50 protein-coding genes and 3 pseudogenes (1 of these 53 only partly in view) are annotated in these 56,805 nt (G+C 72.8%); 25 read left to right on the plus strand and 28 right to left on the minus strand.

Annotated elements, in window-relative coordinates; translation table 11 throughout:
- Positions 1–201 precede the first annotated feature (201 nt).
- From ABZ117_RS02605 to ABZ117_RS02625, 5 genes and pseudogenes are all read left to right on the plus strand, one after another.
- A complete protein-coding gene (locus tag ABZ117_RS02605; protein WP_356816652.1) occupies positions 202–750 on the plus strand; it encodes a DUF2231 domain-containing protein in 549 nt (182 codons plus the stop codon).
- A gap of 135 nt (positions 751–885) precedes the next feature.
- Complete coding sequence (locus tag ABZ117_RS02610; RefSeq protein WP_356816654.1) at positions 886–1,344, plus strand: hypothetical protein; 459 nt, start codon at positions 886–888, stop codon at positions 1,342–1,344.
- Between the two features lies 1 nt (position 1,345).
- A complete protein-coding gene (folE, locus tag ABZ117_RS02615; RefSeq protein ID WP_356816656.1) occupies positions 1,346–2,014 on the plus strand; it encodes a GTP cyclohydrolase I FolE in 669 nt (222 codons plus the stop codon).
- A 72-nt stretch (positions 2,015–2,086) separates the two neighbouring features.
- A complete protein-coding gene (locus ABZ117_RS02620) occupies positions 2,087–2,443 on the plus strand; it encodes an ArsC/Spx/MgsR family protein (RefSeq protein ID WP_356816658.1) in 357 nt (118 codons plus the stop codon).
- 131 nt (positions 2,444–2,574) lie between these two features.
- Positions 2,575–3,083, plus strand: a pseudogene (locus tag ABZ117_RS02625) (CHAT domain-containing protein); the annotation flags it as partial.
- A 181-nt stretch (positions 3,084–3,264) separates the two neighbouring features.
- Here ABZ117_RS02625 and ABZ117_RS02630 read toward each other — a convergent pair.
- The 8 genes from ABZ117_RS02630 to ABZ117_RS02665 form a co-directional block, all read right to left on the minus strand.
- Complete coding sequence (locus tag ABZ117_RS02630; RefSeq protein ID WP_356816660.1) at positions 3,265–5,163, minus strand: SWIM zinc finger family protein; 1,899 nt, start codon at positions 5,161–5,163, stop codon at positions 3,265–3,267.
- Between the two features lie 650 nt (positions 5,164–5,813).
- A complete protein-coding gene (locus tag ABZ117_RS02635) occupies positions 5,814–8,669 on the minus strand; it encodes an SNF2-related protein (protein ID WP_356816662.1) in 2,856 nt (951 codons plus the stop codon).
- A 98-nt stretch (positions 8,670–8,767) separates the two neighbouring features.
- The gene (locus ABZ117_RS02640) at positions 8,768–9,349 is read right to left on the minus strand and encodes a sugar kinase (RefSeq protein ID WP_356816663.1); all 582 of its coding nucleotides are present in this window, start codon (positions 9,347–9,349) and stop codon (positions 8,768–8,770) included.
- The gene (locus ABZ117_RS02645; protein ID WP_356816665.1) at positions 9,346–10,491 is read right to left on the minus strand and encodes an ROK family glucokinase; all 1,146 of its coding nucleotides are present in this window, start codon (positions 10,489–10,491) and stop codon (positions 9,346–9,348) included. Before ABZ117_RS02645 ends, ABZ117_RS02640 begins: the two co-directional genes overlap by 4 nt.
- A gap of 141 nt (positions 10,492–10,632) precedes the next feature.
- Positions 10,633–11,403, minus strand: a complete 771-nt coding sequence (locus ABZ117_RS02650) for an ATP-binding cassette domain-containing protein (RefSeq protein ID WP_356816667.1) — start codon at positions 11,401–11,403, stop codon at positions 10,633–10,635.
- Positions 11,400–12,440, minus strand: coding sequence for an ABC transporter permease (locus ABZ117_RS02655; RefSeq protein WP_356816669.1), 1,041 nt, complete (start codon positions 12,438–12,440; stop codon positions 11,400–11,402). Before ABZ117_RS02655 ends, ABZ117_RS02650 begins: the two co-directional genes overlap by 4 nt.
- The gene (locus ABZ117_RS02660; RefSeq protein WP_356816671.1) at positions 12,437–13,441 is read right to left on the minus strand and encodes a sugar ABC transporter substrate-binding protein; all 1,005 of its coding nucleotides are present in this window, start codon (positions 13,439–13,441) and stop codon (positions 12,437–12,439) included. The genes ABZ117_RS02655 and ABZ117_RS02660 overlap by 4 nt, the downstream gene beginning before the upstream one ends.
- 210 nt (positions 13,442–13,651) lie before the next feature.
- The gene (locus tag ABZ117_RS02665; RefSeq protein ID WP_356817380.1) at positions 13,652–14,401 is read right to left on the minus strand and encodes a GntR family transcriptional regulator; all 750 of its coding nucleotides are present in this window, start codon (positions 14,399–14,401) and stop codon (positions 13,652–13,654) included.
- A gap of 118 nt (positions 14,402–14,519) precedes the next feature.
- On the opposite strand from ABZ117_RS02665, the gene ABZ117_RS02670 reads away from it, so the two are divergent.
- Entirely contained in the window at positions 14,520–15,542 is a 1,023-nt protein-coding gene (locus tag ABZ117_RS02670; protein ID WP_356816673.1) for a Gfo/Idh/MocA family oxidoreductase, read from the plus strand.
- Positions 15,543–15,885: 343 nt separating this feature from the next.
- Positions 15,886–16,050, plus strand: a complete 165-nt coding sequence (locus tag ABZ117_RS02675) for a hypothetical protein (protein ID WP_356816674.1) — start codon at positions 15,886–15,888, stop codon at positions 16,048–16,050.
- Between the two features lie 42 nt (positions 16,051–16,092).
- Here ABZ117_RS02675 and ABZ117_RS02680 read toward each other — a convergent pair whose 3' ends face one another.
- Positions 16,093–16,806, minus strand: a complete 714-nt coding sequence (locus ABZ117_RS02680; RefSeq protein ID WP_356816676.1) for a response regulator transcription factor — start codon at positions 16,804–16,806, stop codon at positions 16,093–16,095.
- Positions 16,807–16,891: 85 nt separating this feature from the next.
- On the minus strand, positions 16,892–18,154 hold the full coding sequence (locus tag ABZ117_RS02685) for a histidine kinase (protein WP_356816678.1): 1,263 nt from the start codon (positions 18,152–18,154) through the stop codon (positions 16,892–16,894).
- A 178-nt stretch (positions 18,155–18,332) separates the two neighbouring features.
- Here ABZ117_RS02685 and ABZ117_RS02690 point away from each other — a divergent pair, with 178 nt between their 5' ends.
- The gene (locus tag ABZ117_RS02690; protein ID WP_356816679.1) at positions 18,333–18,533 is read left to right on the plus strand and encodes a hypothetical protein; all 201 of its coding nucleotides are present in this window, start codon (positions 18,333–18,335) and stop codon (positions 18,531–18,533) included.
- A gap of 55 nt (positions 18,534–18,588) precedes the next feature.
- Here ABZ117_RS02690 and ABZ117_RS02695 read toward each other — a convergent pair whose 3' ends face one another.
- The 4 genes from ABZ117_RS02695 to allB form a co-directional block, all read right to left on the minus strand.
- Positions 18,589–18,984, minus strand: coding sequence for a ribonuclease domain-containing protein (locus ABZ117_RS02695; RefSeq protein WP_356816681.1), 396 nt, complete (start codon positions 18,982–18,984; stop codon positions 18,589–18,591).
- 170 nt (positions 18,985–19,154) lie between these two features.
- The gene (locus tag ABZ117_RS02700) at positions 19,155–19,970 is read right to left on the minus strand and encodes an AIM24 family protein (protein WP_356816683.1); all 816 of its coding nucleotides are present in this window, start codon (positions 19,968–19,970) and stop codon (positions 19,155–19,157) included.
- Positions 19,971–20,085: 115 nt separating this feature from the next.
- The gene (alc, locus tag ABZ117_RS02705) at positions 20,086–21,216 is read right to left on the minus strand and encodes an allantoicase (RefSeq protein WP_356817382.1); all 1,131 of its coding nucleotides are present in this window, start codon (positions 21,214–21,216) and stop codon (positions 20,086–20,088) included.
- Positions 21,217–21,289: 73 nt separating this feature from the next.
- Complete coding sequence (allB, locus tag ABZ117_RS02710) at positions 21,290–22,630, minus strand: allantoinase AllB (protein WP_356816685.1); 1,341 nt, start codon at positions 22,628–22,630, stop codon at positions 21,290–21,292.
- Positions 22,631–22,904: 274 nt separating this feature from the next.
- On the opposite strand from allB, the gene ABZ117_RS02715 reads away from it, so the two are divergent.
- On the plus strand, positions 22,905–23,699 hold the full coding sequence (locus tag ABZ117_RS02715; RefSeq protein WP_356816687.1) for an IclR family transcriptional regulator: 795 nt from the start codon (positions 22,905–22,907) through the stop codon (positions 23,697–23,699).
- A gap of 928 nt (positions 23,700–24,627) precedes the next feature.
- Here the strand turns inward: ABZ117_RS02715 and ABZ117_RS02720 are convergent.
- Entirely contained in the window at positions 24,628–24,915 is a 288-nt protein-coding gene (locus ABZ117_RS02720) for a DUF5955 family protein (protein ID WP_356816689.1), read from the minus strand.
- 172 nt (positions 24,916–25,087) lie between these two features.
- On the opposite strand from ABZ117_RS02720, the gene ABZ117_RS02725 reads away from it, so the two are divergent.
- Entirely contained in the window at positions 25,088–25,696 is a 609-nt protein-coding gene (locus ABZ117_RS02725) for a nucleotidyltransferase family protein (protein ID WP_356816691.1), read from the plus strand.
- A 184-nt stretch (positions 25,697–25,880) separates the two neighbouring features.
- On the plus strand, positions 25,881–27,503 hold the full coding sequence (gene aceB / locus ABZ117_RS02730; protein ID WP_356816693.1) for a malate synthase A: 1,623 nt from the start codon (positions 25,881–25,883) through the stop codon (positions 27,501–27,503).
- Between the two features lie 19 nt (positions 27,504–27,522).
- Here aceB and ABZ117_RS02735 read toward each other — a convergent pair whose 3' ends face one another.
- The gene (locus ABZ117_RS02735) at positions 27,523–28,437 is read right to left on the minus strand and encodes a HipA family kinase (protein WP_356816695.1); all 915 of its coding nucleotides are present in this window, start codon (positions 28,435–28,437) and stop codon (positions 27,523–27,525) included.
- A 287-nt stretch (positions 28,438–28,724) separates the two neighbouring features.
- Positions 28,725–29,906 carry an MFS transporter gene (locus tag ABZ117_RS02740; protein WP_356816697.1) on the minus strand — a complete coding sequence of 394 codons (1,182 nt, stop codon included), beginning with the start codon at positions 29,904–29,906 and terminating at the stop codon, positions 28,725–28,727.
- Positions 29,907–30,297: 391 nt separating this feature from the next.
- Between ABZ117_RS02740 and ABZ117_RS02745 the strand changes: the two genes are divergently transcribed.
- From ABZ117_RS02745 to ABZ117_RS02765, 5 genes are all read left to right on the plus strand, one after another.
- Entirely contained in the window at positions 30,298–30,708 is a 411-nt protein-coding gene (locus ABZ117_RS02745; protein WP_356816699.1) for a polysaccharide deacetylase family protein, read from the plus strand.
- Positions 30,709–30,925: 217 nt separating this feature from the next.
- Complete coding sequence (locus ABZ117_RS02750) at positions 30,926–31,594, plus strand: DedA family protein (RefSeq protein ID WP_356816701.1); 669 nt, start codon at positions 30,926–30,928, stop codon at positions 31,592–31,594.
- Positions 31,591–32,196: a phosphatase PAP2 family protein gene (locus ABZ117_RS02755; protein ID WP_356816703.1), complete on the plus strand. Its 606-nt coding sequence runs from the start codon at positions 31,591–31,593 to the stop codon at positions 32,194–32,196. The genes ABZ117_RS02750 and ABZ117_RS02755 overlap by 4 nt, the downstream gene beginning before the upstream one ends.
- Before the next feature lie 56 nt (positions 32,197–32,252).
- A complete protein-coding gene (locus tag ABZ117_RS02760) occupies positions 32,253–32,915 on the plus strand; it encodes a response regulator transcription factor (protein ID WP_356816705.1) in 663 nt (220 codons plus the stop codon).
- Positions 32,912–34,297 carry a HAMP domain-containing sensor histidine kinase gene (locus tag ABZ117_RS02765; RefSeq protein WP_356816707.1) on the plus strand — a complete coding sequence of 462 codons (1,386 nt, stop codon included), beginning with the start codon at positions 32,912–32,914 and terminating at the stop codon, positions 34,295–34,297. The genes ABZ117_RS02760 and ABZ117_RS02765 overlap by 4 nt, the downstream gene beginning before the upstream one ends.
- 534 nt (positions 34,298–34,831) lie before the next feature.
- Here ABZ117_RS02765 and ABZ117_RS02770 read toward each other — a convergent pair.
- On the minus strand, positions 34,832–35,668 hold the full coding sequence (locus ABZ117_RS02770; protein WP_356816709.1) for a hypothetical protein: 837 nt from the start codon (positions 35,666–35,668) through the stop codon (positions 34,832–34,834).
- 171 nt (positions 35,669–35,839) lie between these two features.
- Here ABZ117_RS02770 and ABZ117_RS02775 point away from each other — a divergent pair, with 171 nt between their 5' ends.
- Entirely contained in the window at positions 35,840–36,913 is a 1,074-nt protein-coding gene (locus ABZ117_RS02775; RefSeq protein ID WP_356816711.1) for a bile acid:sodium symporter, read from the plus strand.
- Positions 36,914–36,928: 15 nt separating this feature from the next.
- Here ABZ117_RS02775 and ABZ117_RS02780 read toward each other — a convergent pair whose 3' ends face one another.
- Complete coding sequence (locus ABZ117_RS02780; RefSeq protein ID WP_356816713.1) at positions 36,929–38,215, minus strand: HAMP domain-containing sensor histidine kinase; 1,287 nt, start codon at positions 38,213–38,215, stop codon at positions 36,929–36,931.
- Between the two features lie 214 nt (positions 38,216–38,429).
- On the opposite strand from ABZ117_RS02780, the gene ABZ117_RS02785 reads away from it, so the two are divergent.
- Genes ABZ117_RS02785 through ABZ117_RS02795 form a run of 3 tightly spaced genes read left to right on the plus strand, consistent with a single transcriptional unit; the run spans position 38,430 to position 43,775 of the window.
- Positions 38,430–42,461, plus strand: a complete 4,032-nt coding sequence (locus tag ABZ117_RS02785; RefSeq protein WP_356816715.1) for a Pls/PosA family non-ribosomal peptide synthetase — start codon at positions 38,430–38,432, stop codon at positions 42,459–42,461.
- The gene (locus ABZ117_RS02790) at positions 42,458–43,135 is read left to right on the plus strand and encodes a BPL-N domain-containing protein (protein WP_356816717.1); all 678 of its coding nucleotides are present in this window, start codon (positions 42,458–42,460) and stop codon (positions 43,133–43,135) included. The genes ABZ117_RS02785 and ABZ117_RS02790 overlap by 4 nt, the downstream gene beginning before the upstream one ends.
- Before the next feature lie 4 nt (positions 43,136–43,139).
- Positions 43,140–43,775, plus strand: a complete 636-nt coding sequence (locus tag ABZ117_RS02795; RefSeq protein WP_356816719.1) for a 4'-phosphopantetheinyl transferase superfamily protein — start codon at positions 43,140–43,142, stop codon at positions 43,773–43,775.
- 57 nt (positions 43,776–43,832) lie between these two features.
- Here ABZ117_RS02795 and ABZ117_RS02800 read toward each other — a convergent pair whose 3' ends face one another.
- Complete coding sequence (locus ABZ117_RS02800) at positions 43,833–44,060, minus strand: hypothetical protein (RefSeq protein WP_356816721.1); 228 nt, start codon at positions 44,058–44,060, stop codon at positions 43,833–43,835.
- A gap of 147 nt (positions 44,061–44,207) precedes the next feature.
- Here ABZ117_RS02800 and ABZ117_RS02805 point away from each other — a divergent pair, with 147 nt between their 5' ends.
- Entirely contained in the window at positions 44,208–44,885 is a 678-nt protein-coding gene (locus tag ABZ117_RS02805; protein ID WP_356816723.1) for a response regulator transcription factor, read from the plus strand.
- 3 nt (positions 44,886–44,888) lie between these two features.
- Positions 44,889–46,268, plus strand: a complete 1,380-nt coding sequence (locus tag ABZ117_RS02810; protein WP_356816725.1) for an ATP-binding protein — start codon at positions 44,889–44,891, stop codon at positions 46,266–46,268.
- A 520-nt stretch (positions 46,269–46,788) separates the two neighbouring features.
- Here ABZ117_RS02810 and ABZ117_RS02815 read toward each other — a convergent pair.
- Both ABZ117_RS02815 and ABZ117_RS02820 read right to left on the minus strand, forming a co-directional pair.
- Positions 46,789–48,150: an ATP-binding protein gene (locus tag ABZ117_RS02815; RefSeq protein WP_356816727.1), complete on the minus strand. Its 1,362-nt coding sequence runs from the start codon at positions 48,148–48,150 to the stop codon at positions 46,789–46,791.
- A gap of 101 nt (positions 48,151–48,251) precedes the next feature.
- The gene (locus tag ABZ117_RS02820; protein WP_356816729.1) at positions 48,252–48,929 is read right to left on the minus strand and encodes a response regulator transcription factor; all 678 of its coding nucleotides are present in this window, start codon (positions 48,927–48,929) and stop codon (positions 48,252–48,254) included.
- Positions 48,930–49,147: 218 nt separating this feature from the next.
- On the opposite strand from ABZ117_RS02820, the gene ABZ117_RS02825 reads away from it, so the two are divergent.
- From ABZ117_RS02825 to ABZ117_RS02835, 3 genes are all read left to right on the plus strand, one after another.
- The gene (locus ABZ117_RS02825; RefSeq protein ID WP_356816731.1) at positions 49,148–50,332 is read left to right on the plus strand and encodes an AbrB family transcriptional regulator; all 1,185 of its coding nucleotides are present in this window, start codon (positions 49,148–49,150) and stop codon (positions 50,330–50,332) included.
- Positions 50,329–51,165 carry a hypothetical protein gene (locus tag ABZ117_RS02830; RefSeq protein WP_356816732.1) on the plus strand — a complete coding sequence of 279 codons (837 nt, stop codon included), beginning with the start codon at positions 50,329–50,331 and terminating at the stop codon, positions 51,163–51,165. The genes ABZ117_RS02825 and ABZ117_RS02830 overlap by 4 nt, the downstream gene beginning before the upstream one ends.
- Positions 51,166–51,237: 72 nt before the next feature.
- Complete coding sequence (locus ABZ117_RS02835; protein WP_356816734.1) at positions 51,238–51,969, plus strand: response regulator transcription factor; 732 nt, start codon at positions 51,238–51,240, stop codon at positions 51,967–51,969.
- A 32-nt stretch (positions 51,970–52,001) separates the two neighbouring features.
- Here ABZ117_RS02835 and ABZ117_RS02840 read toward each other — a convergent pair.
- The 6 genes and pseudogenes from ABZ117_RS02840 to ABZ117_RS02865 all read right to left on the minus strand — a co-directional run.
- Positions 52,002–52,085 (minus strand): annotated as a pseudogene (locus ABZ117_RS02840) (DNA-binding response regulator); the annotation flags it as partial.
- A gap of 269 nt (positions 52,086–52,354) precedes the next feature.
- Positions 52,355–53,221: a YihY/virulence factor BrkB family protein gene (locus ABZ117_RS02845; protein ID WP_356816736.1), complete on the minus strand. Its 867-nt coding sequence runs from the start codon at positions 53,219–53,221 to the stop codon at positions 52,355–52,357.
- A gap of 154 nt (positions 53,222–53,375) precedes the next feature.
- A pseudogene (locus tag ABZ117_RS02850) lies at positions 53,376–53,515 on the minus strand (transaldolase); the annotation flags it as partial.
- A gap of 90 nt (positions 53,516–53,605) precedes the next feature.
- Positions 53,606–54,028 (minus strand): STAS domain-containing protein, encoded by a 423-nt coding sequence (locus tag ABZ117_RS02855; RefSeq protein ID WP_356816737.1) that lies wholly within the window; start codon positions 54,026–54,028, stop codon positions 53,606–53,608.
- An 82-nt stretch (positions 54,029–54,110) separates the two neighbouring features.
- A complete protein-coding gene (locus ABZ117_RS02860; RefSeq protein WP_356816739.1) occupies positions 54,111–56,483 on the minus strand; it encodes a SpoIIE family protein phosphatase in 2,373 nt (790 codons plus the stop codon).
- Positions 56,484–56,705: 222 nt separating this feature from the next.
- On the minus strand, positions 56,706–56,805 hold the end of the coding sequence (locus ABZ117_RS02865; protein WP_356816741.1) for an STAS domain-containing protein. The gene runs 257 nt beyond the window's last position; 100 of the gene's 357 nt are visible here — the last part of the coding sequence; its start codon lies off the right edge, out of view; its stop codon occupies positions 56,706–56,708.

The following is a 56,805-nucleotide window of genomic DNA, read 5'->3' on the forward strand; positions in this document are numbered from 1 at the left end:
CCGCGACCCCTCGCTCAGAACGCTGACGGACTCGATCGCGCCGGGGGCCGCATCGGCCGGTGCTGTCGGTTCAGAAGCCACAGCACCACGGTAACGCCCGTTCGTATAGGCACAAGAGTTCTTTTAGCTCTGTGAGCTGCACACCTTGACGACCTCCCGCAATAACACCAAGATTTGTTGGTGAAACCAGAGGAGGTCGCGATGACTCATGAGTCACAGCTCCAGGCGAAACGTCCGGTCAGCGCGTCGCTCGCCGGCCCGTACGGCCATCCGTTCCACCCGATCCTCGTCACCGTGCCGATCGGCGCCTGGGTGACCAGCCTGGTGTTCGACATCGCTTCCCACGTCGTCAACCGCCCGGGCTTCCTGACCCAGGGCTCGGAGTGGCTGATCGCGGTCGGCGTGATCGGAGCCCTGCTGGCGGCCACCGTCGGATTCCTCGACCTGTTCGCGATCCCCACCGGCACCCCGGCCTTTCGCACGGCCTTGGTCCACATGACGTTGAACCTGCTGGTGACGGTCGCCTACGCCGTCAACTTCCTGTGGCGCTACAGCACCTACACCGACGGCGGGAGTGTCGGCCCGGGCAAACTCATCCTGTCCGCGATCAGCCTGGCCGCCCTGGGAGTCTCGGGTTTCCTGGGCGGCAAGCTCGCCTACCGCTACGGCGTACGGGTCGCCGACGAAAACACCCAGGCCGAGGGATACACACCCCGGCACGGCACGGGAGACCCCCGCTCAGCCGTGTGACCCGGCCCCCGACCCGCCACAGCGCGGCCCCGCCCGGGCGGCTGGGGCCGGCCGGCTCTTCTCGACACCGACACCGACACCGACACCGACACCGATGTCGAGCTATCGACATCGACACTCACTCGGGAGTTCCCCATGGACATCGCCGCACTGATCGCCTGGGTGGTCACCGCCCTCGGCGGCTTCTACATGCTCGGCACCTGGATCCGGCGCGGCGGCGTCCGGCAGCAGCAGTCCGGCACCAGCCGCCTGCCCGCGCCCGTCATCTTCGGGCACTTCGCCCTGGCCGCGATCGGGCTCGTGGTGTGGATCATCTATGTCGTGGCCGACAAGAGCGCCCTGGCCTGGACCGCCTTCGGCCTGCTCCTGCCGGTCGCCCTGCTGGGATTCGTGATGCTGGCCCGCTGGGTCCCCGTCTACCGCGACCGGGCCGCGGTGCCGGCGACCCCGGCCGCCGCAACGGCCCAGGGAGCCGACGCGTCCGTACCGGCCGAACGTCACTTCCCGCTGCCGGTCGTCCTCGCACACGGACTGTTCGCCGTCGTCACCCTCGTCCTGGTCCTGCTCACCGCCCTGGGCATCGGGGGCAGCTGAGATGACCGAACGCCCGCACAGCACCACCTCCCGAATAAGCCCGCACGAAGACCCGCTTGACGAGGAAGGAGCCGTACCCGCGCGGTCCCACCTCCGGGTCGTGCACGAGCCCGGCACCGTCGACCTGGCCGCGGCGGAAGCCGCGGCCGGCCAGTTCCTCGACGCCCTCGGCATCTCCACCGCCTCGGACAGCCTGCGCGGCACCCCCGGCCGCATGGCCCGCGCGTACGCCGAACTGTTCAGCCCGCGCCCCTTCGACCTGACCACCTTCCCCAACGACGAGGGCTACGACGAGCTCGTCCTGGCCCGCCGCATCCCCGTACGCTCGGTGTGCGAACACCATCTGCTGCCGTTCGTCGGCACGGCGCACGTCGGCTACCTGCCCGGCACCCGCATCCTCGGCCTGTCCAAGCTGGCGCGCGTCGTCGAACACTTCGCCTGCCGGCCGCAGGTCCAGGAACGGCTGACCAAGCAGGTCGCCGACTGGCTACAGACCCACCTGGAGCCCAAGGGCGTCGGCGTGGTCATCGAGGCCGAACACTCCTGCATGACCCTGCGCGGTGTCCAGGCCACCGGATCGAGCACCATGACCTCCACCCTGCTGGGCCTGCTGCGTTCCGACGCCCGCTCCCGCAGTGAGTTCCTGGCCCTGACCGGCGCGACCACCTGACCGGCGTGACCACCTCCTGACCACCGGCGCCGCCGCACGTGGCCCGGCCCGAACATCGGAACATCACGGCACATGGAAATCTGGATCAACCCTGCCTGCTCGAAGTGCAGCTCCGCCCTGTCCCTGCTGGACGCGGAGGGCGCCCGGTACACCGTGCGGCGCTATCTGGAAGAGCCGCCCACTGCGGACGAACTCGAGCGGGTGCTCGCCCTGCTGCAACTGGAACCCTGGGACATCACCCGGCTCTCCGAACCGGCCGCGGCCGAGCTGGGCATGGAGACATGGGAACGGGACACCGCGCACCGCGACCGCTGGATCGAGGCCCTGGCCACCCGGCCGATCCTGATCCAACGCCCGATCATCACGGCGGACGACGGCACAGCGGTCGTAGGCCGCTCACCCGATGCCGTACGGTCGGCCCTGCGCTGAGAGACGACTGCCAGGTCCTTGCGCCGGGGCGCAGTTCGGTGAGCGAGCCGCGGACGCGGCACCCGGTGCGGTCGGGCCCCGGTGCACTGACCTGTCCTGGATCAGTGACGGCGCCCGGCCGGGAACCGTGGCCGGGCGGCCATCAGCCGGTGGCGGTCGTGCACGTGTCCTGCCACGGCGTGGCCGGTCCGAGTCCTATGCGGTCCGCGCTGTCGCCGGCCGACGGGGAGCTGACCGTCGCCCGGATCCTGGAACACGCCGCGGCCGCGGCGCCCGGCCCGGACTGTCCGCTGGTCGTGCTCAGCTCCTGCGAGACCGATCTGAGCACGGGCGACCACGACCGCTGGCCCTCTCCACCGCCCTGGTCGCCGGGGGCGCGGCCGACGTGGTCGGCTCCCGCTGGGCCGTCGACGACAGCGCGACCGCGCTGCTGATGGCCGTCTTCCACCACCTGCTCACCGGCCAGGACCTCGCTCCCACTGACGCGTTGCGCGCGGCCCAGCTGTGGATGCTCGGCCCGGACCGGCGGCCCCCGCCCGGCCTGGACGACCCACTGCGCCGCGAGGCCGCCCACGCCGACCTGCACGAGATCCACCGGTGGGCCGCCTTCACCCACCAGGGCAACCCCGCGGCACGCTGAGGAGGACGCCCCCAGCGGCGGCTCGGGTCTGGCGGTCCCGGAGGTCGCGGAGGTGCCGCTGCGGCATCCCGCAGTCGAGCGGACCGCGGTGATCGGCATCCCGGACGACCTGGCTCGCGAGGTCAGCAGGCCCCGCCGGGCGCGGGTGGGGCGGTGACGCCCGCTCCGGTGCCGGTGCCGGTCACAGGCCGTCCGGTGCGCCGAGCCCGGTGAGGGCGCCCACCGGGTCCAGGTCGGGAGTGCCACGGGGCCACCAGTCGTCCTGGCCGGGCTCCGACTCGTAGGCGTACCACAGGCCGTCGCGGCCCAGGCGGAGCTGGACGTGGCCGCGCGGGTGGGTGAGACGGTTGTGCCAGGGGCGGAACGCCGGGAGGTCGGCGGCGAGCAGCAGCGGACGGGCCCGGTCGAAGCGGCCGGCCGGCGGATCCCAGTGCTCCTCCAGGACGGCCAGCCCCTCCACGCCGCCCTGCCGCCAGGCCGCGACGGCCCGCGCCAGGTCGGCCGGGGTGCGGCCGGCCGCACCGGCCAGCGTGGCGTACAGCGTGCGGGTGCCGGCGGTCAGCCCGGAACCGGGGCGGGCCGCGGCGAGGCGCACCGCGTCCTGCCACAGGGTCAGCCCGCCGACCGGATCGCGTCCCGTACCCAGCAGCGCGTGGGCGCGGGCGGCGGCGTCGGTCGCCAGCTGGTCCAGCGCGAAGGGATCCGGGCCGCCGGGCGCCGACGGATACACCGGAGGCTGCTCGGGATGCGGTGGCACCGGCAACGGCGGAGGCAGCGGCGGCAGTCGGCGCGGGACGAGAGCGTCCACGGCCCGGACGCCGGGCAGGGACTCGGGCTGCCGGTCCTGCGCGGCACGGGCCGCGCGGGCGGCGCTGCGCCGGGACAGCGCGTCGAGCAGCTCCTTCTCGCCCCGACCGCGGAGCAGCAGCAGCACGAACGGGTCGGCATCGAGGAGGCGGGCCGTCTGGTAGCAGAGGGCGGCGGCGTGCTTGCAGGGGTGGCCCGAGTCGGGACAGCTGCACCGGGGCGCGAGGTCACCGGGACCGGGCAGCAGGCCGACACCGCAGTCGGCGAGGGAGTGGGGCAGCTCCTTGTCGAGCAGCGCCGCGATGTGTCCCGGCCGGTCGGCCGCCGCGTCCAGGAAACGCTCCCAGTCCTCGTCCTCCAGCGTCCGTAGCCGCACCTGGACGCGGTAGGGCCGGGGCCGGCTGCCGCGCACGTACGCCAGCACCAGACCCGGGGTGACGGTGATCGCGTCCACATGTCCCTGGTCCGCGTAACCACGGCCACGCGCCAGCCGCCTGGGATCCAGCGCCCCCTGCTCCAGCGCCTCCACCCAGGCGTTCCCCCACCAGGTCCCCGCGAACGGCTCCCCGTCCCCGCCGGCCTCCCGCGGCCCGAACGCCGGGAACGTACGCCGTAGTTCGGTGTCCCGGTGCGGGGTGGCCATGCTGGCGGGCACCTTCGCGGCCGCGGACCCGCGAACGACCGACGCGGACACCGAGCCAGCGGGCACGGGCCCGGCGGAGGCGTGCCCGGCGGGGGCGGAACCAACGGGCCAGAGCGCGGGGGCCGGTGAGGAAGGCGCGGGAGCCGAGGCGGCCGGGGCCGAGGCGGCGGAGGGTGCCTCGGGCGCGGGTGACGCGGTCGAGGGCACGGGCCGCGACGCCGACGGCATGGGCGCCGGGGAGGCGGGCGTCGACGGCGTGGGCGGGGAGGCGGGCGCAGGCGCCGGGGGCATGGCCGGCGCCGGGGGCATGGATGTCGGAGGGGTGGGCGGCTGTGTGACCGGAGACGCCGAAGAGGGCTGCTCGGTGGGTGTGGTCGTGGCCCGGGTGGGCTCCTGGGGCGCCATCGGCCCCCCGGACTCCCCCGCCCTCTTGGACTCCACCGTCCTCTCAGGGTCCACCGACCCCTCGGCCGCGACGTCCCTCACAGACTCCCCGGAGCCCTCCGCCGCCACGCCCCCCTCACACTCCACCGACCCCTCGGCCGCCAAGCCCCCTTCGACCTCCGCCCCCTCCTCCGGTGTTTCCGCCGACGTGGGCATGCGGAAGGCGTTCGCCAAGTAGTGCCGCATGTCCTGTACGGCCCTGGTCCTGGCGCCCTCGCTGCCCTCCCCCGGTGCGGACGGGGAACCCGGCCCAAAGGGACCGGAACGCGGAGGGACGCGCCGCCCACGCCGGCGCTCCTCCGCCTCCGTGCTCAGGGCTTCCCGCCGGGCCGCGCGCAGCGCCTCGCGGGCGACATCACCGGGACGCCTGCCCGCGGCACCGGCCGGCGCCGCCTCCGGCGCCGTGGCCTCGGCGCGGGCGTCGGTCCCCGGTGCCGGACCGGCGGCCGGCGGTGTGACGCCGTTGTCCCGGCGCGTGGCAACGGCGGCCCTGAGCGCAGCGCGCGCCACCTCGGCCGCCTCAGGCTCACCGCCATCCGGCAGCACCGCCCGGTCCTCTTCACTCGCCCCCGGCTCACCACCGCCCGGAGCCACGGCACGCGTCCCGTCTCCCGCCCCGGGGTCCCCACCGCCGGGCAGCGCCGCCCGCTCACCGCCACCCCGAACCTCCGCACGCGCCCCCTCGCCCGGGTTCGGCTCCACGGGGCCGGGGATCTGCGTCGGGTCCGTGGCCGGGTGGTGGGCCTGAGGGGTCGGTGGCCGGGTGTCGGCCTCGGGGCGGTTCCTGGCCGCCCGCAGGGCCCGGCGGGCGGCGTCGCCGGGGCGGTCGGCGGCCGTCACCGGGTCCTCCGCAGGGAGACGAGGTCGGACAGTTCACGGTCGGTCAGTTCGGTGAGCGCGGCCTCACCGGAGCCGAGGACGGCGTCCGCGAGGGCGCGCTTCGCGGCGAGCATCTCGGCGATGCGGTCCTCGACGGTGCCCTCGGTGACCAGGCGGTGGACCTGGACGGGCTGGGTCTGTCCGATGCGGTAGGCACGGTCGGTGGCCTGCTCCTCGACGGCCGGGTTCCACCAGCGGTCGAAGTGGACGACATGGCCCGCGCGGGTGAGGTTCAGGCCGGTGCCGGCGGCCTTGAGGGAGAGGACGAGGACCGGGGTCTCGCCGCTCTGGAAGCGGTCGACCATGCGCTCACGCTCGGGTACCGGAGTGCCGCCGTGCAGGAGGTCCATGGGGATGGCGCGGGCGGACAGGTGGGCGGCGAGGAGGCGGGCCATGCCGACGTACTGGGTGAAGACGAGCGCGGAGCCGTCCTCGGCGAGCAGGGTGTCCAGCAGTTCGTCCAGGAGGGCGAGTTTGCCCGAGCGGGCGGCCAGGCCGTCGGGGCGCGGCTGCTCCTTCAGGTACAGCGCCGGGTGGTCGCAGATCTGCTTGAGGGCGCCGAGCAGCTTCAGCACCAGGCCCCGGCGGGCCATGCCCCCGGCGGTCTCGATGGCCAGCATCGACTCGCGCACCACCGCCTCGTACAGCGCGGCCTGTTCCCGGGTGAGCGGCACCGGGTGGTCGGTCTCGGTCTTGGGCGGCAGTTCGGGGACGATACCGGGGTCGGACTTCTTGCGGCGCAGCAGGAAGGGCCGGACCAGGCGGGAGAGGCGCTCGATCGCTTCGGTGTCCTCGCCGTTCTCCACCGCCCGGGCGTGCCGGGCGCGGAAGGACTTCAGCGGGCCGAGGAGGCCGGGGGTGGTCCAGTCGAGCAGGGCCCACAGTTCGGAGAGGTTGTTCTCCACGGGGGTGCCGGTGAGTGCCACGCGCGCGGGGGCGGGAATGGTGCGCAGCGCCTTCGCGGTGGCCGAGTACGGGTTCTTCACGTGCTGCGCCTCGTCGGCGACGACCATGCCCCAGGGCTGCTCGGCGAGTCGCGCGGCGGTGGAGCGCATCGTGCCGTACGTGGTGAGGAGGAAGCCGCCGGCGAGGTCGTCCAGGGTGCGGTCGGGGCCGTGGAAGCGGCGGACGGGGACGCCGGGCGCGAACCGGGTGATCTCGCGCTGCCAGTTGCCGAGGAGGGAGGCCGGGCAGACGACGAGGGTCGGTTCGGTGCGGGCCCGCTTGAGGTGCAGGGCGATGAGGGTGACGGTCTTGCCGAGGCCCATGTCGTCGGCGAGGCAGCCGCCGAGGCCGAGGGAGGTCATGAGGTCGAGCCAGGCGAGGCCGCGCCGCTGGTAGTCGCGCAGGGTGGCGTGCAGGCCGGGGGGCGGGTCGGCGGGGTGCAGGCCCGCGGTGAGGCGGTCGCGGAGGGTGGCGAGCGCGCCGGCGGGTACGGCCTCGACGGTCTCGCCGTCGACCTCGGCGGTGCCGGTGAGGGCGACGGACAGCGCGTCGACGGGATCGAGCAGGCCCAGTTCGCGTTTGCGGGCCTTGCGGACGAGGGCGGGGTCGACGAGCACCCAGCGGTCCCGGAGCCGTACGACGGGGCGGTGGGCCTCGGCGAGGGTGTCCATCTCGGCCTCGCTGAGCGGGTCGCCGCCGAGTGCCAGCTGCCAGCGGAACCGGAGCAGCTCCTCGCTCTCGAAGAAGCCGGTGCCGTCGGTCGCCGAACCGGGCGCCGGCCTGACCACCGCGGCGGCGGTCAGGCCGCGGGCGAGGTCGCGGGGCCAGTGGACGGCGACTCCGGCGGCGGCCAGCCGGCTCGCGGCGACGCCGAGCAGTTCGCCCAGCTCTTCCTCGCAGAGGGCAAGGACGTCGGGTACGTCCTGCTGGGCGAGGCGGTCCAGGGGCGGCCACACGCGGGCGGCGCGCCGTACGGCCAGGGCCGCGTCGACGCGCGCGCGGGGGCCGAACGCCGTGTCGGCCTCTCCGGCCCACAGGGCCGCCGCGTCGGCCACCAGGGTGGGGTCGGCGAGGCTGTGGACCTGCACGATGGCGGCTCCCGCGGCGCGCGCGTCCTCGTGCGCGCCGGCGTCGAACACGTCGTACGCGGACAGGTCCAGGCGCAGGGAGATGCGGACGCCGGCGTCCATGCCGGCGGCGACCTCGGCGGCCCAGGCGTGCGCCCCGGGCAGGGCCTGCGGCTCGCGGGCGGCGAACGGGCGGCCGGCTGCGGCGAAGGCCGCGGGGGTGCGGGGCAGGGTGTCGGCGACCGCGTCCAGGAAGGCGCGGACCAGGGCCTCGGGTTCGGGCAGCCGGAGCGCCCCCGGGCCCGGGAGGGGCACGGCGTGGCCCTCGGGGGGCAGGGCGGCGGCGATCGCGCGCAGGTGGGCGATGTCGTCGGGTTCCAGTGGGCCGGCCCGCCAGGCGTCGTGGCCGGCGGGGGTCAGGCCGGGGAGCAGCCGGCCGCGGGCGACGAGCCGCAGGGCGTGCAGGGCGGCGGCGCCCCAGCAGGCGGTGGCCGGGTGGGCGGCCGGGTCGCGGCGGGCGCGGACCAGCAGCGGCAGGGCCTCGGCGAGCGGCAGGGTCAGCGCGGGCACCTGCGCGCGGCGCACGCCGGCACCGTGGCGTCGTACGACCGTCAGTTCCTGGGCGTCGGTCCCGGCCGCGGCGGGCAGTGGGTCGCCGTCGGGGTCCCAGAAGGCGAGGCGGCCCTCGCGCGGCAGGGGCGCGGGCAGGTAGACGGACGCGAGGCGCGCCGGGACCGGGTGCCCGGGGTCCGTCTCCGGGCCGCCTCCCGTGCGCTCGGCGAGCGCCGTCGTGCCGTCCATATGTCCTGCCACCTCCCGTCCGGGTGCCCGTTCGCGATGTCTTCGACTCTACGGGCGGGGTCTGACAGTCGGCTCCGGGGGCGGGGCGGGGCCGGTGGTCAGGGGACCGTGCGGGAGACGACGAACACCATCGGGCGTTCCGGGTCGGACAGGTTGACGACCACGTCCTGGGTGGGCGCCGGGTTCTTCTGCGCGTGGGTCAGGCCCCACCAGGGGCCGGGGCCGGTGAAGGTCCAGCCGCTGACCTTCCGGTCGCGTTCGCCGACGGCGATCTCGTTCTTCCTCAGCTGGTCCCGGCGCGCGCCCATGGTCTGGAGGAAGCTGTCCAGGCCGGCGGGGTTGGTGCGGAACTGCACGTAGAGGCGGCTGGTCTTCCAGTTGTTGGTCTCGTAGGAGGCGATGTCGTCGGCGGGGTGGGGGACGGTCACCTGGTAGAGGCGGCGCTGCACCTTCGACGGCCAGCCCGGGGTGAGGCCGGTCGCCGAGTACTTCTCCTCCTTGTCCTTGCCGCTGTTGCGGCTCTGGTTGGCGGAGATCACCAGGTAGCCGGCCGGTACGCCGATGAGCAGGACGATGATCAGCAGGGTGAGCGCCCGGCGTCTGGCCTTGTGGCGCGGGTCCTCGGCCGGCCGGCGGGGTCGGTCCGGCGGGGGGGCCTGGCGGGGCAGCGCCGCGGTCATGCCGTGTCCGCGTCGCGGCGGGACTGGGTGTAGCGCTCATAGCGGTCGTGGCGTTCCACGCGGCGGCGTTTGGCGCGGCGGAACCGGCGGGCGACCAGCCGGGCCAGGTCGGCGGCGCCCACCATGCCCGCCTCGGGACCGAGCTGGGCGCGGGTGATGCGGGCCTCGGGCCGGTATCCGCGGCCGGTGAGGTGGCGTTTGAAGGCTTCCCGGGCGGGGCCGATGAGCAGGTCGTCGGCGGCCGAGACACCGCCGCCGATGACGAAGCAGGAGGGGTCGAGGGCGGCGGCGAGGTTGGCGATGCCGACGCCGAGCCACTGCCCGATGTCCTGGAGCAGCTCCACGCACATCGCGTCGCCCTCGCGGGCCAGCTCGGTGATCATGGGGCCGGTGATGTCGCCGATGTTGCCGTTGACGTGCTCGATGATCCCGTAGGCCACCGGGGAGTCGGCGGCGGCCAGCTCCCTGGCCTCGCGGACGAGCGCGTTGCCGGAGCTGTACTGCTCCCAGCAGCCGCGGTTGCCGCACGGGCAGCGGTGTCCCTGGGGGACGACCTGCATGTGGCCGAACTCGCCGGCGACGCCGAACTTGCCGCGCTTGACCTGGCCGTCCTCCAGGATGGCGCCGCCGATGCCGGTACCGAGGGTGATCATGACGAGGTGGTCCTCGCCGCGGCCGGCGCCGAAGCGCCACTCCGCCCAGGCGGCGGTGTTGGCGTCGTTGTCGACGAGGACGGGCACGGAGAGCCGGCTGGCGAGGCGGTCGCGCAGGGGCTCGTTGCGCCAGGAGAGGTGGGGCGCGAACAGGACGCGGTTGCGGTCGGCGTCGACCCAGCCGGCGGCGCCGATGCCGACCGCGTGCACGTCGTGCCGGTCGGAGAGGTCCAGGACGAGTTCGGCGATGGTGTCCTCGACGACCTTGGGGCTCTTGGACTTGTCCGGGGTCTCCGTGCGGAGCTTCTCCAGGATGTTGCCGTCGGCGTCCACGACGCCCGCCATGACCTTGGTGCCGCCGATGTCGATGCCCACCGTCGGCACCCGGGGTGCGGTCAGGTGGGACCGGCGTTCGCGGGTGCCGACCGTACGGAGCACGGGGGCCCGGCGGGAGCCGATGGGGGCGGTGAGGTCGCGGTAGGTGCTCATCGCTTGTCGATTCTGCCGCACGCTCACGCTGAGTGCTGCGCGGGGCGGGACGAGGCAGTGCCCGTCCGGTGCCGGGCGAGGCCGCGGCCCGGCCGGCCGCGGCCTCGCGCGCAGCCGCGCGCCGGGCCGGGCCCGCGTCGCTCAGCTGCGCTGTAGTTCGTGGCGCAGGGTCTCCAGGTCGGATCCGCCCGCCATCTGGCGCGTCAGCTCGTCCAGGGTGATCTCGTCCCGTGTGTGGTTTCCCACCATGGTGCCGCGCCGGAGCAGCACGAACCTGTCCCCCACCAGATACGCGTGCTGCGGGTTGTGGGTGATCAAGACAACGCCCAGGCCCTCGTCACGTGCGGCAGCCACATATTTCAGCACCACACCGGACTGCTTCACGCCCAGGGCCGCGGTCGGCTCGTCCAGGACCAGGACCTTCGCGCCGAAGTGGACGGCGCGGGCGATCGCCACGCACTGGCGTTCGCCGCCGGAGAGGGTGCCGATGGGCTGGTCGACGTCGCGTAGGTCGATGCCCATGCGGAGCAGGGCCTCGCGGGTGGTGCGGCGCATGAGGCCGGTGTCCAGGCGCCTGAAGGGGCCCGCGCCCGTGCGGGGCTCGGAGCCGAGGAAGAAGTTGCGCCAGACCGGCATGAGGGGGACGACGGCGAGGTCCTGGTAGACGGTGGCGATGCCGCGGTCCAGGGCGTCCCGGGGCGAGGAGAGGGTGGTCTCCTCGCCCTCGATGCGCAGGGTGCCGGTGTCGTGCCGGTGCAGACCGGCGATCACCTTGATCAGCGTCGACTTGCCCGCGCCGTTGTCGCCGAGGACGCAGGTGATCTCGCCCGCGCGGACCTCCAGGGAGACCCCTTCGAGGGCGCGGACGGTGCCGTAGCGCTTGCTGACGCCGGTCAGCTCGACGAGTGTCACTTGGAGGCCTCCGCGCGCTTGCGGACCCAGGCGTTGAGCAGGGTCGCGAGGAGCAGCATCGCTCCGAGGAAGAACTTGAACCAGTCGGGGTTCCACTCGGCGAAGACGATGCCCTTGCTGGTCATGCCGAACAGGAGCGCGCCCACGGCGGAGCCGACCGCGCTGCCGTAGCCGCCGGTGATCAGGCAGCCGCCGATGACGGCCGCGATGATGTAGATCAGCTCGTTGCCGACGCCCTCGCCGGACTGGACGGCGTCGAAGGAGAAGAGCAGGTGCTGGCCGGAGATCCAGGCGCCGAGGGCGACGCCCATGTAGAGGCCGATCTTGGTACTGGCGACCGGGACACCGACCGCGCGGGCCGCGTCCTCGTTGCCGCCGACGGCGAAGATCCAGTTGCCGGTGCGGGTGCGCAGCAGGATCCACGAGGCGACGGCCACCAGGCCGAGCCACCACAGGATGGTGACCTTGACGCCGACGCCGCCGACGGTGAGCGTCGAGGCGAAGACGGCGTGGGCGCTCGGGAAGCCCTCCATGTCGCCGATGGTCTTGGTGGAGACGGTGCCGTCGATCAGCTTGGTGAAGCCGAGGTTCATGCCGGTCAGCATGAGGAAGGTGCCGAGGGTGACGATGAAGCTGGGCAGCTTCGTGCGGGTGAGCACGAAGCCGTTGAAGGCGCCGACGGCCAGGGTGACCAGCAGGGACACGCCGACGCCGACCCAGGCGTTCGCCGTCATCTGGTAGCTGAACATCGAGGAGACCAGCGCCGAGGACGTCACCAGGACGCCCGCCGACAGGTCGAACTCGCCGCCGATCATCAGCAGGGCCACGGGTACGGCCATGATGCCGATGGTCGAGGAGGCGTAGAGGACCGTGCTGAGGCTGGAGGCGCGCAGGAAGCCGTCGGCGGCGCAGGCGAAGAAGACGAGGACGGCGAGGGCGCCGACGGCGGAGCCCAGTTCCGGGCGGGAGAGCAGTCGCCGCAGCGACGAGGCCGGGAGCAGCCTCTCGTCGGCGGCCGGTTCCGTGGCCGCGCTCATCGCGTGCCCCGCTCGGTGTAGTCCGCCAGCGCGGACGCCTGGTCCCTGGTGATGATCTGCGGGCCGGTCAGGACCGGCTTGCCGCCGCCGAGGACGTCGCCGTTGTACTTGTACAGCCACAGCAGGTCGACGGCCTGGTAGCCCTGGAGGTACGGCTGCTGGTCCACGGCGAAGCCGAGGGTGCCGTTCTTCAGCGAGGCCGCGACCGTGGCGTTGAGGTCGAAGGTGTCGATCTCGGCCTTGCTGCCCGCGTCCGACCGGGCCTTGACGGCGGTGTCGGCGTAGGGCGCGCCGAGGGTGACGACGGAGTCGACGGACTTGTCGGCCTGGAGCTTGGCCTCGATCGCGGACTGGACGTCGGGCATGTCGGTGCCGTTGACGTAGAGCTTCTGGAGCTTGCCGCGGAAGGTCTCGGCGACGCCGTCGCAGCGCTGCTCGTGGCCGACGTTGCCCTGCTCGTGCAGCACGCACAGGGCCTTCTTCTTCCCGCGCCGGTTCAGCTCGTCGCCGACGGCCTCGCCGGCGATCGTCTCGTCCTGGCCGATGTGGGTGAGGGCGCCGAATGCCTTGGACTCCTCGGAGCCGGAGTTCACCGTGATCACCGGGATGCCGGCCTTCTCGGCGCGGGCCACGGCGGCCTTCATGGCGTCCGGCTTGGCGAGGGTGACGATGATGCCGTCGACCTTCTTGTCGACGGCCGCGTCCACCAGCTGCGCCTGCTGCTGGGCCTGGTCGTCGTGCGAGTACAGGAACTTGATGTTGTCCTTGACGGCGGCCTGTTCGGCGCCGCTCTGCACGATGTCCCAGAAGGTGTCGCCGTCCCCCGAGTGGGTGATCATCGCGAAGGTCCAGCGCGGGGTGTTCACCGCCGCCCTGCCCTGGGCGGCGGCGGCCTTGCGGGCGTCCTCCGCCCGCTTGCCTCCGGTGCTGCTGCACGCGGCGAGCGACACGGAGAGTGCCCCCGCCAGCGCTATGCCTACCCAGGTCCGAAACCGTGCCACGAGGCCGTGCCCTTCTTGCTGTGCTCTTGCTCTGCTCCGACGTGCGTGAGGGGCGGGCGACCTCTGCCGTCGGCGTGTCCCGGCGGTGACCTCACCAGCCCCAAACACTTCAGTATCGAACACGGGCAGCGGCGGTGAGACGGGCGGGGAGCGTCAGCCGGCCGCTTTGTCCGGACATGAGGACGCCGGGCGCGTACGGACGGGGGCCGGTCAGGACCGTACGAGCAGCTGGAACTCGAAGGAGTAGCGGGTCGGACGGTAGATGTGGTCGCCGAACTCCACCGCGCGGCCGGTGTCGTCGAAGGTGGTGCGCTGCATGGTGAGCAGGGGGGCGCCCTCGCCCTCGGTGAGGCGCTCGGCCTCGGCGGCGGTGGCACCGCGGGCGCCGATGGACTGGCGGGCGCTGTGCAGGGTGATCCCGGCGGAGCGCATCAGCCGGTACAGCCCGGTGGCCTCCAGCCGTCCCGTGTCCAGGTCGAGCAGGCCGGGCGGCAGGTGGTTGATCAGGTACGCCATCGGCTCGCCGTGCGCGAGCCGGAGCCGCTCGACGCGGTGGACGTCGCCGCCCTCGACGACGCCGAGCGCGGCGGCGACCGCGGCGGAGGCCGGGACGACCGTGTTGACCAGCACCGTGGTCGCGGGCCGCTGGCCGGCCGCCGCCAGGTCGTCGTAGAGGCTGCTCAGTTCCAGCGGGCGCTTGACCTGGCTGTGCACGACCTGTGTGCCCACGCCCCGGCGCCGGACGAGGAGACCCTTGTCGACGAGCGACTGGATGGCCTGGCGGACGGTCGGCCGGGAGAGGCCGAGCCGCGCGGCCAGCTCGATCTCGTTGCCCAGCAGACTGCCCGGGGTGAGTCGGCCCTGCTCGATGGCGGCCTCCAGCTGCTGGGCGAGCTGGAAGTACAGCGGCACCGGGGAGCTACGGTCCACGCGGAGGTCGAGCGGTGCGGTCGGGTCCACATCTGGTTTCGGCACGGGCCCGAGCGTAGTCCGGTGCCTGGTTGACGGGAAGTCGTGTAGTCCGATTGTCAGGACATAAGCATTGACAGGGTGCGGGGTGGCCGTTCACTTTGTTTCCATGCGCATCGGGGTCATCGGTACGGGCCGCATCGGCACCCTTCACGCGAGGACGCTCAGCCGTCACCGCGAGGTCGGCTCGCTGATCCTGACGGACGCGGATCCGGCGCGCGCCCAGGAACTGGCCCACCGGCTGGGCGAGACGGCGGCGCCGGGCGTGGACGAGATCTTCAGGTGGGGCGTGGACGCGGTGGTGATCACCACGGCGACGCCGGCCCACGCCGAGCTGATCGGCCGGGCCGCCCGCTCCGGGCTGCCCGTGTTCTGCGAGAAGCCGATCGCCCTGGACCTGCCGGGCACGCTGGCCGCCCTCGCCGAGGTGGAGGCGGCCGGGACGGTGCTGCACATGGGCTTCCAGCGGCGCTTCGACGCGGGCTACGCCGGCGCCCGGGAGGCCGTGCGCGCGGGCCGGCTCGGCCGGCTGCACACCGTGCGGGCCATGACGTGCGACCAGTCCCCTCCCCCGGCCGACTGGCTGCCCGTGTCCGGCGGGCTGTTCCGCGACACGCTGATCCACGACTTCGACGTACTGCGCTGGGTCACGGGCCGCGAGGTGCTCGACGTCTACGCCACCGGGTACGACGGCGGCCCCGGGATGTTCCGCGACGCGGGTGACGTCGGCACCGGAGCGGCGCTGCTCGCCCTGGACGACGGCACCCTGGCGACGGCGACGGCGGCGCGGCTGAACGGCGCCGGGTACGACGTGCGGATGGAGCTGGCCGGGGAGCGGGACACCGTGGTGGTGGGCCTGGACGACCGTACGCCCCTCGCGTCCACCGAGCCGACCGGCCCGCCGCCCGCCGACAAGCCGTGGTCCGGGTTCGTGGACCGGTTCGGACCCGCCTACGAGGCCGAACTCGACGCCTTCGTGGAGGTCGTGCGGGGCGAGCGGCCCAACCCCTGCGACGGCCGGGAGGCGTTGCAGGCGCTGCGGATCGCGGAGGCCTGCGAGATCTCCCGCCGGGAGCGGCGGCCGGTCACCCTGACGGAGGTCCCGGACCGGGCGTCCCCTCCCTACGGCTGACCGGCGGGCGCCGCGCTCACGGGACGGCCCGTCGGATACCAGCGCCTTGGCGGCCTCTGCCGCGAGGCCGAGGGAGGCGACGAAGGGGTGGGCGGGCCCCGGGTCTCGGCCGGGAGCGTGAGTGGACCGCCGAATCGGCCCACGCCCCGCCCGTCCCCGTCGGCCGAACTCCTCGGCGAGCCGGGTATCGGACCGCTTCCCGGGCATCCCCACTCCGAGGAACTCGTCGCGGCCCGGGAGCGCACCCGTGCCGGCATCGCCTCCGAGGGGCCGTTGCGGACCGGGGTACGCCGATGAGGAGGCCGTCTGCACCGCCCCGGTCGCCGGTGGCGTGTCCGGGGCCGTGACAGCCGCGGAGGCGGGCCGGTGGGACGGGCCGGTCTCGGACGACGTCTCGGACGACGTCTCGGGCGACGTCTCGGGCGACGTCTCGGACCGGGTGCTCCTGGCCGACCGGTATGCCGGCATGGCCGTGCGGGCCGGGAGAGCGGCAGCGTCCCCGGGGTGATCCCGCGCGGGGACCTGGCCGCGCGGCGCTTCGGCCGCCCGTTCAGCGACGTCTTCCGGAACCCCTGACCTCTGCCTGCTCCCCGTCGTCGTTCTCCAGCCATCCCGCGTCGTGGGCCAGCAGGGCGATCTGCACCCGGTTGTCGAGGCCGAGCCGCGCGAGGATGCGGGAGACGTGGGTCTTGACGGTGGCCACGCTCATGAACAGCTCGGTCGCGATCCGGGCGTTGGCGAGCCCGCGGCCGACGGCGACGGCCACCTCGCGTTCACGGTCGTTGAGGACGGCGAGGCGTTCCCGCGCGCGTGCGCGCCGCACGTCGGCGGCGCTCCCGGCCGCCTGCCGCATCAGCTGCCGGGTGACGGCGGGCGACAGGACGGGGTCGCCGGCGGCGACCCGGCGCACGGCGTCGACGATCTCGGCGGGCGGGGTGTCCTTCAGCACGAAGCCGGCGGCGCCGGCGCGCAGGGCGTGCAGCACCTGTTCGTCGGCGTGGAAGGTGGTGAGCACCACGACCTGCGGCGCGTCGGGCCGCGCCCGCAGCCGCCGGGTGGCGGTGAGCCCGTCCACCGACGGCATGCGGAGGTCCATGAGGACGACGTCCGGCGCGGTGGTGCGCACGAGTTCCTCGGCCTCCGCGCCGTCGGCGGCCTCCCCGACGATGTCGATGTCCTCGGCCCCGCCGATCATCAGGGCCAGCCCGGCCCGTACGAGGGGGTCGTCGTCCACGAGGAGGAGCCTGATCGGGGTCGCAGTCATGGGGTCACGTAACCACGGCCGGGGGCGGGAACGCAGGGGCCGGACCGGAGCCCGGGGGCACGCGCGCGCGTGCGGCCCGCGGCCGTCACGCCCGGGCCCACGGCAGCCACCCCCGCACCTCGAACCCGCCGTCGGGCCGCGGGCCGTGCTCCAGGTGCCCTCCCGCCAGCGTGGCGCGTTCCCTGAGACCGATCAGACCCTGTCCGGAGCCGGGGACGGGCGGGACCCGGGCGGGCGGGGCGGCGTTGGTGACGGTGACGGTCAGGCCGTCGCCGGGGGTGCCGGCGAGGCGGACCGTGACCTCGGTGCCGGGGGCGTGCTTGCGGGCGTTGGTGAGGGCCTCCTGCGCGATGCGGTAGGCGGTGCGGCCGACGGCGGCGGGGACGGCTGCCGGGTCGGTGACACGGCGTTCGAGGGTGACCTCCATACCGGCCTCGCGGCACTCGGCGACGAGGGCGTCGAGCGCGGCCGGCGTCGGCTGGGACCGCCCGCCGGACGGTTCCTCCGCGTCGCCGGTGCGCAGGACGCCGATGATCTCCCGCAGGTCCTGGAGGGCCTCGTGGGCGCTCTCCCGGATCACGCCGGCGGCGCGCGCGATCTCCTCACGGGACGCGTCCGGCCGGAACTCCAGCGCGCCCGCGTGGACACTGAGCAGGGTGAGCCGGTGGGCCAGGACGTCGTGCATCTCGCGGGCGATGGCCTCCCGGGCCAGCCGCTGGGCCTGCTCGGCGCGCAGCCGGGCCTCGGTCTCCGCCCGCCGGGCCCGGTCCCTCAGGCTCAGCATCAGCATCCGCTTGGAGCGGACGAGCATGCCCCAGCCGATGACGGACACGGTGAGCAGGGAGGTGAACACGACGATGCCGGCGTAGGGCAGGTCGGGGTCGGGCCGCAGCCAGAAGAACAGCGGGGCCAGTGCGAGTCCGGCACCGCCGATCCAGGCGACGTACCGGAAGGGCCGGTGCACGGCGAGGGTGAACAGGACGACCGTCGCTGCGCCGCCCGAGGTGTTGGACAGCAGGCCGACCGGGATCATCGCGACGGCGAGCCCCACCGGCCGGCGGCGGCGCAGCCAGAGGGCGGCGCAGGCCAGGGCGCCCAGGACCTGGTCGAGGACGGCGAGGGAGTGCGGCAGACCCGGTTCGTCGGCCAGGGACCGGGCGGCCGCCAGGCCGATGCCGACGGCCAGCAGGAAGCAGGAGAGGTCGACGATCCAGTCCCGCGCCGTACGCCGCGGCTGCCGGGCGGACGCCTCGCCGTCCGGGTCCAGTTCGTGGATCAGGGCGGAGGGGAACAGCCACCGGCGGCCGGCGAACTCCCGCGCCGCCCGCGCCGGGTCGTCAGTGCTCACGGTCGGCCAATCTACGCACGGACCGCGCACCGCCGCCGCTCCGTGCCCGGATCACCGACCGAAGTCGCGGCACCGTGAACTTTCGGTGGCGGGCGCCGGCCGGAGTGCAGCCGTGCGGCGCAACGGAATCCGCCCCGCGGCCGATGTACAGGGAAGGCCGCGGGGCGAGACTCGTGCCGTGAAAGGTCTGCTGGAAGTTCTCGGATTCGTCGCCCTGGTGCAGGGAGCGCTGGGTCTGGTGCACGAGTTCACCGACTGGGACGTGGGGCTCGTGCAACGGCTCGGCTTCCTCGACGGCTACGGGGTCTGGGCGAGCGCCGCGCTCCTGGTACTGGCGTTCGCGCTGTTCGCCGCCGCGGAGAGCCGGGATCCCGGCTGAGCGCGGGCCGGACGCACCGCTGTGCCGGCCGCACCGCGCGGCCGGCCGGACGGCCTCAGCAGCCGAAGTCGATCAGGTCGAACGTGGCGTAGTGGTCGGCGGTGTAGTAGTCCTCGTCGTAGGCCTTGCCCGTGATGACGCGCCGGGCGCCGCGGGTGGAGGAGCCGGGGGTCTGCACCGTGTACTCGTGGTAGTAGCCGCTCGTCTGCCGGGGCAGGACGCCCTCCCGGTTCTGGAAGACGGTCCCGTCCTGCGCGTACGGGAAGGGGCCGCCCTGGTCGATCAGGTGCAGGGTGGTGTGGGCCTGCGACGGCAGGGCGCCGTAGCAGACGCTGCCGACGGACGCCGCGGCGGCGTCCGCCGTGCCGGCGGTGACGGTGCCGCCCACGAGGAGGGCGGACAGGAGTGCGGCTGCGGCGCCGATGCGGGTCGCGCGTGGGGGGAAGTTCATGGCTTCATGATGACGCGCGTAGAGATTGGCATGTCAACGTCAATGTTGAAGATTTTCCCTTCGCGTCACACGCGTTCCCGGGAAGTTAACCCGGCCGGGGCCCTGCGGTAAATCCGTACGCCCGCACGGCGGATGCGGGGTCCGCCGTCCCCTCGGACCCCGCCCGCGGCTCAGCCCGTGTGCGTCGAGAACATTCCGCCGGCCGGGCCCTGCTTGTCGCCGCCCTGGGCCTTCTTCAGGGCGTTGGCGAGGCTCTCGATGGTGAGCGACTGGAGGATCACCCGGCCGTTGCCCTCCAGGGTGGCCAGGGACAGTCCCTCGCCGCCGAACACGGCGTTCATGAGGCCCTGCCGGTTCAGGCCGCCGATGCGCTGGACGCCGTACTCGATGCCCTCCTCGAAGGCCACCACGCAGCCGGTGTCGACCTCGATACGGCCGCCGAAGTCGGCCGGGTTCAGGTCGATGAAGTTGCCCGCGCCGGCGATGATCACCGTGCCGTGCCCGGTGAACTTCTCCAGGACGAAGCCCTCGCCGCCGCTCCTGCCGGTCCGCCCGCCGGCGAAGGCGATGCCGAACTCGACGGTGGACTCGGCGGCCACGAAGGCGTCCTTCTCGGCGAACCACGCGCGCGTGCCGTTCAGTTCCAGGGCGCGCATCTCGCCCGGGAGCACACCCGCGAAGCCGACCGTGCCCTCGCCGCCCTGGGAGGTGAAGTACTGGAACGCGAGCGACTCGCCCGCCATCATGCGCTGGCCCACCTGCATGGCGGTGCCCATGGCCTGGCGCAGCATGCCGCCCATGCCGGCGCCCGGGCCGTTCTGTTGTTGTCCGTTGCCGCCGGAGGGTCCGGACAGCCGCGTCTCCATGGTCACGTTCGTCGTCTTGAACAGGAACTTCCCGGCCTCGCAGTACACGGTCTGGCCGGGGTGCAGGTTGACGACCGCCATCTGCATGGCGTTGCCGACGACTTCTTGCTGAAGGGTCACACGCACAGAACGCGGGAGGGGGACGGAAGAGTTCCGGCGGGCGCGGGCGGCATCCGCACGGGTGACGCGCGGGGCCCCCGGTGCCGTCCGGCCGGAGCGCCCCGCGCGGGGCAGGTCAGCCGCCCAGCTCCTGGTGGCGGGCGGCGAGGCCGCTCGCGCCCTGCTCGGTGAGGGAGCCGAACAGGCGCAGCCGGGAGATGCCGCCGTCGGGGAAGATGTCGACCCGCGCGTGCGTGCAGGCCACCGGCCCGGGCAGGACGAAGCGGTGGTTGGTGTCGGGCTGGAGGCGGGTGCGCGGAAGGATCTCCGTCCAGTCCCCGTCCTCGCCGTCCCGCACGGACACCGACGCCCAGCCGGCGCTGTTGCCCTTCAGGTAGGCGGTGTCGATCTCGACCGCCCGGATCAGGGACTGGGCGACGAGCCGGTAGCTGATCCAGTCGTTGCCCCGGTCACGGCGGCGGCGGGTCTCCCAGCCGTCGTCCATCTTGCGGGAGCGGCCCGGCTGGATGGTGTTGGTGGCCGGGGAGTAGAACCGGTCGGAGGCGTCCTCGACCCGGCCGCCGTTCTCCAGGGCGACCACGTCGAAGGTGCCGAGGGCCGCCAGCCACTCCGGGTCCGGGACGACCTCGCCGTAGACGCGCAGGCGGGCGATGCCGCCGTCGGGGTGCTGGTTGATCCGCAGGTGCGTGAAGCGCTGTTCGGCGGTGACCTCGAAGCCGTTGGCCGCGTGGCCGCCGACCGGGGTGCGCGGGACGAGGGTCGTCCACTTCACGTCGTCGCCCAGCAGCTGCTCCGGCGCCGGCGAGCCCGGTACGGAGGTGCCCTCGACGGAGACGGCCTGCGGGTAGTTGCCGCGGAAGTGGGCGGTGTCGACGACGATCCCGCGGATCACCCCGGGCGCGCCGAGGCGGATCAGTGCCCAGTCGTGGTCCTCGGCGGTCGGCCAGGGGTGCCCGGCGGAGGCACCGCGCCGGCGGCGGGTCTCCCAGCCGTCCATGATCTTGCCCTTGTGGCCGAAGTGCTCGGGGTCGAACTCGGCGCGCTCGGGCACCAGCAGGTTCTCCCGCTCGGCGAAGAACTCGTCGTTGGCGGCGATGACACCGGCGCCGAGCCGGCGGTCCGCGAGGTCGGCGTGGTGGGTGAAGGGGAAGTCGGCGGTGCGGTAGTCCGCGTACGGGTCGCCGCCTCCGTAGGGGTTCGCGTCGCCGGTGAAGCGGGCCGGGGAAGAGTGGTGCAGCGCCGTCACGGTGATCAGGGGTTCCTTTCGGGGGTGGGCGAGGTGCGGGAGCGGGGGGTGGCTCACCGGGGGCGGGGGTGGCTCACCGGGGGCGGGTGAGCAGCGTGCCCTTCGGCTCGGTGAACGCGCCGTCGGCGACGATGCGTTCGCCGCGCAGCCAGGTGGACTTGACGACGCCGTACAGGGTCCTGCCGGCGTAGGCCGTGACCCGGTTGCGGTGCTGGAGGCCGGCCGGGTCGACGGTGAAGGTCTCGTCGGGGGCGAGGACGGCGAAGTCGGCGTCGCGGCCGGGCGCGATGGCGCCCTTGCGCGCGTCCAGGCCGGCCAGGGCGGCGGTCCGGGTGGACATCCAGCGGACGACGTCCTCCAGGGTGTGGCCGCGCCTGCGGGCCTGCGTCCACACGGCGGAGAGGCTGAGCTGGAGGCCGGAGATGCCGCCCCAGGCGGTGGCGAAGTCGGCGGTCTTCAGGTCGGCGGTGGACGGCGAGTGGTCGGTGACCACGCAGTCGATGGTGCCGTCGGCGAGCGCCGCCCACAGCAGGTCCTGGTTGGCGGCCTCGCGGATGGGTGGACAGCACTTGAACTCGCTGGCACCGTCGGGGACTTCCTCGGCGGTGAGGGTGAGGTAGTGCGGGCAGGTCTCCACGGTCACGCGGACGCCCTCGGCGCGGGCGGCGCGGATCAGCGGCAGCGCGTCTCCGGAGGACAGGTGCAGGACGTGCACGCGCGCGTCGAGCCGCCGGGCCTGGCCTATCAGGGCGGCGATGGCCGTGTCCTCGGCGTCACGCGGGCGGGAGGCGAGGAAGTCGGCGTAGCGGGGACCGCCGTGCTGCGGGGCGGCGGCCAGGTGGTGCGGGTCCTCGGCGTGCACGATCAGCAGCCCGTCGAAGCCGGCGATCTCCGCCAGGGACCGGGCGAGCTGGTCCTGGTCGAGGTGGGGGAACTCCTCCACGCCGGACGGGGACAGGAACGCCTTGAAGCCGAAGACGCCGGCGTCGTGCAGCGGGCGCAGGTCCTTGACGTTGTCGGGCAGGGCGCCGCCCCAGAAGCCGACGTCGATGTGGGCCTTGTCCCGGGCCACGGCCTGCTTGGTGCGCAGGTGGTCGACGGTGGTGGTGGGGGGCAGCGAGTTGAGCGGCATGTCGATCAGGGTGGTGATGCCGCCGGCCGCCGCCGCGCGGGTGGCCGTCCAGAAGCCCTCCCACTCGGTGCGGCCCGGGTCGTTGACGTGCACGTGGGTGTCGACCAGTCCGGGCAGCAGGACGTGGTCGCCCAGGTCCTCCAGCCGGGCCGCGGCCGGGACCGCGGTGTCGTACGGCAGGACGGCCGTGATCGTCCCGGCGGACACGGTGACCGTGGCGGCCCGCGTCCCCTCCGGGGTGATGACGCGCGTCGAGCGCAGCACCAGTTCAGCGTCGGACACCCGAACCCCTCTCTGTACCCGCCGTTCTACATCCGGAAAACGGGATGTACATCTACACAACGGACTTCAACGTTCTGTTGAAGGAGTCTTCACTCCCCCTCCCCAGCCGTCAAGAGGCACACTTCTCGTCAGCGGGCGACCGGTGTCCGCTCTGGACGTTTCCACAAAGCGGAATTAGAATTCCAGCAAGCAGAACGTAGCTACGCACAAGCGGGCAGTCAACCGGCCGCCGGGTAGGCTTCTGCCCTCCCGCCAGTCCCGAAAGGAACGCGCCGTGCCGACGTCCAGCGCCAGCACCACCGACTCCGCCAAGCCCTCCGCCGTCGGCGGGGTGCAGTCCCTGGAGCGTGCCTTCGACCTGCTCGAGCGGATGGCGGACGCGGGCGGCGAGGTCGGCCTGAGCGAGCTGTCCGCGGCCAGCGGACTGCCGCTGCCGACCATCCACCGCCTGATGCGCACGCTGGTCGCCTGCGGCTACGTACGCCAGCAGGCCAACCGGCGCTACGCACTGGGCCCCCGGCTGATCCGCCTCGGCGAGTCCGCGTCCCGCCTGCTGGGCACCTGGGCGCGGCCGTACCTGGCCCGCCTGGTCGAGGAGACCGGCGAGACCGCGAACATGGCACTGCTCGACGGCGACGAGATCGTGTACGTCGCACAGGTGCCGTCGAAGCACTCGATGCGGATGTTCACCGAGGTGGGCCGGCGGGTGCTCCCCCACTCGACCGGGGTGGGCAAGGCACTGCTGGCCGGGGTGCCGGACGACGAGGTGCGGGCCCTGCTGGCCCGTACGGGCATGCCCGCGGCCACCGACAAGACCATCACCACGCCGGAGGGCTTCCTCGCGGCGCTGGAGGACGTACGGCGGGCGGGATACGCCGTCGACGACAGCGAGCAGGAGATCGGGGTGCGGTGCCTGGCGGTGTCCGTGCCGGAGTCCCCGACGGCCGCGGCGATCTCGATCTCCGGGCCGGCGGGACGGGTCACCGAGGCGGCGACGGACAAGATCGTGCCGGTGCTCCAGCAGGTCGCCGTCGAACTGTCCCAGGTACTGGCGAGCTCGGGCGCCTAGCGGAAGGGGGGCGCGGCCGGGGCGGAGACCCCCGCGCCCCTCAGGCCACGCAGCCGCCCGGACCCACCGGCCGGGTCAGGCCCCGTACGCCGGGGCGGACGGCCGGGGCGAAGACCCCCGGGCGCCGGGGCGGATGGTAATAGCGAAGCCCCCTGTGCGCCGGGGCGGACGGCCGGGAACCCTCAACCCCCCGCACCCCTCGGAACACCCAACCGCCTGCACCCACCCGGCCGGTGCAGGCCCCGTACGCCGGGGCGGACGGCCGGGGCGAAGACCCCGTACGCCGGGGTGGATGGACGGCCGGGGAGCGCGGACCTCCGCGACCCTCATGCCACCCGGCCGCCCGCAGCCACCGGCCGGGACAGGCCCCCGGGCGCCGGGGCGGAGGGCGGGAGCGAAGACCCCCTGTGCGCCGGAGCGGACGGCCGGGAACCCTCAACCCCCCGCACCCCTCGGAACCCCCAACCACCTGCACCCACCCGGCCGGCGCAGGCCCCGTACGCCGGGGCGGACGGCCGGGGCGAAGACCCCGTACGCCGGGGTGGATGGACGGCCGGGGAGCGCGGACCTCCGCGACCCTCATGCCACCCGGCCGCCCGCAGCCACCGGCCGGGACAGGCCCCCGGGCGCCGGGACGGAGGGCGGGAGCGAAGACCCCCTGTGCGCCGGGGCGAAGGGCCGGGAACCCTCAACCCCCCGCACCCCTCGGAACACCCAACCACCTGCACCCACCCGGCCGGTGCAGGCCCCCTGCGCCGGGGCGGACGGCCAGGGCGCAGGCCCCGTACGCCGGGGCGGACGGCCGGGGAGCGCGGACCTCCGCGGCCCTCAGGCCACCCGCCCGCCCGGACCCGCCCAGCCAGGTCCAAGCCCAGCGTGCTCACGCTCTCGGTGCGTCCCCACGCCCCCCGGCCCGCTCTCGGGGCCGTCACGGTCTCGGTGGTCCGCCGAACAGGTCCACCGCGTCCCGGACCTCCCTCAGCCCCCGGGCGAGGGCGCTGACCGAGCCGATCGCCGCCGCGACCAGTAACAGGGAACTGCGCAGGCGCGGAATCTCGGGCGAGCCGCCGCAGGCCATCGCCGCCAGTGCCGCCAGTTCGTCCTCGGCTATCGCCCGGTCGGGGAACTCCGCCGGATGGGCGGCGAGTTCGCGGCGCAGCCGGGACACCGCGGTCCGCAGTCCCGCCACTCTCGGGTCCTCGTCGCTGCCGGTCACCGGCCTCTGCCCCAAGCTCCGCAACACAGCCCTCCCCCCGCCACGGCGTCGTGCGCGGGCCAGTAAACGCCACCCCGTACGGCGAGCGCCACAGGGCGGACCGAAATTCAGCCCTACGGAATCCGTGCCGGAAAACCCGGCCGGTTCCGTCGCAGTCGGGTATGCAGGACCCATGACGGACAACCACGAACCGCGGACGGACGTCGCGGGGCTGCTGCTCGCCGCCGGCGGGGGCAGACGGCTCGGCGGACGGCCCAAGGCGCTGCTGACGCACCGGGGGCGGCCCTTGGTCGAGCACGCCGTGGGGGTGCTGCGCGCGGCCGGATGCGGGCGGATCCACGTCGTCCTGGGCGCCCGCGCGGACGAGGTGAGGCAGCGCGCCGGGCTGGACGGCTGCGTGCTCGTGGACAACCCGGACTGGGCCGAGGGGATGGGGTCGTCCCTGCGCGCGGGCCTGGCCTCGCTCGCCGGGACGGGGTCGCGCGCGGCGCTGGTGAGCCTGGTGGACCAGCCCGGTATCGGGTCCGCCGCGGCGGCCCGGGTGCTCGGCGCCTACGAGGGCGGGACCTCGCTGGCCGCGGCCTCCTACGACGGGGTGCGCGGGCATCCGGTGCTGTTCGGCGCGGACCACTGGGCGGGCATCGCGCGCACGGCCACCGGGGACCGCGGGGCGCGGGCCTATCTGAAGGCGCACGAGCACCGGATACGGCTCGTGGAGTGCTCGGACGTGGCCGAGCCGTACGACATCGACACCGAGGCCGACCTGAGCCACCTGGAGTGAACGGGGTGGCACTGAGCGCCACCTTGCCTCGACCCGGAGAATCTCGACATCAACAAACCATTGAAGTTCCACAATGAGGAAACTAGTATCCACTGATCAGAAGCGTCCGACCGCACAGTGGGCGCTCACTGTCCTGTTCGTGCCCCTTGGCACGAGGTGCCACCGCTGAAGGAAGTGACAGCTCATGTCCGCACCAGCGCCGTCCCCGCTGGCCATCGTCGACGCCGAGCCCCTGCCCCGGCAGGAAGAGGTCCTCACGGACGCCGCGCTCGCCTTCGTGGCGGAGCTGCACCGGCGGTTCACCCCGCGCCGTGACGAACTGCTGGCCCGCCGGGCCGAGCGCCGCGCCGAGATCGCCCGCACCTGCACGCTCGACTTCCTGCCCGAGACGGCCGCGATCCGCGCGGACGACTCCTGGAAGGTCGCCCCGGCCCCCGCCGCGCTGAACGACCGGCGCGTGGAGATCACCGGGCCCACCGACCGCAAGATGACCGTCAACGCGCTCAACTCGGGCGCGAAGGTCTGGCTCGCCGACTTCGAGGACGCCTCCGCGCCGACCTGGGAGAACGTGGTCCTCGGCCAGCTCAACCTGAGCGACGCCTACACCGGGAACATCGACTTCACCGACGAGCGCACCGGCAAGTCGTACGCCCTGCGCCCGGCCGGGGAACTGGCGACCGTCGTGATGCGCCCGCGCGGCTGGCACCTGAACGAACGGCACCTCGTCGACACCGACGGCCGTCAGGTGCCGGGCGCCCTCGTCGACTTCGGGCTGTACTTCTTCCACAACGCGCAGCGCCTGCTCGACCTCGGCAAGGGCCCGTACTTCTACCTGCCGAAGACGGAGTCGCACCTGGAGGCCCGGCTCTGGAACGACGTGTTCGTCTTCGCGCAGGACTACACCGGCATCCCGCAGGGCACCGTCCGCGCCACGGTGCTGATCGAGACGATCACGGCCGCGTACGAGATGGAGGAGATCCTCTACGAACTGCGCGACCACGCCTCGGGGCTGAACGCGGGCCGCTGGGACTACCTGTTCTCCATCGTGAAGAACTTCCGTGACGGCGGCGCGAAGTTCGTCCTCCCGGACCGCAACGCGGTCACGATGACCGCCCCGTTCATGCGGGCGTACACCGAACTCCTGGTCCGCACCTGCCACAAGCGCGGCGCACACGCCATCGGCGGCATGGCCGCCTTCATCCCGTCCCGCAGGGACGCCGAGGTCAACAGGGTGGCCTTCGAGAAGGTCCGCGCCGACAAGGACCGTGAGGCGAACGACGGCTTCGACGGTTCCTGGGTCGCCCACCCCGACCTGGTGCCGATCGCCATGGAGTCCTTCGACAAGGTCCTCGGCGACCGGCCGAACCAGAAGGACCGGCTGCGCGAGGACGTGCGCGTCGAGGCCGCCGACCTCATCGCCGTCGACTCGCTCGACGCCAGGCCGACGTACGCGGGCCTGGTCAACGCCGTCCAGGTCGGCATCCGGTACATCGAGGCCTGGCTCCGGGGTCTCGGCGCGGTCGCCATCTTCAACCTCATGGAGGACGCGGCCACCGCCGAGATCTCCCGCTCCCAGATCTGGCAGTGGATCAACGCGGGCGTCGAGTTCGAGAACGGCGACAAGGCCACGCCGGAGCTGGCCCGCAAGGTGGCCGCCGAGGAACTCGACGCGATCCGCGCGGAGTTGGGCGCGGAGGCGTTCGCGGCCGGGCACTGGCAGGAGGCGCACGACCTGCTGCTCCAGGTGGCCCTGGACGAGGACTACGCCGACTTCCTCACCCTGCCGGCGTACGAGCGGCTGCGGTAGCCGGCCCCGGCCTCACCGCTCACCGGGGGCGCGCCGCCCCGTCCTGGGCCGTCCCCGGCCCGCCGTGCAGGTCGGGGACCCACTTCAGCCAGTCCGGGCGGCCCGCCTGCGTCCTCGCGGCGCGTGCGGCCTCCTCGGCGGCCAGTTCGTCACGGCTCGGGAAGTCGGTGGGCAGCCACTCGGCGGAGAGCCGGACGCGGGCCAGGAGATAGCCGACGTAGGCGTCGCGGACGTCGTCGGGAGTGGCGAACCCGGCGTCCTCGGCCAGCCACGCGTCCGGCACCTCGGCGACGATCCCGCGCAGCAGCTCCTCGGTGACGCGGGGCGCCAGTTCCGCGTCGGCGGCCCGCACGTCGGGGCCGTACTGGCCGAGGGCGTGGTGCCGGAAGTCGTACGCCCGGCCCGGGGCCGTGGTGTCCCAGCGGTGGTGGAAGACGAGGGCCGCGCCGTGGTCGATGAGCCACAGCCGCGGCGGCACGGTGCCGAGCGTCGGCCAGACCATCAGGTTGGAGCTGTGCACCGTGCGGTCGACGTTGACGGTCAGCGCGTCCAGCCACACGATCCGGCCGGCCTCCAGCGGATCCACGGGGAAGACCCGCGCGATCTCCGGCGTGAGGTCCCGCGCGCCCGGCAGGTAGTCCATGCCGAGGTTGACGCCCGCGCTGGCACTGTGCAGTTCGCGCACCTCCTGGTGCGGCTCGGCGGCGGCGATGGCGGGGTCGAAGCGGACGAGGACCAGCTCCGGGAAGCGCAGGCCGAGCGCGCGGGCGAGTTCCCCGACGACGACCTCGGCGACCAGCGCCTTGTGCCCCTGCGCCGCACCGGTGAACTTCACGACGTACGTGCCGAGGTCGTCGGCCTCGACGACACCGGGGACGGAGCCGCCGGCGGTCAGGGGCCGGACGTAGCGGGTGGCAGTGACGTGTCTCATCATTTCCGCAGCCGACCTGCCCCTTCAGCCTTACGATCCATGGCCGCCCTCCGAGGTGCCGGATCGATGTCCGTCCGCCCCTTGCTCCCGGCTTCCGGCTTCCGGCTTCCGGCTTCCGGCTTCCGGCACGAAGTGTGCATAGTAACCGGGGGTGATCGCCGGCGCGGAGTACCCCAGCCACCGGACTACGGTCACTACGGACTCGCCCGCCTCCAGCGGTTCCGCGGGCTGATGACGTCATGGACGCCGGCGCGCCGGTTGCCCCGGTACTCCAGTGTCGCGGCGACCTCTCATCGGCCGCGCGGCACGTGCATCACCCACAACAGGACGAGAGCGGCGGCCTGGATGGCGGCGACAGTGCCGATCAGGATCGGGATGGAGAGGTCGTACAAGGTCCCGGTGAGGGCACCGCCGGCCAGTGCGGTGGCGCCCATGATCCCGGCGAAGACGCCATAGGCGGTGGCTCGGCGGCCGGTGGGGACCATGTCGGCAACCGTGGCCCTCAGGGTCGACTCCTGGACGCCGACCGCGGCGCCCCAGACGAGTGCACCGAGCACGACGACCCACACCGTGTCGGTGAACGCCAGCAGCGGCACGCTCGCGGACAACAGCGGCAGCACGACCAGCACACGGGGACCGTAGCGGTCGTACAGCCAGCCGGTTGCCAGCGCGGCGAGCGCGTCGGCGGTCATGGCGGCCGCGTAGAGCACCGGCACCATGGCGGTGGGCAGCAGGTGGCGAGCCACCAAGTGGTAGGACAGGACTCCGAAGGTGGCGAAGCCCGTCAGCGTGGCCGCCGTGAAGACCGCGTACACCCAGAACGCCCGCGGCAGCTTCGGCCGAGGCGCCGGGCCGGGCGCCGGAGTTCCGGCGCCGGACTCGTCGGCCGTGGCCTCGTAGGCCACGGGGTCGGGCACGCGGGCGCGCAGCCACACCAGCAGGGCGAGCGCGGCCACGCCGGGCAGGGCCAGCACACCGAGCGCCGGGGCGTAGTCAGCGCCCGTGACGGCGAGGATTCCGGCCACCGTGAGCGGGCCGAGCAGCGCCCCGACCTGGTCCATCGCCTCATGCACGGCGAAGCCGCGCCCACGGCCGGTGGCGGCCGTGGCGTGCGAGAGCAGGGTGTCCTTGGCCGGGGAGCGGACCGCTTTGCCGACCCGCTCGGCGACCACCAGAGCACAGGCCACCCACAGCACACCCGTCAGGCCGAGCACGGGAACGGACGCAGCGGTCAGGGCGTACCCGGCGATCGTCCATGCCCAGAAACGCCTGCTCCGGTCGGCGAGCGGGCCGGAGGCCAAGCGCAGCCCGAGCGCGGCTGCCTCCCCCGCGCCGGTGACCACGCCGACGACCGCGGCCGAGGCACCGAGGTGGGCCAGCAGTGGGCCGGTTACGGAGCGGGCGCCTTCATAGACGAAGTCCATCAGCAGGCTGACGACCCCGAAGGCCACGACGAAGCGCCACGGCGACATGCCGGGAAGGGGCGACTCTTCCGGCGCCCCTTCCGGGCGAGGCGTGCTGCGCATATCGGGGCTGTCCACGGCATCCCTCCGTGCAGCGTGACGCTGTGCATGTGCGGGGCTGTCGTACGTGCCGTTCGAAGCAAAAGTAACAGTCGCCAGTCGGCCTACCAGGCTCCCAGCGAGCCGAGCAGCCTGCCACCGCGTTCTCCACGCGGATGGTGCCCAGCACCTTCAGGCGCCGCCCCACACCGGCCTGTAGAAGGGAGACGGCGGCCTCGCACTTCACCTACGGAGAGCTGGAAGAGAACGACGAGATCTGACCGAACCGCGCGGCTGGTTCGAGAAGGTCGCGGCCCGGGACCGGCTCGCCGCCCACCGCTCCCCCGGTCTGGTCCGCGAGATGGCCGCGGCCGGCCACGAGATCGCGGTGCACGGCTGGCTGCACCGGCCCCTGCTGCCGCGTGGTCCACGTGCGGTGTACGACGACCTCGCCGGTGCCCGCGAAACGGTCGCCTCCATCACCGGCAACCGGCCCACGCGGTTCCGACCGCCCTGCGGTGTGATGTCCGCCTCCGCCCGTCTTGCGGCCCGCCGCCTCGGACTCTCCCCCGGTACTGTGGACCTGCTCGGACGGGGACCGGACGGCTCGGGCCACACCGGAGTCGGTTCACCGCACGGTGACCGCCGACCTGGCCGGCGGTGGCACGATCCTGCTCCACGACTCGGACTGCACCTCCGCTCCGGGCGCCTGGCGTTCGGCCCCGGCCGCACTTCCCCGCATCCTCGACACCTGCGCGGAGCGGGGCTATGAGGTGGGCCGGCTGTGCGACCACGGGTGGCCCTCACGGCGGCGGCACGGGCGCCGGGACGGCAGCGCCGGTGCCCCTGTCGTTCACCCTTTCGGTGGCAGTGCGCCAGGCAACTGACGGCCGCCTGGGCGACCGGGCACGCTTCCCGCTCGCCATTCGTCTATAGTTCACGAAACGTACGTCTACATCCTTGTAGTCGCTCAGGAAGGCCCGCGCTCGATGACCACACCACCGCACCTGGCCGCGCAGCTGGCTGTGAACGTGTTGGACGCCCGGTCGCTGCTGGCCGCATTCGGCGTGCTGGGTGTGGGCGTGGTCATGTTCGCCGAGACAGGACTGCTGGTCGGCTTCTTCCTGCCCGGCGACTCGCTGCTGTTCACGGCGGGCCTCCTGTGCAGCGGCACGGCCGACCGAGCGGTGCACCTCTCGCTGGGGCCGCTGCTGGTCGCGGCGGCCCTCGGTGCGCTCGCCGGTGCGCAGTGCGGTTATCTGCTGGGCCGGAAGGCGGGTGGCGCGCTGCTCGCCCGCAGCCGTTCCAAGCGGCTGCACGAGGGAGCACAGCGGGCCGAAGAGCTGCTGGAGCGGTACGGATTCGCCAAAGCGATCGTGCTGGCCCGTTTCGTGCCGGTGGTGCGGACGGTGCTCAACCCGATGGCGGGTGCGCTGGGCGCGCCGGTCCGGACGTTCACCCTGTGGCAGGTGATCGGCGGCCTGGTGTGGAGCCTCGGCCTCACCCTCGCCGGCTACGCGCTGGGCTCCTCGGTTCCCGACGTCGACCGCTACCTGCTGCCGCTGGTCGCGCTGATCGTCCTCGTGTCGCTGATCCCTCTGCTGTCCGAGGTGCTCCGATCCCGCCGGGCGGCCAAGGCGCGGGAGGAGCAGGGATGATCATGGCCGTGGACGGGTCCTCGATCGACGGATCCGCCTACCTGGACGTCGTACACCTGGCCCAGCGCTCGCCCGGCTGGCTGGACCACCTGGTGTCGTTCTGGTCGACGTACGGACTGGCGCTGTTCGGCGTCCTCGCGGCCGTCGGCTGGTGGCGCGCCCGGCGAGTGGGTCCCGCAGCCGCCGTGACGGCGCTGGCGGTGCCGTTGGTCGTCGTGCTGGCGTTCGGCGTCGACGCCGTCGTGAAGCTGGCGGTGCGCGAGGACCGCCCGTGCCAGAGCCTGCACGTGCGGGTGCTGGAGGCGTGTCCGGCTCCCGGCGACTGGTCGTTTCCCAGCAACCATGCGGCGATCGCCGCCGCTGCCGCGGTCTCCCTGCTGTTCGTCTCACGGCGGCTGGGTTCGGTCGGGGCCGTGGCCGCGCTGGCGATGGCGGCATCCCGGGTCTGGGTGGGCGCTCACTATCCGCATGACATCCTCGCCGGGCTCGCCGTCGGCGGACTCGCCGGCCTCCTGATGATGACCGTGCTGCGCAGACGATCGGAGATCCTGGTCGGGTGGATCGTGTCCGGGCGGCTGCGTCCCCTGCTCGTTGCCTCATAAACAGATCGTCCGGTGACGGTACGAGCAGTTTCCGGCCGAGGAGCCGCTGGAGAGCCATGCGCCACAAGATTCTGATCGTCGAGGACGACCACGCTCTGCGTGACGTGCTGCGCCGGGGTCTGAGCGACGAGGGCTTCGACCCCGTCCTCGCCGCCGACGGCGCCACCGCCCTGAGGCTGGCCATCGACGACGTCGCCGCCGCCGTCCTGGACGTCGGCCTGCCGGACGCGGACGGACGGGACGTGTGCCAGGCGCTGCGCGCCAACGGCTTCCTCGCCCCCGTCATCTTCCTGACCGCCCGGCACCAGCTCACCGACCGGCTGGCCGGCTTCTCCGCCGGCGGTGACGACTACCTGCCGAAGCCCTTCCACCTCGCAGAGCTGGCCGCACGGCTCAGAGCCGCCCTCAGGCGGGCCGCGCCGGCTGCGACGGCCACGTCCGGAGACCTGGTCCTGGACGCGGTCGGGCACAGCGTCACCGTGCGCGGTGCCCGTGTCGCCCTGACCCCGACCGAGTTCCGGCTGCTCGCCACGCTCGTCGCCGGACGCGGAAGTACCGTGCGCCGCCGCGAGCTGGTCAGGGCCGGTTGGCCCGAGGGCGCACACGTGAGTGACAACACCCTGGACCAGTACCTGACCCGGCTGCGCCGCAAGCTCCGCGAGGCCGGCAGCACGCTGACGATCGGCACGGCACGCGGAATCGGACACCACCTGTCATGAACCATCGCCGTGTTCTGCGCCTTCTGACGCCCCGCACCCTTCGCGGTCGGCTCTCCCTCGTGGCACTGACCACCGCGGCCCTGCTGATGGCCATCCTGACCGTGGTGTTCACCGCCGTGATGGACCGCCATCTGCAACACCAGGCGGACGGCGAACTGGGTGCCCGGGCCGCCGCCGTGGCCACGACCGTCGACACCAACGGCCCCCGGGTGCGCGTTCTGGACACCGTCAACGACCACCTCCTCGACGCGAACGTATGGATCTACGACGGCCCACGGCTGCTCGAAAGACCCCCGTCCACCACGGCCGGCAGCACGCTGACCCAGGCCGCCGACCGGCTGACCGCGCGGCACGCGCACGCCTGCGCGACCGTCGACGCCCATGGTCACCGGCCCGTCCGCCTGTGCGCGCAGCCCCTCTCCGGCCGCCGCACCACCGCCACCGTCGTCACCGCACTGGACCTCACCCCCTACCGCAGTTCGGCCGACACCCTGCTGCTGGGATCCCTGACCCTGGACGCGGTCATGCTCGGCTGCACGTACGTGCTCACGCGTCTGGCCGTCGGCCGGGCACTGCGGCCGGTGCGCACGATGACCGACCAGGCCACCGAGTGGAGCGCCGTGGGCTCCGACGACCGCTTCGGCGCGGACGAGCATCCGGCCGAGCTCGCCCGCCTCGGTGTCTCGCTGGACTCGCTGCTGGACCGCATCCGCACCGTGCTGCGCCACGAACAACAGCTGACCGGCGAGCTGTCCCACGAGCTGCGCACCCCGCTCACGCGGATCATCATCGAACTCGACTGGTGGCGGGCCCGCCCTCGTTCGGAGGCCGAGACCCGAGCCACCCACGAGGTGATCGCCGAGGCGGCACAGTCCATGCGCACCATCTGCGACACACTGCTGGACGACGCCCGCGACAACGCGCTGCACCCGCCGTCCACCGCCCCGGGAACGACCGACGTGGTACCGGTCCTCGATCGTCTGATCCGGCATCTCGACACACCGGAGAGGGTGAAGGTCACAGCCGAGAACGAGGCCCCGGTGCTGGAGGCAGGAGTCGCGCCCGCTCTCCTCGAACGCATCATCGGCCCCCTGCTCGCCAACGCGTCCCGCTACGCACGCTCCGGCGTGACCGTGTCGGCCCGGCGCCTGCCCGGCGCCGTGCGGATCGACGTGGTCGACGACGGCCCCGGTGTGCCGGAGGCGTTCGTCGACGAGTTGTTCCAGCCCGGTCGGCGCGCGGATCCCAGTGACGGGCACGACGGCGCGGGCCTCGGGTTGCCGCTCGCGCGCCGCCTGGCCCGCGCCGTCGGCGGCGAGGTGTCCCACGACCCGGCACACACGCCCGGCGCACGGTTCACGGTCAGCCTGCCGGCTGGATAGCCGGTTCCCCGTCCGCAGCCGTGCACCGGCACGGTCACGGACGCAGCCGGTGCCGGCCCTCGTCCCTCGTCCCTCGTCCGCCGACTGTCGCTGCACGGTGGCGGGGTCACCCAGGCCGCCCTTGGCGACCGGCTCGGTCAGGAAGTCGCCGCCGGTGGCGCCGAGCGGGCGGGTGAGGACGAAGGCGAGGAGAATCGAGATCGCAATCGCCCCTCCTGCCGGATGCCCGAGGCCGAGGCCCTGCGGGCCCCAGCCGAGCGACTCGGCACCGTTAGAGAGGTACTGGTCCAGAACAGCAGCGTGACCTCAGGCCGTTTCCACATCACCGACTTGGCCGTACTCGACGTGCCCGCCACGTCGGGGTCGGTGAATGCTTCTCCGAGGAACCTGCTCCTGTCCGGCCGAACGGCGGAGCGCCCGCCCCGAAACGGTGACGAGCGCCCTGTGGTATGAGCCGGCCGTCAGGTGCGGCCGGGACCGTCCGCCCTGACAGCGCCGGCCTGAACGGTTCCTGAACGCCACTGTCGCCGCGGATCAGGCCGTATGCGTTCCCGCTTGCTCCGCTTCGACCACGTCCCTGCGGGTGACGGAGAGGTAGACGACCAGCCCGAGGATGACCGCCAGGAACAGGGCGCTGGTCACGACGGTGCCCAGGCCGAGGCCGCCGTCGCCGGTGGCCTGGGAGAGGTAGTCGCCGATCGAGGCTCCGAGGGGCCGGGTGAGGATGTAGGCGATCCAGAAGCTCCACACCGCGTCCAGGCCGAGCGCGAAGTGCGTGATGGCCACTGCGGCGATGGCCGCCGCGAACAGGACGGCGGACAGCCAGTACCCGAGGTTCATGCGCTCGGAGACCAGGTCGCCGGCGGCGGTGCCCAGGGCGAACGTGAACAGGACCGCCAGCCAGTAGAAGGACTCGCGGCTGGTGGTGTCGATGCTGTGGATGGACAGGGTCCGCTCGCGCCGGTACCAGACCACGAACACGACCGCGAGAAGGAGTGCGAAGACGACCGTGGTGGTCTCCAGCGGGACGCCCATGTTGTCGGTGAGGTTGTCGCTGACCAGGGTGCCCACGACGCTGATCAACGCCACAGCGAGCCAGTACACGCCCGCCCGGTAGGCGCGCGTGCGGAACTGGAACACCAGGACGACGGCCAGCAGAGCGCTCATCAGCACCGACACACCGGTAAGACCCAGTCCGGCCTTCTCGTTCAGCAGGTCTGCTGCGGTCTCACCGACCGTCGTGCAGAGCACCTTGATCAACCAGAAGTAGACGGTGACCTCGGGCACCTTGTTCCAGCGCAGCCGGTGACGGGAAGGGGCTGCCTGGCCGGCCTCCGGCACCACCTGGCTCTCAGACGTTTCATGAGTCATGGTGCCGACCGTGTCACCGGGCACCTGAACATATCCTGACCGCCGCCGTGGACCACCCGCCCCCGCCGGTCCCGCAGGAGGAGCATGGCGGCATGCACACCCACGCACACTCTCTGCGCATAACGGCCCTCCGTCCCGCCCCTGCCCCCGCGACGGAAGAAGAAGGCCGCCTTGCCCGCTCCGATCACCGCTCCCGCGGCCACTGACCCCGCGACCACCTGGCTGCGGCGCCGGCTCGGCCGCGGCGTCGTCCTGTCCTACACCGCCGCCCTCGTCCTGCCGGGCCCCGGCCTGTGGCTGCGCCGCACCCACACCCTCCCGCTCGGGCCACTGCTCCACCTGCCGCTGTCCACCGCGCCCTGCCTGCTGTCGCTGGTGCTGTTCTCGGCCGGACTCCAGGTCCCCGTCCGTGACATGGGCCGCGTACTGCGGCGCCCGGGCGCACTGCTCGCGGGGCTCGCGCTGCACCTCGCGATCCCGTTGCTGATCATCCCTCTCCTGGCCTTCCTGCTGCACCGGTCGCCCGACACCGACGGCGGCAGCGGCCTGGTCACCGCCATGATCCTGATCGTGGCGATGCCCGTCGCGGCCGGTGCCACGGTATGGACCGGCAAGGGCGGCGGCGACCAGCCCACCATGGTGGGACTGGTGCTCGCCTCCACTCTTCTCAGCCCGCTCACCACACCCCTGGTGATCCAGCTGCTGTCCCCGCTGCTCCGCGGCGGCTACGCCGGCTCGCTCGCCGCGACCGGTCACACGGCGGGGGGCGGCTTCCCCCTTGCGGGCGTGGTGCTCCCCTGTGCCGCGGGCATCCTGCTCCGGCTCGCCCTGCCCCCGTGCTGGCTCGACCGGATGGTGGGGGTGACCGTGCCCGTGGCCCTGGCAGGCTCACTCGTCCTGACGTACGTCAACGCCAGTGGCGCCCTCGGCTCCTTCGTCGCCCGGCCGCGCCCGCTGCTGCTGGGTGCAGCGCTGGTCGTGGCGACGCTGGTCTGCCTGCTGTCGTTCGCTCTGGGCCGCTGCGCGGCCCGGCTGCTGCGGCTGGACCCGTCCTCCGCCTCGTCGCTCACGCTCGCCTGCGGCATGAACAACAGCAGTGCGAGCGCCGTGCTGATCACCACCGTGCTCCCGGACAAGCCGCACCTGCTGCTTCCCGTCCTCGCCTACGGCCTGCTGCAGAAGACGGCCGCGAACCGTGTCGTACGGGCCCGTCCGCGGCGCCCGGCATGGGCGACACCGGGCTGAACGCAATCCTGGCCTTCAGTCTTCACGGTGTACGGGAACGAGCAGCGTGAAGGTGGCCGGAGCGGTGCCGGTCAGGGAGAGCCGCCCGCCGAGGGAGTCCGCCAGATCGCGGGCGAGGGCGAGACCGATACCGGCTCCCTGCCCGCCATCGCTGTGGCCGCGGTCGAACAATCCCTCCGCCGAGCCCCGCACCTGCCCCTCGTCGGTGACGTCGAAGGCGAGGGCGTCGTCGAGGTCGCGCACGACCAGACGGACGGTGCCCCGTCCGTGGACGCGCGCGTTGTCCAGCAGGATGTCGAGGATCTCCGTGACGGGTCCGCCGGCGACGGGAACGTCGTCCGGGACGTCCCGGGCCAGACACTCGAAGCGCCTGCCGGCCCGGGCGAACGGACCGTGCCAGCGGCCCTCCGCCGCCCGCAGCACCTGCCCCAGGGGCCGGTCGGCCGCCCTGGTCCGGGGCAGCGCGCGGGGCGTGGACAGACGCAGTACCTCCTCCACCGTGTGGTGCAGCCGGCGGGTGGCGGCGAGGGCCTCGGCGAGGACGGGGCGCAGCCGGGCGTCGTCGTCCTGCGCCAGGCCGGCCTCCAGGGTGAGCTGAAGGCCGGTCAGCGGGGTGCGCAGCTGGTGGGAGGCGTTGCCGGCGAAATCGCGTTCATGTCGCAGGAGCTCGGAGAGGCTGTGCAGCATCTCGTTGTGGGTGTGGGCCACCTGGTCGAGCTCGCTGATGCTGGAGGGGGCGGCCCGGGCGCCCAGGTCTCCTTCGGTGACGGCTCGGCAGTGACGGGAGAGGTCCTCCAGCGGCGCGGCCAGCGCGCGTGCCTGTCGGCGGGCGACGAGGACGGCGACGGCCAGCGCGACCATGGCCACGCCCACCAGGGCCGCCCACGCCAAGAGGACCCGGTCACGCACCGCGACGGCCGGGGAGGACGCCCGTACGACACCGATCACCTGCTCGGCGTGCGGGACGGGCACGGCGACGACCAGGTCGCCCCCCGACCGCGCCCGAACGGCCCCGCCGGCGAAAGCCCGGCCGGCCGGGGCGTCGGCGGTCGCCGGGCCGCCGCCCGCCCGCAGCCGCCCCCGCGGATCGTAGAGGCCGAGGTGTCCACCGGCCGGAGGTGCGGGCAGTTCCGCCGGGTCGCCGGTCGCGTAGTCGGGATTCACGCGCACCGCCGCGGCCAACGCGGCCCGTTCCAGGGTGTCGCGCTGGCCGGCGTACAAGGCCGAGCGGATGGCCAGGGCCAGGGGAACGGCGAGGAGGACGACGGCGACCAGGGCGGCGACGACGGCGACTCGCACCACGCGCTGGGCTCTGCCCTCATGATGCGCCCTCGCCCGGCAGGAGCCGCGGCATCCGCGGCCCGACGCCGGCCGGGGCCGGGACAGCCGCCCCCGACGTGCTCTCAGCGTCTTCTCAGCGCATGCCTTCCAGGCTGGTGAGTGTCTGGACGGCAGCACGTCCCCGGCACGGCCTGCCACGTCGCACCGCTCCGGGACCGTAACCCAGGGGAACGCCATGACTTCCGACACCGCCGCTCCGCCCGTCGCCCAGGCTCAGGTCCGCAGGGCTCCGGCGGTCGGGGCCGCCACCGGCCTGGACCGGTTCTACGAGGACGCCTGTGACCGCGCCCCGCGCGCCGTGGCACTCGAGTGCGGAGCCCTCAGACTGACCTATGCCGAGCTGGACGCCCGTGCCAACCAGCTCGCCCACCGGCTGCGCCGTCTCGGCATCGGCCCGGACAGCCGTGTGGCCCTGCTCCTGCCGAGGTCCGTGGAGATGTACGCGGGGCTGCTCGGCGTGTGCAAGGCGGGGGCGGCGTTCGTTCCGGTCGATCCGGCGGCGCCCGCCGACCGAGTGGACTTCATTGTCGGGGACGCGGGTGTCGACGCCGTGCTCACCCTCTCCGCCCGCGCGGCCGACGCCGTACGCGCGATACCGGACGGGGACTGCGCGGTCATCGAGATGGACCGGGAGGCCCAGTCCCTGGCGGCGCTGCCCACCACACGGCCGCGGGTGACGACGGCGGACGGGACGGACCCGCTCGGCTACGTGATGTACACCTCGGGGTCCAGCGGCAGACCGAAGGGGGTCGAGATCGCCCGGTCCAGCGTCGCCAACTTCGTGCGCGTCGTCTCCCCGGTCTACGGCATCCGGCCCTCGGACCGCGTGTACCAGGGCATGACCATCTCCTTCGACTTCTCGATCGAGGAGATCTGGCCCACCTGGGCGGCCGGCGCCACGCTCGTCGCAGGACCCGCGGGTCCGGGTCGGCTCGGCGACGAACTCGCCGACTTCCTGGACCGGCACGGGGTGACCGCCCTGTATTGCGTGCCCACCCTGCTGGCGACAATTGCACGGGACCTCCCCCGCCTGCGCCGCGTCTTCGTCGGCGGCGAGGCGTGCCCCGCCGCGCTGGTCGAACGGTGGTGCGGATCCGGGCGGCGAATCCTGAACACCTACGGGCCGACGGAGGCGACCGTCACGGCCACCGTCCAGGAACTGCGCCCGGGCCGCCCGGTGACCATCGGCCGACCGCTGCCGACGTACACGGCCGTCCTCCTCGACGAGCGGCGCGAGCCGGTACCGCCCGGGACGGTCGGGGAGATCTGCCTGGGCGGGCCGGGCCTTGCCCGGGGGTACGTCGGCCGCCCGGACCTGACCGCCGACCGCTTCGTCCGGCATCCCCTCGCGCCCGGTGACGGCCGCCTGTACCGCACCGGTGACCTCGGCAGGATGACCCCGGAGGGAGAGATCGAGTACCTCGGCCGCGCCGACGCGGAGGTGAAGATCCGGGGATACAGGGTGTCACTGGAAGAGATCGAGAGCGTGCTGATGGAGGAACCCGGGGTCGTGCAGGCGGCGGTGGCGCTCCTCCCGCGTGGCGACGTCGGCGAACAGGTCCTGGCCGGATACGTGGTGCGGGCCGCGGACAGCGGGAGCGACGACGCCCTCACCGCCCGGCTTCACGACCGTGTACAGCGGTCCCTGCCCTCCTACATGGTCCCGGCGACGCTGGACTTCCTCGACCGGCTGCCGGTCGCACCGAGCGGCAAGACCGACCGGGCGCGGCTGCCGCGGCCATCTGGGCGTCGCCTGGCGGCATCCGGTCCCGTGGCGCCGGTCCGCGACGCGAGGGAGGCCCACGTGCGGGACGCGTGGGCCCGCGCACTCGGTGTCCCTCCGCATGAGGTGTCGGCCGAGGCGGACTTCTTCACAGAGCTCGGCGGGCACTCCCTGCTTGCGGCCCATGCCGTGTCCCTGCTGCGGGAGCAGGACGGCGGCACCGGCCCCACCCTGCGCGACCTGTACGAGAACCCCACCGTCCGGACCTTCACGACCCGCGTGTACGCGCGGGCGGGCGGCCGGCGCGAGGCCGGACGCCCCCGTCCCGAGCCGCCCCTGCGGCATGGCCGCGCACGGATCGCACGGGCAGGACTGGTGCAGGCGGGCGCACTCCACTCCCTCCTGCTGCTGCTCACGGGCCCGGTGGCGCTCGTGTACGGGGCACACCACGGCCGGCTGACCGCCTCGGGCGCCTCCGGCACGACTCTGGCCGTGCTGGACGGCTACCTGGCCGTACGCTGGCTCGTCCCCGTCCTGCTCGCCCGGCCACTGGCCGCCGGGCTCAGGGCCGGCCGGTACCCGCTGTGGGGGGCCACCTATCTGCGCCTGTGGACGCTCGATGTGCTGGTGCTCGGCCTGAGCCCGCTCCGGGTGCTCAGCGGCTCTCCGCTGATGGGACCCTACCTGCGCCTCCTCGGAGCGAGGATCGGCCCGGGCGCCACCATCGCCACGAGCGTGATCGGGGTGCCCGCGCTGCTGCGCGTCGGCGCTGACGCCGCGATCGGCTACGGAGTCACTCTGCGCCCCTGGCAGGTCGCCAACGGCCGGGTCACCATAGCCCCGATCAGCATCGGCGCACGAGCGTACGTTGGTGCGGGCGCGGTCTGCGCACCGGGCACCGAGCTGGGCCCCGGCGCGGCGCTCGGCGAGCAGTCCCTCGCCGGCCCAGGTGAGGCGATTCCCGCCGGAGCGCGCCGGGCCGGCTCGCCCGCCCGGCCGGTCACGGCTCTCTCGCCGCTCGTCGAGTCGATGCTGACCGTCCCGCGCCGCCCGGACCGCTGGCGGCCCCGGCATCTGGCCGCCGCCTTCCTCGGCCTGCTCCTGCTGGAAGCGGTGCCCATCGCGGCGGCGGCGCCGGGCACAGCCCTGTGCTGGTGGGCGTGGCAGCACGGTGATCCGGCCGTGGCACTGCTGTTCGGCCCCGTCTTCCTGGCCGCCGTGTGTCTGATCGTCGCCGTGGGCAGGCGTGCGGTGCTGCCCCGGACTCCGGTCGGCGTGCACCGGGCACGGTCGGCGCTCGGGGTGCGCAAGTGGGTCGCCGACAAGCTGCTCGAGCACAGCCTGACCCTGACCAACTCGTTGTACGCCACCCTCTACACCGCCCCCTGGCTGCGGCTGCTGGGGGCGCGGGTCGGCCGGGGCGCCGAGGTGTCCACGGTGGCGCACATCGACCCGGACCTGCTGACCCTCGGCGACGGCAGCTTCGTCGCCGACATGGCCGGTGCCGGCGTCGCCGTCTTCGCCGCCGACCTCATGGCCCTCGCGCCCACCGAGGTGGGCGGGCGCGCCTTCGTCGGCAACGCGGCTCTGGTGCCCGCCGGTACCCGGCTGGGCTCGGGCTGCCTCGTCGGCGTCGCCAGCGTGCCGCCCGCCGGTGATGTGCCCCCGGGCAGCACCTGGCTGGGTTCACCCGCACTGCGGCTGCCGGTGCGCCAGGCCAGCGGGCGCTATCCCGAAAGACTGACGTTCCGGCCCACCCGGGGGGCCGTACTGAGCCGTCTGGCCATCGAGTTCTTCCGGGCGATCCTGCCCGCGACGCTGCTCGCCGCCGCCGGCTTCGGATACCTGGCGGCCCTCACCCGCCTTGCCCTCACCTCGGGACCCGCGATCACGTTGCTGGTGTCACCGTTGCTGGCTCTGGGCGCCACGACGGCCGTCGTCGGCTTCTGCGCGCTGGCCAAGTGGGTGGTCGCCGGACGGTACCGGCCGCGCGTCGAACCGCTCTGGAGCCTGTTCGTCCGCCGGACCGAGTTCGTCACCGGCCTGTTCGAGGCCGCCGCGGTCCCCGCCGGCGTCGGCGCCCTGGTGGGGACCCCGTTGCTGCCGCCGGTCCTGCGTCTCTTCGGCGCCCGCATCGGCCGGGGCACCTGGATCGGCACCACGTATCTGACGGAGTTCGACCTGGTGGCGGTGGGCGATGACGCTTCGATCGGCATGCACGTCTCCCTGCAGACGCACCTCTTCGAGGATCGGGTGATGAAGATGTCCACGGTGACCGTGGGGCCCGGCGCGAGTGTCGGAACGCGCTCGGTGGTGCTGTACGACGCCGTCGTAGGCGCCGGAGTCCGGCTCGGTGCGCTGTCCCTGGTCATGAAGGGTGAGCGTCTGACTCCCGGTACCGACTGGCAGGGCCTGCCCGCCGAAGGATGTGCCGCCCCGCCGCAGCCCGACGCGGTGGGACGGACCGGAAGGAAGCAGCCATGACCCGTACGCCCGATGGGCGCCTCCCGCTCGCCCTCGTCTACCGCGGGCCGGCCGCCTCCCCCGGCTGCCCCGAGGCGGTCGCGGCGCTCCTCTCCTCCGGTCCATGGGACCTGGACGTCCGCTACACCGGGCCCCATGAGTCACTACCGCTGTCGGCCGAGTCACTGTCCCGGGCCGTGCTGTACGCCCAGCCCGGCGGCGGCACACTCGACGCCGCCTACCGCGTCCTGCGCCCGCAGCGCCGGGCGGTCCGCGACTTCGTCCACGGCGGCGGGCACTACCTGGGGTTCTGCCTGGGCGCCTATCTCGCCGGAGCCACACCGGGCTTCGGGCTCCTGCCCGGCGACACCGACCAGTACATCGCCACGCCGGGGGCAGCGGTCCACGACGAGGAGTCCACCGTGGTGCGGGTGACCTGGCGGGCGTGCCCGCGCGCCGTGTACTTCCAGGACGGTCCCGTCTTCCTCCTCGACGACGACACCGCCGTACGGGTCCTGGCTCGCTACGACAACGGCACCCCCGCCGCTGTCGTAGCCCCCTTCGGCGCGGGCCGAGTGGCCGTCGCAGGACCGCACCCGGAGGCCACGGACGACTGGTACACGGACCACGGCCTGCCCGTGCAGCACACCCTGGACCTGGCTCGCGACCTCGTGGAATCGATGTGGCGGGAGTGAGCCCATGGCCTATCACGAACCCCGTCTGTGGCTCGTCCGCACAGTGCCCGGGGGCCGGCAGCCGGACCCGTCCGTACTGGACGGCCTGGAACGGCGGCGGGCCCGTGCCTTCGCCCGGCCCGGGGACCGGATCCGGTACGTCAGCGCGCACACCGCCCTCCGGCTGCTGCTCTCCGCCCGGACCGGTGTCACACCCCGGCGGGTGGTGCTCACCCGGGAGCCGTGCCCGGTGTGCGGCGGCCCGCACGGCCGGCCCGCGCTCGCGGACGGCACGCTCCACTTCTCCCTGGCCTACAGCGACGACCTCTGCCTGATCGCGATCGCCGGCTCGCCCGTCGGCGTCGACATCGAGCGGATCCCGCCTCCTGACGTCGTCACCGGCCTCACCTCCGCGCTGCATCCCGAGGAGCAGGCGGCACTCGGCCGCCTGCCCGAGGACGAACGCCCCCTGGCCTTCACCAGGGTCTGGGTGCGCAAGGAAGCCTGGCTCAAGGCGATCGGCACCGGTCTGTCCCGAGGGCTGTCCACCGATCACGTCGGTACGGGTGCCGCACCGGGTCCGGCACCCTCGGGCTGGACCATCACCGACGTCACCGTCGGCCCTGCCCGAGCGGCGGCGCTCGCCGTGCCACACGGCTGACGGCACCGGGGACCGGTGCCGTCAACCGCGTAGATGCTGCGATTCCTCGTAGCACCGTCACCCGAAGGGCCGTTCGGCGACGAACGAGGTACGCACCGTACGCTCGCGCTCCTCGTCGTCCGTCTCCCGGCGTCCGTCGTTCCGTCGGTCCTCTCGCGGCCGCTCATCACGCCGCCGGTCGTCGCGCCGTTCTCCGGTCTCACGCCGGTCCCGGCGCTCCTCCTGCCGCATGCGCCGCGAGGCGTCCTCGCCCCGGTCCCGGCGCTCCTGCCTGAGGTCACTCATCGTCGTGCTCCTCACTCCCCCTTGCCTGTCTGATGACTCCAGCCTGCGATCCGGGTACTGAGAGCAGGCTGAGAGGCGTCCCGTTTCTCAGCGCCCTCTCAGCCGACGACCGTCACCGGCGACGGTTATGGTGGACCGGAGGCAGCCATGCGAACGCTGATCGTCGAGGACGAACTCGGACTCGCCGCTGCGATCGCCGACGGACTCGCCGCGGAGGGCTTCGTCGCCGACGTCGCGCACGAGGGCACCGACGGCTTGTGGCGCGCCCTGCACGAGTCCTACGACGTCATCGTGCTCGACATCATGCTTCCCGGCCTGTCCGGCTACGAGGTGCTGAAGCGGCTGCGGCGCGCCCGGGTCTGGACGCCGGTGCTGATGCTGACCGCGAAGGACGGCGAGTACGACGAGGCGGACGCCCTGGACCTCGGCGCCGACGACTACCTGAGCAAGCCCTTCTCGTACGTCGTCCTGGTCGCCCACCTCAGGGCGCTGCTGCGCCGCGGGGCGCCCGCCCGGCCCGCGGTGCTTTGGGCCGGCGATCTCAGTGTGGACCCAGCCCGCCGCCGCTGCCGCCGCGGAGAGCAGGACATCGAACTCACCGCCCGCGAGTTCGCCCTCCTGGAGTACCTGGTCAGACACGCCGACGACGTACTCAGCAAGACGGACATCCTCACCCATGTCTGGGACGAGCACTTCGACGGCGACCTCAACATCGTCGAGGTGTACATCGGCTATCTGCGGCGCAAGATCGACGCTCCGTTCGGCCGGCACACCATCGAGACCGTCCGCGGTGCCGGATACCGGCTGCGCAGCGGTGCGGGGTGAGCGATGGCCGCCGGCGTTCGGTTCTGGTGGGCCCACAGGTCGCTGCGGCTGCGACTGACCGCCGCCGCGGCCCTGGTCATCGCCGTCGGCCTGGCCGCAGCGGCCGTTCTCCTCGTCGTCTGGCTGCACGCCAGCCTGGTCAACGGCCTGGACAGCGCCGCTCTCCAGCGCGCCGAGGTCGTCGCGGCGGACGCCGACAGTGCTCCGATCAACGCGGACATACCGGCGGCGGACCATGGCGAAGACGCTGTACAGGTCGTCGACCGCGGTGGCAACGTGATCGCCAGCTCGGGAAACCTCCGCCATCGGCCACGGGCGTTCTTCTTTCCGGTGAGCCGGTCCGGCACCCCTCGGGCGCACGCCGTTCAGGACATCCCCGTGGGTGAGAGCGGTTCCTGGCGGGCCGTCGGCGTACCCGCCGGTTCGGCGCGCAACCCGGTCACCGTGTACGTGGCCGTCCCCACCGAGAGCGTCGATCAGGGGCTGGCCCGGCTCGCCGTCGGCCTGGCCGCCGGAACCCCGGCGGTCGTCGCGCTGCTCACGGCAGTGGTGTGGGCGCTCACCGGGCGCGCGCTGCGTCCCGTGGAGGCCATGCGCGCCCAGACCGCCGAGATCACCGCATCCGACCTCGGCCGAAGGCTCGATGTGCCGCCCACCGCGGACGCCCTCGCCAGGCTCGCCCGGACACTGAACGACCTGCTCGAACGCCTGGACACGGCGACCCGGCGGCAGCGCCGGTTCATCGCGGACGCCGCCCACGAACTGCGCAGCCCCCTCAGTGCGCTGCGAACCCGTCTGGACGTGGCCGCCCGGCACGCCCCCTCCCCGGAGACGCAGACCCTCGCCGGGTCCCTGCTGCGGGACTGCGAACGGCTCACCCGGCTCGTCGACGATCTCCTCCGGCTGGCGCGGCTCGACGACCGGCGCGGGATCCGCATGCGCTCCGTCGACCTGGACGAGATCGTCTTCGCCGAGGTGCGTGAGGCCCGCCGCCGCACCGGGCTCCCGATCGACCAGCACGCCGTCGGCGCGGCACGCGTGCGCGGCGATGCGGACGCTCTCGCCCGTGTCGCACGCAACCTCCTCGACAACGCCGTTCGCTACGCCCGTAGCCGCATCACGGTCAGCCTGCACAGCGGGGACGGCACCGCCTGCCTGGTCGTCGCCGACGACGGCCCCGGCATCCCGGACGCCGACCGGGAACGGGTCTTCGAGCGCTTCACCCGCCTGGACGACGCGCGCTCCCGGGACACCGGCGGCAGCGGCCTCGGCCTGGCCATCGTCCACGACGTCGTCATGGCCCACCACGGCCGCACCCTGATCGAGGACAACCACCCCGGCGCCCGGGTGGTCGTCCTGCTCCCGGCGGAAGAATGCTGCTGACCCGCGCACGCGGTCCGAGAGCGGACCGCCGGACGAGAGCCGCGGTGAGGGCCGCGGTAAGACCCGAGAGCCGAAGCAGTTCCGTCACCCCGATGTAGGAGGGCCAACGCTCGACCACAAGTCCTTCGACGTGCGCAGCACCCCCGGCCCGCAACTCATCGTCGCGGCCTCACGTGGAGATCGGGCGGTGCGGCCAGGAACGCAGTTCGAGGACAACGCGCGCGTCCCTTCAAAAGCGGAACCGGCGGCGGGTGTACAGGCCTGCATCTGGGCTGGATCTTCGTCCTGAGCGGCGTCTCCGGTCGGTTCGCCCACCGCTGGACCGTGGCCGGCGAGACCGGAAACAGCGTGGGGTTCTGCCGCCTGGCCGCGGGCCACTTCCCTCCGGAGGAAGCCGCGGCGGGGGCAGGTCGGCGACCGGGAGGCGATCAGGGACGTGCTGTTCGCCGCGGCCGAGCCGCGCCGACTGTCCGGCTTGCCCGGCGCTGACTGACGACGTGGTCCGGCCACGTTTGGTTGCTCAGCTCTCCCTCTCCTCGGGAAGGCGGACGAGGAGTCGAGCGCCACCCAGTCCGCCCTGCCCCGGCGCGTCGTCCGCCTCGGCACGCACCGTGCCGCCATGGGCCATGACGATGCCGCTGACTATGGCGAGGCCGAGGCCGGAGCCGCCCACCTCACGGGAACGAGCCTCGTCCAGCCTGGTGAACCTCTCGAAGACCCGTTCCCGGTCGGCGGGCGGTATGCCCGCGCCGTCGTCGCTGATGACCAGTTCCACCGTGCCCTGGCGCCGGTTGAGAGCTATGCGGATATGTCGTTTGGCGTGCCGACGGGCGTTGTCAAGAAGGTTCCGCACGACCCGGCGCAGCGCGTGCGCGTCCCCGCGCACCCGGCCCGCCGAGACGGACCGGGTGTCGATCACGCGCTCTGTCAGTGCGCGCTGCCGTCTGGCTTCGGCGAACACCACCTCGTCCAGGTCTACGACCGTATACAACCGCTGCGGCGCGGGGCCCTCCGCGCGGGCCAGGTCCAGCAACCCCTCGACGAGGTCGTGCAGCCGCTCGGTGTCCTCCAGCAGGGCGGAGGCCACCTGGGCATCCGGCTGAGGATCGGGGTAGTTGGCCAGCGCCTCCAGTTGAGCGTGGATGGCGGCCAACGGGCTGCGCAGTTCGTGTGCCGCGTCACCGACGAAACGACGCTGGGCGGCCGACGCGACGTCAAGCCGGGTGAGCATCTCGTTCAGCGTGACCGCGAGGGCGTGCACCTCGTCGTGGGAGTCGGGCACGTCCAGGCGACGGTGCAGGTCGGTGGCGGTGATCTCGGTGGCCTGACGACGCAGCGTCTCCACGGGCCGCAGGGTGCGTCCGGCCGTGAGCCAGAGCATCCACCCCGCCAGCGCCGTCAGCACCGGGATCCCGGCAAGGAGGATGGTTTGCAGGAGGGACAGGGTCCGCTCGGCCTGTCTGAGGGACATCGCGACGACGATCGTGGCGGGTCGCCCCCGCACGCGGGTCTGCTCAGCGGCCACGCGGAAGTCTCCCGTGTCCCCGATGCGGAGATCCGTCAGAGTCATCAGCCGGCCGGCCCCGAGTTCGGCGGGCAGCGGAAAGGGCAACCCCCGGTCACCCCCGGTATGGGCGCCCGCGTAGGAGCTGGCGATGACCTCACCGTCCGGTGCCAGCACGAGCGTCACATCGATGTCACCGTGGTTCGACGTGATCAGGGAGCCCAGCCTGCCCTCCTTGATGATCGAGGAGACGTCCTTGAGGCGCTCCCGGGCGGTCCCGTCGAGGCTCTGCACCATCGCGGTGTGCAGACCGGCCAACAGTCCGACGCCGGCCACGATCAGCGCACCGGCGAACATCGCCGTGGCCAGGAGCGTCACCCGTGACCGCAGCGTCAGTTTCCGCGTGCGCGGGGGCCGTGGGCTGCGCCGCCACGGAACCCGTTGCCCCGCCCGGCCGCGCAGCCGTGTGCGCCGGACCATCACCCTCCCCTTCCGTTGAGCCGGTATCCGATGCCGCGCACCGTCTCGATCGCCGAGCGGCCGAAGGGAGTGTCGATCTTCCGCCGCAGATAGCCGACGTAGACCTCGACGATGTTCGGATCGCCCTCGAACCAGGCGTCCCACACCTGCGCGAGCAGTTCGTTCTTGCTGACCACCGTGTCCGGATGGCGCAGCAAGAACTCCAGCAGGCCGAACTCCCTCGGGGTCAGCTCCAGAAGCGTCTCGCCACGGCCGCACCGATGGGCGCCCGGGTCCAGCCACAGGTCCCCTGCGCTGAGCACGGGCCGCCGCTGGGGCGTTCCGCGTCGCATCAGTGCCCGGATATGGGCCAGCAGCACGACGAAGGAAAACGGCTTGGTCAGATAATCGTCGGCGCCCAGATCAAGCGCGTCCGCCTCGTCGTATTCACCGTCCTTGGCCGTCAGTACCAGCACCGGCGTCGTAACCCTGGCGGCCCGCAGTGAACGACATATGTCATACCCATTTCGCCCCGGCAACATGAGGTCCAAAACAATGACCGCATAGTCATTGTTGCCGGCCAGCCTGAATCCGGTCTCGCCGTCGCGGGCGATGTCGACGCCGAACCCCTCGGCCCGCAGGACTCGTTCCACCGCCGCGGCGATGTGCGGTTCGTCCTCGACCACCAGTATCCGCACTCGGGGTCTCCTTGTATTTCACTCGGTCCGCCCAGCCTGTGCCATTCACCCGATGCCGGGTTCAGAGAGTCACCGACCGCGCGAATTCCCGCCGGGCTCTCAGCCTTCTCTCAGCTGCCCTCAGGGTTCACACAGCGCCCAACCCCCACAGTGGAGAAGTGCTGTTGTCCGTGAGCAACGCCGCTCACGGCGCCTGTCTCCCCACGAAAGGCGTCTTAATGGCTCCGGCTTCCGTAGCCCGGCGAGAATTCACTCGTCCGTCAACTTCTGTTACGACATCCGTTGCCTTCCATACCGAACCGCCCCGTCGAAATCCCGCCTGGAAATGGCCACTCATCACCGTCGGAAGTTACCTGACCGGTATGGGAGCCGAGGCGGCGGGCCTGCCGGCACCGTGGCTGTTGGCCGCTCTGCTGACGGGAGCGGTACTGGCTTTGTCCGGCGTGGTCAGGGAACGACTGCCCAGCCCTGTCAACCGCGCGGGCCAGTCGCTGGTCGGCGCCCTGATGGGCAGCTACCTCACCTCATCGGCCCTGATGAAGGCGGCACCCGCGGCGCTGCCGCTCACCCTGGTGACCGCCGCCACCATCACACTGAGCGTGGCGATCGCCTGGTGCCTCTCCCGCGCCCGCGGTCTTGGCCACCCCACCGCGGTACTCGGCATGGTGCCGGGCGGATCGGCCGCGATCGTCGCGAGTGCCGACGAACTCGGCGCGGATGCACGCCTGGTGGCCTTCACTCAGTACCTGCGCGTGGGACTGGTCGCGACGACGGCTCCGCTGATCGCTCAGTGGCTGACCGCCGGACCTGGGACGGCCGGCGGTCCCGTGGCTCAGGAGACGGCTCACCGGGGGCTGTTGCACCTGGTCGCCGCGTCCGACCAGCAGGCCGGCCTGCTCACGCTGCTGGCGGTGGTATGGGTCGGTACGTTCCTCGGGCGCCGTCTGAAGCTGCCCACCCCCGCGCTGATCGGCCCCATGCTGGCGGGCCTCGCCGTGACGATGAGCGGCCTCCTGCCCGGCTTCGCGCCGACGGGCCTGCTGCAGAACCTCGTTTTCGTGCTGGTGGGCTTGGACGTGGGCGTGCGCTTCACCAAGGAGACGCTGCTGCTCGTACGGCGCGTCCTTCCCTCGCTGCTCCTCGCCCTGACCGCGATGTGCCTCGGTTGCGCCGGACTGGCCTGGCTGTTCGCGCGGGCGGCCGGCACGCCGGTCATGGACGCCTATCTCGCCACCACCCCGGGGGGAATCAACGCCGTAATTGCCACGGCGGTCTCCTCGCACGCCGACGTCGCGCTGATCTCGGCCGTGCAGAGCCTGCGTCTGCTGATCGTCGTGTTCGCCACGCCCTGGATCATCCGGCTCGTCGCGACCTCGCGACCAGCCTGGGGCAAGGGCGCATGACAGCCCCACGGGAGACGTCGCGCCCCGTGCGCCGGGAACTGCGCCTCGCCCGGCTGGCCTGGCACACCGCGGTGGCCCCGGACCGGCTGCCCTGGGCGCTGGGCCGACTGCTCGACGGCGCCACGATCTGCTGGCACGCAGACCCGCCCGCCTCCTTCGGGCCCCAGATGCGGGGGTACCGGCTGGTTCTCGCCGATCCGGAGGGCGGGACACTGACCGCCGAACGGGAGGCCGCGGACTTCAGCGCCCGCGAACGGCTGGCCGCACAGGCGCTCGTCCGCGTCGTCCGGATGCGACGCGCTCTGGCTCGTCCGAGGCCTGCGCGGCCGTTGGCGTTGCCGCGTGGCGAGCGCCTGCTCCTGCATCCGGCCATGGTCGCCGAACAGGACGCCGTCGCCACACTGCTGCCCCGGGAACACCAGGCCGACCGCGGGCGCCTGAACCTGCTGCTCAGTCCCCGGCTGGGCCGCGGTGTGCTGGCCACCACGGCCGACGGACACGCTGTCGGCTGGGCGGCCCTGATCTGGGATGGTCCGGGGGCGGAGATCATGCTCCTCGTCACCGGCACATGGGCGAAGCGCCGGCTGGGCGATGCGCTGCTACGGGAACTGACGGGCATCGCCCTCTCGGCGGGCCTCCGGGACATGTGGGTGCACACCACCTGTGACGATGCCTCCGTCGGTGATGCCGTGTTCCGGGTCTTCCGGCACGTCGACGTCGACAGCGATGCGACGGGCACCACTTTGACCGTCCTCCCGGACGACGCGCTCGACGAACAGACCGTCATGATTCCCGGCACCGGCATCTCCCCCAGGCGGTGGACCGCGTCCTGACTGATCCCGTCTCGAGGAACTGCATGACCTGTGAACCAGCGCGCGGGGACCTGTTTGTCTACTCTGGCGGCCATGGACACGCCCGCCGCACCGGCCAACAGCCGCTTCCGTGTCCTCGTGGTCGAGGACGACGACGTCATCGGCCGCCACCTGGAAACCGGCCTGCGCGGCAACGGCTACACCGCCGCCTGGAGCCGCACCGGCGCCGCCGCCCTCGCCGAGGCCACCCGCATCCCTTACGACGCCCTGCTGCTGGACCTCGGCCTGCCCGACATGGACGGCCTCGACGTCGCCCGAACCCTGCGCGGCCGTTTCCGGGACCTGCTGATCGTCATCCTCACCGCCCGCACCGACGACATCGACGTCATCGCCGGCCTGGACGCCGGGGCCGACGATTACCTGGTCAAACCCTTCAGCCTCACCGTCCTGCTGGCTCGCCTGCGCGCCCACCTGCGTCGCCGTGCCGTCACCGCACCCGCCGAGCGGCAGCCGATCCGCCTGGGCGATCTCGTCATCGACCCCGTGGCACGCCGCTGCGCCTTGCGCGACGGGGAAGTTGCCCTCCGTCCCAAGGAGTTCGATCTGCTCGCCCTCCTCGCGCGGCACGCGGACGAGGCCGTCTCCCGCGAGACCCTGATGGCCGAGGTCTGGGACGAGAACTGGTTCGGCTCCACCAAGACCCTCGACGTCACCATGGCCGGCCTGCGCCGCCGCCTCACCGAGGCCGCCGGGACGACTCCCGGCCCCAGTCACCTGCCCCGCATCACCACACTGAGAGGACACGGCTACCGCCTGGAGACCTGACACGCGACTTCGCCGTCGACCCGGACAGCGTGCAGCAGGCGGCGGGTGAGTGCGGGGGCGATCACGGCATCTCCGAGGGCCACGGCCCGGATGCCCGCGAGGACTTCTTCGGAGCGGGCGACCCGTCTGCGCGAAGGCATGCTCGGCACCGCCTGATGGCTCGCAGGGCGGCGTGGATGTGGGGCGTGGTGCCTGCCGTGCTGCGCGGTGAGCCGGGCTTGCGCAGCGCGATACAGCTTCGGGACGGCCGCATCAGGTCCTGACGGCGCTTCCCCGGACCAACCGGCTGCTGATCGACGCGGCACCCTGGGCAAGCCCGGCGCCTGCGTGCCGTACGGGGTCCGGAGGTTACGGGGCGGTCCGCCGCAGGTAGCGGGAAACCGTCTCATTTCCTTTGCGCGAGCTCCCTTTGCGCAGGTTTCAGCAGCTCTGCGTTGAGCTGAGCGCCGACCAGAAGAGCCAGGTTGGACAGCCATAGCCAGACCAGGAACACCACGACGCCTGCCAGTGAACCGTACAGGCGGTGATAGGTACTGACATGGGCGGTGTAGAGGGCGAAGCCGAGTGAGGCGGCCAGCAGGAGCACTACTGCCAGTGCGCCGCCGGGCGCCGTCTTCCCGACAGGGCGGGAAGACGCCGGGCCCGAACGGTACAGGACGAGCACCAGGGTGACGGCGACCGTGGCCACGACCGGCCAGCGCAGTGTGTTCCAGGCGTCCTGCGGCCCGGTTCCCAGGTGCAGCGCCAGACCCAGACGCCGGGCCAGGCTACCGGTGATGAACAGCGCAAGGGTCGATGTGAGAAGCAGGGAGATCAGGACGAGGGCCGTGGCGACGATGCGCGGTGCGGTGCGCCAGACCGGCCGGTCCGCGCTGACTTGGTGCATCGCGTGCAACGCCCGGCGGAAGACGCTCAGATAGCTGCATCCCGACCACAGGGCTCCCGCTCCTCCGAAGAAGATCAGCGTCCATGCCGCTGACGACTGTCCGGCCATCTGCCGCAGGGTGCTGCGCAGCAGAGCGCGGGACGCGACGGGGGCGGCCTGCGACATGCGGTCGATGACCTCGGGCCTGGCCGTGGGCATGGTCAGACCCAGGATAGAGAGGATCACCAGCAGCAGGGGAAACAGGGCCAGGACCGCGTAATAGGTCAGGGCAGCGGCCCAGTCCGTGACGTCATCGTTCCAGACGGCCACCGGCGTCCGGCGCAGCGCCGCCCACCACCGAGCCGTGCGGCCGTCTCCGTCATCCATGACGCGGATGCTCCCACCTTCGGTCAATGGACGTATGCCCGGCGCGCGTTTCGAGCCGTCGGTTCGGCCGGCAGACATCACGGCAGGCCACCATGTGACAGCAGGCACGGGTGACTCCCGTGAGGCCAACCCCTCCGCCGTGAGGCGCATCTCCGCCCTTGAGTGCGTGGGCCTCGGGCGAACCGATGGCATCAAGGCGTCGGCCGACCTCCGTGTCTACCCGCGAGACGAAGAACGAACGACCGGATGGATGGCGGCCAGGTCGTGTCCGGCATCCCGGGCCTGTTCCAGGCCGAGTGATGCCGAGCCGTGGCCATGACATACCGGGACGTGGCTTGCTGACCGATCGGGGGGATGTGCTCGTCCGGGCGGCGGGCGAGGGGGTCAGTCTTCACAGAGCGCGTCGCCGACCGTCTCGTGCAGCGGCAGGACGGACGTGAGACGGGTGAGTTCCAAGATCCGTCTGACCTCCGGCTGGATACCGGTCAACGCGAACCGGCGCCCGGCGTCCGCACGGCGACGATTGATGTCGACGAAGGCTCCCAGCGCGCTGGAGTCGCAGAAGTTCACGCGGGTGAGGTCCAGGATCAGCAGGGGGACATTCTGCATCCCCGTGGTGGTGAGATGCCCCAGCAACTGGGGCGCGGTGTGGTAGTCGATGGGGCCGTCCACGGCGACGACCGCGTGCCGCGGGCCGCGGTGTGACGCGAGGGTCAGCGTCGGGCCGGTGGGCACCAGGCTGTTGGAGTCGACCGGTGGTGAGCTGTCGGTGGGCTGGTGCGCCTCGGGGCCGGGGGAGGGGGTCATCGGGAGGGGCTCTCCTGTATCCGGGACGAACGGGTCGGCTGGTTGTCCTGGTGCCGGTCGAGGAGCCGACCGGGGTACGCCGTCACGAGGTCTTGACCTCCGCCCACACTACTTTCCCTCCGTCGATCCAGCGGGTGCCCCATCGTGATGCGATGGCGTCGACCAGGAATATGCCCCGGTGCCCGAACTCCCCGGGGTGCGAAACGATCAGACGGGGCTCCTCGAGGCTGCTGTCCGTGACCTCCAGGACGACGCGTTCACCGGCCCGCCGCAGCTCGACGCGCAGCGGTGTCCTGGCGTGCCGGACGGCGTTGGCGACCATCTCGTCCGCGATCAGCATCATGTCGTTCGCCAGATGACGCAGGCCCCACTCGCGCATGACCACGGACACCAGCTGGCGGGCGTCGGGGACCGCGCTGGAGACCGGGGCGTAGTCACGCACCACCGCCACCACCTGGTGCGACGCGTCCTCGGGTCGGTGCAGGTACAACATGGCGATGTCGTCGTCGTGCTGCCCGCCGGCCAGGGCGTCCAGCCAGGAGTCGCAGTCCGCCTCGATCTCGCCCACGGGCCCGGCCAGCAGCTCCCGCAGCTGCCGCAGCCCGTCGTCGATGGGGCGCCCGCGGCGTTCGACCAGGCCATCCGTGTACAGCAGCAGCCGCGATCCGGGCGGCAGGGAGACATCCTGCTCCGCATAACGGCGCCTGCCCACCCCCAACGGCGGTCCCACCTTCTCGTCCAGGAACCTCACGCTGCCTCCCGGGTCGCGCTGTGCCGGCGGCAAGTGCCCGGCGACGGCCGCCCGCAGCCGGTCCCGGCGCGTGTCGAGCACCGCGTAGACGCAGGTGGCGATGGAGCCGGGAGCGATGTCGTCCACCAGAACGCTCAGCTGCTCCAGCACCTCGGCGGGGGCGAGCCCGAGCTGCGCGTACGCCCGGCAGGCCGTGCGGATCTGGCCCATGACCGCTGCCGCCCTGACGCCCTTGCCCATCACGTCACCGACGACCAGCGCCACCTCGCCGTCCGGGAGCGGTATGAGGTCAACCCAGTCACCGCCGGCGCCGCGATCCCGTGCGGCCGGCAGGTAACGCGACGTGCTCGCGACCCCGTCGACGCGTGGCAGCGCCGGCAGCAGGTGGCGTTGCAGCTCTGTGGCCGCTTCCCGCTCCTGGCGGTAGGTCTGCGCGTTCTGCAGTGCCACGGCGGTCTGCGCGGCGAGACCGGTGATCAGGCGTTCGTGTCGCTCCGTGAAGACCCCACGCTCGGGATGGCCGAAGAAGAACCCGCCGAGCACCGTCCCGCGGGACATCACCGGAACGGCCAGATAGCTCCGCACCGGCAGGTGCCCCTCCGGCATGCCGTGGTGCGGTGCGTTGTGCCCGTAACGCGCATCGGCGGTGATGTCGTCGGACCGCACCACGCCAAGGCCCCGGAAGGTCTGCTCGAACACCAGCGTGTTGCGCGGCATGGGGAACTTGTCGAAGGCCGACCGGTCGACACCGGAGATCACGTAGAGCAGGTACGACTCTCCGGTCTCGCCCAGGACGTTGTAGAAGAAGGCGCCGAACGCCGCCCCGGCCAGGCGGGTGGCGGCGTCGACCGCGTGCTGGACCAGCGCGTCAAGGTCGAGTTCCGCGGCCAGGACACTGCCCGCCTCCTGGAGCAGCTCGACGATCGCCGCCTCCTCGCGCAGCTCCCGCTCCCGCTGCTCCAGCTCCTTCTGGGACCGGCGCAGCTCCGTCGTGGCGGAGCGCAGCTCGGCCACCACCGTCTGCAGGTGAGCGGCCCTCTGTCCCACCAGGCTCTCCAGGCCCTCCAGGAGGGTGCGAGCCGCGTCCGCCTCCGCGGTGGGCGACGGCCCGGCGGCGGACAGCAGCGCCAGGCGCGTGCTGCCGGTAACCGTGCGGAAGAGCGTGGCGACCTCGGCGGACAGCGGAACGCGGGAGAACAGCACCACCGCGAACCACTCACCCGGCGACAGGGTTCCGCCGAAGGCCAGCACGGAACGGACACCCTGCCCCGGGAGGAGTTCCTCCATCCCGTCCACCTGGTTTCCGGACACGGCCACAACCTCGACGTCGCTTTCCGGCGGCACAGCGCCGTCCGCGTCCCCGGTCGCGACTCCCAGGCGTTCGAGCAGCCGGTGCACCGACGGTGCCTCGTGGGCGGCGACGGACGACGGCACGGGAATGTGCAGCGGACCGGAGCCCTCCGTGCCGGGCCAGCCCACGTACGGACCACGGAACCCGACCAGGGACAGACACCGCGCGTGCTCAGCGGGGGGTTCCGCGGCTGACGGATCCGCGGTGTCGGCGTTCCCCGGCCCGGCGAGAAACACTCCCACCGCAGGGCAGGCGCGGCCGTCACGCGCGTCGACCAGGCTGTCGTAGAAGAAGTCGGCGACCGTTTGTGCCGCCGCGTCCGGGGACGACACAGCGCTGACGGCCTTCCGCAAGTGGGCACTGCACCGGGCTGTTTCACTGAGACCGAAAGCCGACAGGTCGAACCGGACGTCCTGCACGCTCTGTCACACCTCGATAACTGAAGAGGGTAGGACCATGGCAACCAGCAGGACCATGGCCATCACAGGTTAGCCTCTGGCCGGTTTTGGTCGGTCCTGATCCGTGCTGCCATCCCAGTGCCCGGGCGCTCCGTGCAGATGCGGTGCGGGCCGCGCTCAGCGGCGCAGCGCGGCGAGGGCGTCGTCGACGGTGGGGTGGAAGGTGAACACCTGGTCGAGGCCCACGGTCCGGAAGACGCGGGTGAGGTCGTGGCTG

The sequence above is a fragment of the Streptomyces sp. NPDC006309 genome (genome assembly GCF_040613095.1).
GTDB lineage: Bacteria > Actinomycetota > Actinomycetes > Streptomycetales > Streptomycetaceae > Streptomyces.

What these genes read in the sequence shown, in the direction of transcription:
- ABZ117_RS02605 (WP_356816652.1), top strand. Translation starts at nt 202, where the DNA reads ATGACTCATGAGTCACAGCTCCAGGCGAAACGTCCGGTCAGCGCGTCG.
- ABZ117_RS02610 (WP_356816654.1), top strand. Translation starts at nt 886, where the DNA reads ATGGACATCGCCGCACTGATCGCCTGGGTGGTCACCGCCCTCGGCGGC.
- folE (WP_356816656.1), top strand. Translation starts at nt 1,346, where the DNA reads ATGACCGAACGCCCGCACAGCACCACCTCCCGAATAAGCCCGCACGAA.
- ABZ117_RS02620 (WP_356816658.1), top strand. Translation starts at nt 2,087, where the DNA reads ATGGAAATCTGGATCAACCCTGCCTGCTCGAAGTGCAGCTCCGCCCTG.
- ABZ117_RS02630 (WP_356816660.1), bottom strand. Translation starts at nt 5,163, where the DNA reads ATGCGGCACTACTTGGCGAACGCCTTCCGCATGCCCACGTCGGCGGAA.
- ABZ117_RS02635 (WP_356816662.1), bottom strand. Translation starts at nt 8,669, where the DNA reads ATGGACGGCACGACGGCGCTCGCCGAGCGCACGGGAGGCGGCCCGGAG.
- ABZ117_RS02640 (WP_356816663.1), bottom strand. Translation starts at nt 9,349, where the DNA reads ATGACCGCGGCGCTGCCCCGCCAGGCCCCCCCGCCGGACCGACCCCGC.
- ABZ117_RS02645 (WP_356816665.1), bottom strand. Translation starts at nt 10,491, where the DNA reads ATGAGCACCTACCGCGACCTCACCGCCCCCATCGGCTCCCGCCGGGCC.
- ABZ117_RS02655 (WP_356816669.1), bottom strand. Translation starts at nt 12,440, where the DNA reads ATGAGCGCGGCCACGGAACCGGCCGCCGACGAGAGGCTGCTCCCGGCC.
- ABZ117_RS02670 (WP_356816673.1), top strand. Translation starts at nt 14,520, where the DNA reads ATGCGCATCGGGGTCATCGGTACGGGCCGCATCGGCACCCTTCACGCG.
- ABZ117_RS02680 (WP_356816676.1), bottom strand. Translation starts at nt 16,806, where the DNA reads ATGACTGCGACCCCGATCAGGCTCCTCCTCGTGGACGACGACCCCCTC.
- ABZ117_RS02695 (WP_356816681.1), bottom strand. Translation starts at nt 18,984, where the DNA reads ATGAACTTCCCCCCACGCGCGACCCGCATCGGCGCCGCAGCCGCACTC.
- ABZ117_RS02725 (WP_356816691.1), top strand. Translation starts at nt 25,088, where the DNA reads ATGACGGACAACCACGAACCGCGGACGGACGTCGCGGGGCTGCTGCTC.
- aceB (WP_356816693.1), top strand. Translation starts at nt 25,881, where the DNA reads ATGTCCGCACCAGCGCCGTCCCCGCTGGCCATCGTCGACGCCGAGCCC.
- ABZ117_RS02735 (WP_356816695.1), bottom strand. Translation starts at nt 28,437, where the DNA reads ATGATGAGACACGTCACTGCCACCCGCTACGTCCGGCCCCTGACCGCC.
- ABZ117_RS02740 (WP_356816697.1), bottom strand. Translation starts at nt 29,906, where the DNA reads ATGTCGCCGTGGCGCTTCGTCGTGGCCTTCGGGGTCGTCAGCCTGCTG.
- ABZ117_RS02745 (WP_356816699.1), top strand. Translation starts at nt 30,298, where the DNA reads ATGGCCGCGGCCGGCCACGAGATCGCGGTGCACGGCTGGCTGCACCGG.
- ABZ117_RS02750 (WP_356816701.1), top strand. Translation starts at nt 30,926, where the DNA reads ATGACCACACCACCGCACCTGGCCGCGCAGCTGGCTGTGAACGTGTTG.
- ABZ117_RS02755 (WP_356816703.1), top strand. Translation starts at nt 31,591, where the DNA reads ATGATCATGGCCGTGGACGGGTCCTCGATCGACGGATCCGCCTACCTG.
- ABZ117_RS02760 (WP_356816705.1), top strand. Translation starts at nt 32,253, where the DNA reads ATGCGCCACAAGATTCTGATCGTCGAGGACGACCACGCTCTGCGTGAC.
- ABZ117_RS02765 (WP_356816707.1), top strand. Translation starts at nt 32,912, where the DNA reads ATGAACCATCGCCGTGTTCTGCGCCTTCTGACGCCCCGCACCCTTCGC.
- ABZ117_RS02770 (WP_356816709.1), bottom strand. Translation starts at nt 35,668, where the DNA reads ATGACTCATGAAACGTCTGAGAGCCAGGTGGTGCCGGAGGCCGGCCAG.
- ABZ117_RS02785 (WP_356816715.1), top strand. Translation starts at nt 38,430, where the DNA reads ATGACTTCCGACACCGCCGCTCCGCCCGTCGCCCAGGCTCAGGTCCGC.
- ABZ117_RS02790 (WP_356816717.1), top strand. Translation starts at nt 42,458, where the DNA reads ATGACCCGTACGCCCGATGGGCGCCTCCCGCTCGCCCTCGTCTACCGC.
- ABZ117_RS02795 (WP_356816719.1), top strand. Translation starts at nt 43,140, where the DNA reads ATGGCCTATCACGAACCCCGTCTGTGGCTCGTCCGCACAGTGCCCGGG.
- ABZ117_RS02800 (WP_356816721.1), bottom strand. Translation starts at nt 44,060, where the DNA reads ATGAGTGACCTCAGGCAGGAGCGCCGGGACCGGGGCGAGGACGCCTCG.
- ABZ117_RS02805 (WP_356816723.1), top strand. Translation starts at nt 44,208, where the DNA reads ATGCGAACGCTGATCGTCGAGGACGAACTCGGACTCGCCGCTGCGATC.
- ABZ117_RS02810 (WP_356816725.1), top strand. Translation starts at nt 44,889, where the DNA reads ATGGCCGCCGGCGTTCGGTTCTGGTGGGCCCACAGGTCGCTGCGGCTG.
- ABZ117_RS02825 (WP_356816731.1), top strand. Translation starts at nt 49,148, where the DNA reads ATGGCTCCGGCTTCCGTAGCCCGGCGAGAATTCACTCGTCCGTCAACT.
- ABZ117_RS02830 (WP_356816732.1), top strand. Translation starts at nt 50,329, where the DNA reads ATGACAGCCCCACGGGAGACGTCGCGCCCCGTGCGCCGGGAACTGCGC.
- ABZ117_RS02835 (WP_356816734.1), top strand. Translation starts at nt 51,238, where the DNA reads ATGGACACGCCCGCCGCACCGGCCAACAGCCGCTTCCGTGTCCTCGTG.
- ABZ117_RS02845 (WP_356816736.1), bottom strand. Translation starts at nt 53,221, where the DNA reads ATGGATGACGGAGACGGCCGCACGGCTCGGTGGTGGGCGGCGCTGCGC.
- ABZ117_RS02855 (WP_356816737.1), bottom strand. Translation starts at nt 54,028, where the DNA reads ATGACCCCCTCCCCCGGCCCCGAGGCGCACCAGCCCACCGACAGCTCA.